This window comes from Azospirillum sp. B506 (assembly GCF_000333595.1).
Classification (GTDB): Bacteria; Pseudomonadota; Alphaproteobacteria; order Azospirillales; family Azospirillaceae; genus Azospirillum.
In genome coordinates, this window is sequence record NZ_BADK01000727.1 from 1 (window position 1) to 45,292 (window position 45,292).

The window sequence follows — 45,292 nt, forward strand, 5'->3', positions numbered from 1 at the left end:
CTGGACGGTGCCGACGGGCTGGAGGTGCAGAAGGCGCTGCATGAGCGCTCGATCTTCGTACCGGTGGTGCTGATGACCGGCCAGGGCGACATCCCCATGACCGTGCGCGGCATGAAGGCCGGAGCCGTCGATTTCCTGTCCAAGCCCTTCACCGAGGACGAGGTTCTGCACGCGGTCGGCGAGGCGGTGGCGCTGGACGGCCGCCGCCGTTCCGAACGGGGCGAGGACGACGCGGTGCGCAGCCTCTACGGCAAGCTGACCCCGCGCGAGCGCGACGTGATGGGATTGGTCACCGCCGGGCTGATGAACAAGCAGGTTGCGGCCAAGCTGGAGCTGAGCGAGGTCACGGTGAAGATCCACCGCGGCAACCTGATGCGCAAGATGCACGCCCAGTCGCTGGCCGACCTCGTGCGGATGGCCGAGATCCTGGGTGTCCGCGAACGGACCGTCACCCGCTACAGCGTGGCGGGCTGAGCCGGCGCCGACGCGACAGGCAGCGAGAAGGACAGCGAGGCCCCCTGCGGGCCGCTGGCCGCCCACAGCCGGCCGCCATGTTCCTCCACGATGGTCTTGCAGATCGACAGACCCAACCCCATGCCGTCCGGCTTGGTGGAGAAGAAGGGATCGAATATCCGCGACAACACCTCGTCGGGGATGCCGGGACCGGTATCTGCGACGGTGAAGGTCACCGCTTCCGGCCCTTCCATACCGGCGGCGATGGCGATGCGCCGGTCCGGCGACTTCGCCCCTTGCATGGCCTGCACCGCGTTGTAGGCGATGTTGACGATCACCTGCTGGATCTGGGTGCGGTCACCGAGGATGGCCGGCAGCTGCGGCGGGACATCGACGGCGATGCTGGTCTTCTGGCGATAGGCCTCGTGCTCCACCAGCGTCACGGCATCGGCGATGCAGTCCTGCGGCTTCAACGGTTCGGTGACCAGCTCGCCGCGGCGCGCGAAGGAGCGCATCTTGCCGACGATGCGCACCGTATGCTGCGTGCTGGCGGTGATGCGCTGCAGGCTGGTGGCCACCTCTTCCAGGTTCGGGGGCTGGCGCGACAGCCAGCGCGTCGCCGCGGCGGCATGGCTGGCGATAGAGACCAGGGGCTGCGACACCTCGTGCGTCAGCGACGCCGCCAGTTCCCCCACCAGCGACAGGCGACCCGCATGACTGAGGTTGGCCTGGGCCGTCATCAGCGCCTCCTGCACCCGCTTCAGTTCGGACACATCGACGGCGAAAAAGTACAGGCGGCCGTAGGCCTCGGGATCGGCAGGTCCCGGCGGCAGGCTCGCCCGCCAGAGGATGGGCACGACACGGCCGTCCTTGGTGTGCAGCACACGTTCGCCCTGGCAAACCGTGTCGCCACGCACCATCGCCTTGAAGACCTGGGCATTGCTGGCGGGACTGGCCGGCAGCCGGATCCGCGATTCCCGCAGGAAGCTCTCCTTGTCCTGGAATCCCAGCAGGTCGAGCGCCGAACGGTTGGCGTCGAGGATCCGGTGGAACCGCCGCACGTCGAAAAAGAATAGCGGGTTGTCGTCCAGAAAGCGGTCGAAATCCGTCACCCCGCTGGCGATCACCTCATCGACGGCGCGCTTCACCCCTGACCAGTCTTCGCACAGAATCGAGATCGGAGAAATCTCGAACAAGTCGGCATGCCGAAGGTCCATCGGTCGAAATCCTTCCCCATCGCCATTCCGGGCGATGGTCCGCTGCGGTCGCCTGTCTTCGGTCATCTATAGGAAACTCTTGGCGGGACCGCAACTTTGTCCTGATTGTCGGTCTCGAACAGTTTCCGGTCATTCGGCGACTGGACGGCCCGGCACCCTCAATACCTTCAGCGTCTAATACCTAGAGATGGATACGAGACCGGCGGGCGGCGGACAAGAATAAGCGTCAGCCACCCCCCAATGAACTCCTGCACGGAGACCAGCATGACCACCCTCCATGTCAATGGCCGCACCTATCAGGTGGCGGTCGAGGACGACACGCCGCTGCTCTGGGTCCTTCGTGACACGCTGGGGCTGACCGGGACGAAATACGGCTGCGGCATCGCGCAATGCGGCGCCTGCACCGTGATGATCGACGGCACCGCCACCCGCTCCTGCCAGGTGCCGGTGGACAGCGTCGGGTCGGCCGACATCCGCACCATCGACGCCATCGAGGAGGATCCCGTCGGCCGCAAGGTGGTGGAGGCCTGGGTCGCCGCCCAGGTGCCGCAATGCGGCTATTGCCAGTCCGGACAGGTGATGGCGGCGACCGCCCTGTTGAAGCAGACGCCCCACCCGACCGACGGCGACATCGCCGACGCGATGACCAACCTGTGCCGCTGCGGGACCTACAACCGCATCGCCGCCGCCGTCCGCCAAGCCGCCGGCTGAGAGGAGCACCCAACATGGACCGCCTGCTCACCGCAGCCCCGATCACGCTGAAGGACCCGCTCGAACTCCAGATCGAGGCGCAGTCCGCCGTCCCGCTGATGAAGCCGGACGGCGTCTCCAACCTGTCGCGCCGGGCCTTCCTCGGCTTCGGCGCCAGCGCCCTGGTGCTGGGCGCCCTGCTGCCGTCGATGCCGGTGCGGGCCGCCACGGCCAGCGCCGCCGCCGTCAAGCCGGGCAGCCGCATTCCCGCCTTCCTGGTCATCGGCAAGGACAATGCCGTCACCCTGCTCAGCCCCTTCGTCGAGGGTGGCCAGGGCATCAACACCGGCATGGCCCAGATCGTCGGCGAGGAGCTGGACGTCAATCCCAGCCGTTTCACCGTGGAATGCGCCCCGCCGGGGCCTGATTACGCGGTCATCAACGGGCTGCGGATGACCGGCGGCAGCTTCTCCACCCGCTCCAGCTATCCGCTGATGCGCCGGCTGGGCGCCACCGCCCGCGACATGATGATCCGCGCCGCCGCGACGAAACTGAAGGTCAAGCCGGAGAGCCTGAAGACGGAGGACGGCTTCGTCATCCATGCCGCGAGCGGGCAGCGGCTTGTCTATGGCGAACTTGCTCCCGTGGCCCTCGCCCTGCCGCCGCGCGACGACGTGGCCCTGCGCGACCCGGCCAGCTTCCGCTACATCCGCCAGCCGGTGGCGCGGCTGGACGTGCGGGCGAAGTCCACCGGCAAGGCCGTCTACGCCATCGACCAGAAGCTGGAGGGCATGCTCTACGCCGCGGTCCAGCATGCGCCGAACCAGGGCACGACCGTCCAGTCGGTCGCCAACGAGGCCGCTGTGTCGGCGATGCCCGGCGTCCATTCCGTCCACAAGCTGCCCGGCGCGGTGGCGGTCGCCGCCGACAGCTGGTGGCGTGCCCGCAAGGCGGTGGAAACGCTGTCGGTGAGCTGGTCGGCCCCGGCCGCGTCCGGTCTGGACAGCGTGGCCGCCGACTTTGCGTCGGACGGGATGCTGGCCGCACTGAAATCCTCCAGCGCAGCCGGTCTTCCGGCGGAATCCGACGGCGATGCCGCCGCCGCTTTCGCCAATGCTGCCAAGGTGATCGAGGCGGAGTACGACGCGCCCTATCTGGTCCACGGACAGCTGGAACCGCCATCCGCCATGGCGCGCTTCAATGCCGACGGCACGCTGGAACTGTGGGCGCCCAACCAGATGCCGGAGCTGTTCCAGTCGGTGGCGGCCCAGACCGCCGGGCTGGCGCCGGACAAGGTCATCCTGCATTCGCCGATGCTCGGCGGCTTCTTCGGCCGGCACTTCCTCTATGGCAGCGCCAACCCCTTCCTCCAGGCGATCCAGCTGGCGAAGGCCACCGGCCGCCCGGTGAAGGTGCTGTGGTCGCGCGAGGAGGAGTTCCGCATGGACGCCGTCCGACCGCTCAGCTTCACCCGCTTCCGCGCCGCCATCGGCAAGGACGGCCGCCCCACCGCCATCCAGGCGCGCACGGTGGGCGAAGGGCCGCTCGGCCGCTGGTTCGGCGCGGTGTTCAAGGATCCCGTCGACAGCTCGGCGGTGGAGGGCGTCACGGAAAAGCCCTATGCCATCCCCAACCGGCGGATGGAGTACGTCAAGTTCCCCCACCCCGTGACCATCGCCTTCTGGCGCTCCGTCGGCCATTCGATGAACGACTTCTTCTATGAGGGATTCCTGGACGAGATCGCCGATGCCGGCGGCCAGGACCCCTTCGCCCTGCGGATGGATCTGCTGAAGGACAAGCCGCGCCACCGCAAGCTGCTGGAAACGGTTGCGGCGATGTCCGGCGGCTGGAAGCGCGGCCCCTATCAGGTGGACGGCACCCGCCGCGCCCGCGGCGTCTCCATGGCCTCCCCCTTCGGATCGGAGACGGCGACCATCGCCGAGGTGTCGGTCCAGGGCGGCGAGACGCAGGTCCACAATGTCTGGGTCGCCTTCGATCCCGGCAGCATCGTCAATCCGGCCATCGTGAAGTCGCAGGTGGAATCCGCCGTGGCTCTCGGCCTGTCGGCCACCCTGTTCGAGGAGCTGGTCTACAAGGACGGTGTCCGTCAGTCGCACAATTTCGACGATTACCCGATCCTGTCCCGCCGCTCCATGCCCGCGGTGCATGTGGAGATCGTGGAAAGCGGCGCCCCGATGGGCGGCGTCGGCGAACCCGGCCTGCCGGGCGTTCCGCCGGCGGTGGTCAATGCGGTGGCGGCCCTGACCGGCCAGCGCGTCCGCAGCCTGCCTCTGGCGAAGAGCAAGATCGGGGTGTAAGGCCGGAAGTCCCGCCCCTCCGGCGTGAATGTCTGGAAAAGTCGTTTCCATGACATTCACGCCGCCTTGCGTCCGTCCTAAACTTCGGGCAACCGCCATTTTCCGCCGCCTGTCCAGCGATGGGATGCAAACGCCCCATGGTCAGCGCCGTGCGGAATGGCTCCGCACAGGAATCTGTCCATGGCATCCACCACCCTTCATTCGAGGGCGCCGCTTTACTGGCTGGCGCTCGGGTCCTTCGCCGTCGGGACCGAGAGCTTCATGATCGCGGCGATCCTGCCGGACATCGCCACCGATCTGGCGGTCAGCGAACAGGCGGCCGGCCAGCTGGTGTCGGTCTTCGCGTTGACCTATGCCGCCAGTTCGCCGCTGCTGACGGTCCTGACCGGGGCGGTCAGCCGCCGTCTTCTGCTGATCGCGACAATGCTGGCCTTCGTCGCCGCCAACGTCGTGGCGGCGGTTGCCGGCAGCTATGGCGGACTGATGGCGGCGCGCGTGCTGCTTGCCATGGCGGCGGGGCTGTTCGTGCCGAACGCCAACGCGCTGGCCGGCGTGCTGGTGCCGCCGTCGGAGCGCGGCCGCGCGCTTTCCATCGTCACCAGCGGCCTCAGCCTCGCCATCGTCTTCGGCGTGCCGCTCGGCGCCGTCGTCGGCAATACGCTGGGTTGGCGCATGACCTTCGGCGGCGTCGCCATTCTGTCGGTCGCGGCGGCGGCCGGACTGCTGATCGGGTTGCCAAAAGCCATCAATTCCGCGGCACCGGTGGTCGGACTGCGCGACCGGCTGGGGGCGCTTGCAAATCCTGCGGTGCGCCGCCCGCTGGCGGTCACCACCCTGTGGGCGATGGGCCCCTTCACCGTCTATCCCTACATCGCCTCCTATCTTCAACGGGTGACCGGGCTGGAGGGGGCCGCCGTCGGCTTCGCCCTGTTCGCCTGGGGCCTGGCGGCCTTCCTTGGGCTGGCGGTCGGCGGCCGTCTGACCGACCGGCTGGGCGGCGCCCGCATCGTGGCGCTGACCCTGCCGCTGATCGTGCTGGCGCTGGCGAGCCTGTCGGCGACGGCGGAACTGCTGCCGCCCTCGCTGACCCTGATCCCGGCCTTCGTCGGCATCATCCTCTGGGGCTTCGGCGCCTGGGCCTTCTATCCCGGCCAGCAGGCCCGGCTGATCGGCATCGTCGGGCCGAAGCACGCGCCGGTCATCCTGTCGGTCAACGCCTCCTTCCATTATTTCGGCTTTTCGGTTGGGGCGGGACTGGGGTCTCTGGTGCTGAGCGTCGCCAGCGTGCGGGAACTGGGGTGGGTCGGCGCGTTCTGCGTCGCGCTCGCCTGCCTGCTGGAATTCACCCCGGCCAAGGCACCGCGGATGGCCGACGTCCCGGCGGAATGAAATCGCAATAGCAAAGAGAAAGGCCGCCGGGGAAAGCCCGGCGGCCTTTTCTGCATCAGGACCGATCGGACAGGCCGATCAGACCGGAATCGGGTTCTCGGCGATGTAGCTGTTGAAGCCCATGACCAGGGCATGCTCGTTCGGGCCGGCATTGTTGCGCATCTGCCGGGCGCCTTCGACGATGGCCTCTTCGGCATCGGTGCCGAGCGCCGCCATCGTCTGTTCGATGAAGGCGTCCAGCGGCATGGCGCGCGGATCGTCGCCCTTCTTGATCAGGTCGGTGTTGACCCAGGGCGGCGCGATTTCCTGCACGGTGACGCTGGTGTTGCGCAGCATGAAGCGCTGGGACAGTGTGAAGCTGTGCAGCGCCGCCTTGCTGGCCGAATAGACCGCCGTCGTCGCCAGCGGCGTGTAGGCGAGCACCGAAGTGTTGTTGACGATCACCGACCGCGGCTGCGCCTTCAGATGCTCGATCAAGGCCGAGGTCATACGGATGGGCCCGAGCAGGTTGGTGGTGATGATCGACTGCGCCAGAGCGTCGTCGATGGGGCCGGAGGCATCGTCGAACGGCATGATGCCCGCATTGTTGATCAGGACATTCAGCGTCGGATTCTCGGCCACCAGGCGCTCGGCGGCGATCTGGATGCTGATCGGATCGGCGATGTCCAGCTCGATGCTTTTCATGCCGGGGTTGGCGGCGGTCACCTCGTCCAGCAGGGCCTTGCGCCGGCCGGCGATGATGACCTGATTGCCCAGCTTGTGGAAAGCCTCGGCCAGCCCGCGGCCGATGCCGGACGTGGAGCCGGTGATGAAGATCGTGTTGCCGGTGAGTTGCATGGCTGGATGTCCATTCTTAAGGGAGAGTTGAACAAGCGGGAGCATTGGGGGAAATGAAATATTCCCCGTTGAGACGCCATCCCTGGTGATGTGGAAAGCTACCGCACCTGCAGTAATGCGGGAGCCATATCTAGGTATTAACGGCGAGCGCCGCCGGCGCTCCGGCTATTCCAGCGCCGAAGCACGGCCGGTCTCCACCGACCGCCGGATCACCTGTGGCGGCTGCCCATAGGCGCGCAGGAAGGCGCGGCGCATCCGCTCGCGGTCGGCGAAGCCGGTTTCGCGGGCAATGACGTCCATCGAATGGCGGCCCTCCTCCATCATCACGCGCGCCGCCTCCAACCGCAGATGCTCGACCGCCTTGGCCGGCGTCTGCCCGGTTTCCTGGCGGAACAGGCGGCTGAACTGGCGCGGGCTGAGATTCGCCGCCTCCGCCAGCTCATCCACCGACAACTCGTTCCTCAGATTTTCCTTGGCATGGACCAATGCCCGCCGCACGCGGTCGGAACGCGGCTCCAGATCCAGCAGGGCGGAGAATTGCGACTGCCCGCCGGGCCGGCGCAGATAGACGACGAGCTTGCGCGCCACCGCCTTGGCGACCTCCGCGCCGAAATCGTCCTCGACCAGCGCCATGGCGAGGTCGAGACCGGCGGTCATCCCGGCCGAGGTCCAGACATTGCCGTCGACGCTGAAGATGCGGTCCTCCTCCACCCTCACATTGGGGTAGAGGCGCTGGAGCGTGCGGGCATGGCTCCAGTGGGTGGTGGCGCGGCGTCCGTCGAGAAGGCCGGCCTCCGCCAACACATAGGCCCCGGTGCAGATGCCGGCCACCCGCCGCGACGTCTCCGCCGCCTCACGCAGATAGGCCAGCAGGCCAGGGGTCGACGGCCTGACCCGCAGCGATCCGATGGTGACGGTCGTGTCGAAGAAGCCGTCGCCGAAGCGCTGGGTTTCCACCGCGAAGCCCAGTGAGTTGCGCACCGGCCCCCCCTGCTCCGACAGGACATGGACCTGATAGGCGGGCCGGCCGAGCACGAGGTTCGCCATCTCGAATGCCGACAGCGCAGCCATCCCCATCACCTGAAAATCGTCGAACACCAGGAACCCGATGGTGAGCATGTCCCGCCCTGCCTTGTCTTGCCCATGATCCGCCCGCCTGTGGATGCGGCATCGACGCTCAGACTATGCGGCCGCCGCATTGTCTGAAATGCCAAAGACACCACGATTCCAGACATCGCAACCGAACGGAATGTCCGAAATCGCTCTTTTCCCGGCAGAAATGGAGGATGCCCGCCGTCCCGTTGCAGGCTCGCCGCTGTGTCGGGCTGGGGCGTGCCGCCTCCAGATTCCCGTTCGGGAAATCGGCGACGACGACGGTACGGACGAGGATGCGGGTTTGGCCGCCGCCGCCATCCAACGGGTCGGGAAAGACGCCCGGAACAGCATCCCAAAGACGGGTGCATCCTTCTATATCGCACCACCGGCTGGACGTAGCGTGGCCCCACCCAACCGGCACCCGCGACGGCGTGACCGGACCTCTCAGGAGACACGACCATGATGCTCAACTGGAACGAATACCGCCAGCAGGTACTCACCGGCGTCGGTGAGATCGCCAAGCTCAGCCCCGACACGGTGCGGGGCTATGGCAGCCTCGGCGCCGCCGGCCAGAAGAAGGACCTGCTGGGCGCCAAGGTGCGGGAACTGATCTCCCTGGCGGTCGCCGTCAGCATCCGCTGCGACGGCTGCATCGCCGTCCATACCGAAGCGGCGATCAAGCAGGGCGCCACCCGTGAGGAGATCGCCGAGGCGCTGGGCGTCGCCGTCGCACTGAACGCCGGGGCGGCCCTGGTCTATTCCACCCGCGTGATGGACGCCTACACGGCGCATGGCTGAACCGAAGGCGGCGGAGACGGGCCATCGGGCCGCCGCCGCCCTCCTTCCGCCAGGGCCCCGTCCCGGATATTTTCGTTACGCCTCTTCAGCGCCCCCGTCGATCAGATGCTTGTGCCGCCACAGCCGGGGCGCTTCGCCGGCAACGCGGCGGAAGATGCGCGAGAAATGCGATTGGTCCGAGAAGCCGCAGTCGAGCGCGATCTGCGACAAGGGCGTGGTCGTGCTTTCCAGGAGTTCCTTCGCCCGCTCCACCCGACGGCGCACGATGTAGGCATGCGGCGGGCAGCCGAAGCTGTCCTTGAAGGCCTGACAGAAATAGCCGCAACTGAGCTTCGCCGCCGCCGCCAGATCCCGGTTGCGGATGGAGCTGGCGAGATGGTCGTCGATGTAGGCGACAACCCGCCGAGCCTGCCAGGCCGCAAGCCCCGCTTTCGACGGCTCTGCTTTTTGACCGCCCTCGTCCGGCGTGTCGGACGCTTGCCGATGCTCATCGCCGGTGCGCTGCAGCCGGGCCAGGGCCAGCGACAGGCAATGCTCCACCGACTGGCGATCCGGCGCCAGCATGTCGTTCGCCACCCGCAACAGCCAATCGGCCGCGGCCGCCAGCCTGTCGTCATCATCCCGCGCCTGGACGACGGACGCCGGGGCTGCCAACGCCGGAAGAAAGCGCAACGTCTCGGAAGCAGCCAAGTCCATGTCGATCTCCTGCTCAGGTCACCTTGACGGCGACAGTGCCGGAGGCCCGGTTGTGCGGGAACCCATACTCAGGTATCAAAAGCCGTTCGGGGAGGGCCGAAGGAACCGTTGCGCCAGCCGCTTCGGCTCCCCCGCGGTTCGGACCTTGCACCAGGGCATCGGGAAGACGGCCGCAAGTGCGCCGGCGGGTCGAGGGTGTCTACAGCCGATCCAGAAGTGCCGCCGCTTCCCGGAGATCGGGGGTATCGTGCCCCTCCGTGAAGCTGGCGTAGATGGCCGAAAGGGTGGACGCGGCGTCCTGTCGACGCCCTGTCTCCATGAACCGCCTGGCCATGCTCATCGCCGTCCGCAGGCTCCAGGACCGCGCGCCCTGTGCTCCGGCGATCTCCATCGATCGCCGCAGCAGCCCTTCCGCCTTTTCCAGTCCGTCGGCGTTTTCCGATTTCAGGCGGAGCAGTTCGGCCGTCGCCCAGTTGGTCGCGCCGTCGCTCGCTTCATCCAGGATGGCTGGCGGGATCAGACGCGGTGCGACGGTCGCGAGCATCCGGATGCGCTTGTTACGGTACACCTCGGCGAACCGCGAAGACCGGTTGAGCGCCGCGAGTTGGTCGTCATGGCCCTGCCGCGCCTCCAGCGCCAACTGATAACACAGACCATAGGTGCGCCAGACGAACAGGGAGCCTTCATTGGTCTTTTCGACCAGCAGGTTGGCATAGCGCGCCGTCAGGTCGTAATCCCCGCACCAGAAGGCCACCGGACAGGCGCCGAGGGACAAGGCGAAGCACAGGGAAAGCATATGGTCGGAGGCCAGCGCTTGCTCCACCGCATCGTGCATGGCCTCCCTGGCCCGGTCCGGATGGCCCTGGATCCAGGATATGCGCGCCATATGGGTGAGGGAGACGATCCGCTGCTCGAACTGGTAGCCGCGCAGGCTCGATCCGGTCGTCGGGGCCGGGGCGCTCAGACACCGCTCGGCGAAGCCGCGCGCCCGGTCGAACTCGCCCACGGTAAGGAGGCCGAGCGCCATCATGCGCTGATGCATGGACTCCGCGCCGGGATCGGCGGGCGTTCCCAGAAGGTCCCCGAAACGCTCTGCCGCCTCAAGCGCGTCCTGGTCCTTCTCAAGGGCCAGATAATAGAGCCACAACCCCCACAGGCCGCGGCGCTGGTATCCGACATTGCCGAGCTGCTGCGAAAGTTCAAGCCCCCGCAGCAGCACGGCCTTGACCTCCGGCGCCGGACCGAGCGAATTCCACAGCGCCGGACCCAGATGTGCCGTGATCGACATCTCGGACCGCAGGTCAGGGTCCGGCTGCCGCCGGACAGCCTGCAGCACCGTCTCGGCATGCCGTCGGAATTCATCGGTCAGCGACAGCTGGAACCACATCGGAGCCGACGCGACGGTCAGGTCGACGGCGACCGCCAGATCGCCGGCAGGCGACAGCGACCATTCCAGCGCGCTGCGAACATCGTCCACCCGGGTTCCATACACAATGGTCCAGGCCACCGTGTTCGTCGATTGCGATCCGCCCAGCATCCGGCAGAGATGCTGCGCAAGATTGCGGCAGACCACGTCGGCCTCGCCACTTTCCCGAAGCCGTTCCGCCGCGTATTGGCGCGTGGTTTCGAGCAAACGGAACTGGACGCTCTGCTGCCGGTGCTCGACGGACAGCAGCGACTTCTTCGACAGCTCCGATATGCCTTCGACGACATCCTCCTCCGAAATCGCGCCGAAGGCCGCGACGCCGATGGCAAGGTCGCCGGTGAAAGACCCGCGGATGACGGAAAGCCGGCGCAGGACAATCCGTTCGCACTCGTCCAGCAGGCGGTGGCTCCACTCCAGCGTGGCCCGCAGGGTCTGGTGACGGGGCAGCGCGGTGCGCCGACCGCCGCGCAGAATGTCGAAGGCCCGGTCCAGGCTCGCCGCCAGACCATGGATGCCCAGCAGGGGCACGCGGGCCGCCGCCAATTCCAGCGCGAGCGGAACGCCATCCAGGTGGCGGCAAAGCTCCGCGGCGACCGGCGCATCCGCGTCCGACAGGCGGAACATGCTGTCTCCGGACGACACCCGTTCGACGAACAGCTCGACCGCCGGGTAAGCCAGCGCCTGCTCGGCGGTCGGCGTGTGTTCGCGCCCCGGCGGAACGGACAGGGGCGGCAAGCGGTAAACCCACTCGCCCTGAGCGCGCAGGATTTCGCGGCTGGTAACGAGGATGTCGATGTCGAGAGCCGTCGCCAGGATGCCCTCGATGACGATGGCCACCTCTTCGATCAGATGCTCGCAGTTGTCGAGGATCAGCAGGGCATCCAACCCCTTGACCGCCGCGAGGAACCCGTCCAGGCCACCCTTGCCGCCACCGGGAAGCTTCATTGCCTGGGCGATGGTGGCGCAGACCAGCGTCGGGTCCGACAGCGTGCTCAGATCGACGAAATGGACGCCGTCCCGATGGCTGCCCGCTGAAACCTGCGCCACTTCGATGGCGACGCTCGTCTTTCCGATGCCACCCACGCCGGTGATGGTGACGAAATTCTTCTCCGCCACCTTCCGCACGATGTCGTCGATCGTCTCGTCACGCCCGATCAGCCGGTCGATGTTGCGGGGCAAAAGGATCGAAAGATCCGCAGGCCGTGCGGACGGATGCGCGGCGGCCCGCTCCGCCGCCTCTTGCGAGGCCGGCGTCAGGATGGTCCCGACGAACCGGTAGCCCTGTGCCGGAATGTTCTCGATGTAGTCCGTGCCGAGGTCGTTCTTGCCCAGCAGCTTGCGCAAGGAGCCGATGTGAACGCGGATGTTCGCCTCCTCGACGAACAAACCCGGCCAGACGCGGGCCATGATGTCGCGGTTGCTGACGACCGCTCCGGCCTGTTCCAGCAGCAGGGCGAGAATGGCAACGGGCCGGCTTCCCACCTTGACGGCAACACCGTCCTTCAGCAGCCCGCGCAGCGGAGAAAAGCGGAAGGGTCCGAAGGAAACCTCGTTGTTTTCCATGGCGGAACCTGCCGCAGCCCCCGGTTGGGAACCAGCGGAACCGTGGGAAACGGATGTTTCAGCCAAAGGTGGTATCCACCGCTCTCCCAACGGGAAAACGACGATGGGTTCTCTCGCGCGGCTCCGTCCAAATCAGGTCTTCAAAGGCAAATGAAGGGGTCATTTCCCATCGCAAAGGATACACAAGACTTCATCATGATACGTATGCTTTGCCACAGGTCAATGAAACATAACGTGGAATGGGGGGACCAGCGGGACGTTTGCCCGCCGGCCATCGTCAATCATCGGCGTCATCCTCCGCCAGGCCGCCCGCAACCCCGATGGCATCGGCCCACCGGCTTCTCACCAGGTCCACCGCGCGCCTTCGGGTGAAAGCGCCGGACACGATGATCGCGGAGGGAAAGGCGGCGCGAATGCGGGCGGCGGCGCTACGATCCTCATAGGGCAGATGGCCGAGCGCAGCCCCATCCGCAGCGGTGCGGACAAGATGCACGAAGGGAAGCTCCTGCCCGGCCAACGCCGTCAGGAGCATGGTGAACAGCGTCACCGGGTCCGAATCCGACATGCCGCGGAACTGGCCGAACGGCGACAGGCGGACACCGACCCGCTCCGCCATCCAGACGCCGGTAACCGCATCGACAAGTTCGCAGAGGAAGTTCAGCCGGTTCTGGATCGAGCCGCCATACCGGTCCGTGCGCCGGTTCACCCCGTCCTGAAGGAACTGGTCGGGAAGCGAGCCGTCCGCCGCGTCGAGTTCCACGCCATCGAACCCGAGGTTCCTGGCCTGCTCGGCCGCGCGGCAGAAATCCGCGATGACCTCGTCGATGCCGGTGCCATGCAGGGTGGCGGCACTCTCAGGGGCGTGTCCAGGGTGGCACAGCCGCGCCACCACCTTGGCTTTCCTGGCATGGGCCAGGCCGATCGCCGCAGCCCAGGCATCAACCACCCCGGGCGTGTCGAACCCATCCGGAACGGAGGCGGACGCCGCCGTCGCGGAAACCGGCACAGGGGGCGTTATGACCAGCCCGCCGGGCGAGACCTGCCGAACGCAGGCGCCATAATCGGCCGGCGAGCAGCGCTCGCCGGTTCGCCGGTGATCGGTCGCCGCCGATATGACGACGCGATGGGCGAGATCGAGCGCACCGATGTTTATCGGGAGAAACAACTTTTCCATTCCGGTACCTTCCACCGGATCAAAACCGCAGCGCAGCGCGGCCGGGCACTGGAGCGTCGAGAGCGCAGCACATGGGACGACCGAACTCTGCCATACCAATCTCAGCCATGCCGGCCACGGACCTGCCTGTCGCTTTGCACCGTCCTCAAGCCGGGGGCCGAGCGGAAGGCGGAGACGGGAGCCGCATTGGCGCGCTTGGGAAGCGACGGCGGGGTGGAGGCCGCGCGCACCGACGCCACCAGTTCAGCGATGCGGCGCGCCATCTCGTCGGCACGGTCCATCTCGGCCTCGATCAGCCGGGACATCTTTTCCGCATCGGGGCAGGCGGCACCGTTGCGCTCGGTCCAGCGGCGCCGGGCGTCCGACGCCAGCCGGATGGAGGTGACGGCGTTGACGAGGGTCCTGACATAGGAGGCGTAGGTGTTGATCTCCACCTCGCCGAATGCGTGCGGCGGCATCGCGAAGGCTTCGGCTTCGGGCCACCGCTGGTACGGCGACATCGACGATGCACCGGCGTCATGGCCGGAAAGCTGGCCGGAAAGCTGGGCTGAAAGGTGAGCCATGGCCCCTGCTCCTGTCTGGGTTGTTCTGAGGTGAGTGTGGCCGGGCGGAGGCCCGTAAGCGAGTAAAGCGTTGTAAAGGCCACCACCCCTTTACGCGCATCGGCGCCATGCCCCGATGCATCCGAAGGATGCTTGGCAATCAGCCCTAAGCTCCGCAATATTCCTTTGCAGGCAAGCGCCTCTGGGATCCCGACGGAAAAGACGGCTGGGCCCTTGCCTTTGATTCGATTGATGGAAGCGACCATGATGGTAAATCGACGGAAGGTGCTGGCTGCCGCTGCGGCGGGCACGTTCCTGGCCACGGTAAGGCCGCTGGGCGCACAGACCCAGGACACCCTGTCCGTCGTGCTGCCCAACCAGTTCATCCTCGCCTTCATCGATGTGCTGTTTACACAGGCGGCCGGCTATTTCGAACGGGAAGGGCTGCGGGTCGGTATCGAGGAAGGCCGCGGCTCCTCCATGGCTTTGCAGCAGGTCCTGGGCGGAAACGCAACGATTGCCCGCATCGGAGCGGTCGATCACATCCGGGCGAGCGGGCAGCCGGCAGGCCGCGATCTCGTCGCCATCGGCACGGTGCAGCAGACCTCTCCCTGGTTCGTGGTGAGCCTGCAGGACAGGCCGGTGACCGGGCCGCAGGACATGGCGAACCGGACCGTCGGCATCCAGTCGGTCGGCGGCACCACGGAAACGCTGCTCGACATCATGCTGGCGGGCCGCGGCGTCGATCGCACGGGCGTCCAGCGGGTGGTCGTGGGCAACTCGCCGGCCGGGGTCGATCTGATCCGCCAGGGCCGGATCGACGCCTATTTCGTGACTGCCGGCATTGCGGTCGCCTTGCGGAAGAGCGGCCAGCCCGTTCACCTGTGGAACACCGACACGGTCGCCCCGACGCCCGGCTTCTGCTACTCCGGCAAGCGTGACGTGATCGAGCGTCATCAGCCGTTGATCCAGCGCTACCTTCGCGCTGTCCGCACGGCGCTGCTCGACCTGATCGACGGCAAGGTCGCGATCGCCGATGCACTGAAGGCCATGGAGCGCTACGACATGGCCGAAGCCCGGAACCAGGATTTCGCCGCCGCCATCTACAAGGAGAACATTGCATTCCTGCTGGCGGACGGCCGGGAAAACCTGCTGCGCAACGTGCCGACGCGCTGGCAGAGCGCCTATGACCTCATGGTTTCCTGCGGGTTCGCACCGCAGAACCTGAAGCAGGAGGATCTTTACACCAACCGGTTCATCGACGCGCTGTGACCGGGATTGGCGGAGCGCGCAGCAATAGCGCCGTCAGTGGCAGCAGCGAGCGGCCGGCCCTGATCGCTTTGACGGGGGTCGGCAAGACCTTCGATGTCGGCGATGGAACGGCGCCGGCGCTCCTGCCCAGCAGCCTGTCGATCGCCGACGGCGAGTTCATCGTGTTCCTCGGGCCGTCGGGCTGCGGCAAGAGCACTCTGCTGCGCATGATCAGCGGATTGCTGGAGCCGAGCGTCGGGGCCATCGACATTGCCGGAAGCCCCTTGTGGTTCAGGGGACGCTGCCGGGCGGACCTGCGGTCCCGACTGGGGCTTGTTTTCCAGGACGCGTCCCTGTTTCCCTGGCTGACGGTTGAGGAGAATGTCCGGCTGCCGCTGGATCTGCGTGGGCGGATGCCGCGCGGAGGGCGGCTGTCCAGCGCACGGGCGATGCTGGCGCAGGTCGGTGCCGCCGACATCGGCACACGGATGCCCCACGAGATTTCCGGCGGGATGCGCCAGCGGGTGGCCATTGCGCGGGCGCTGTCCTACGATCCCGACGTGCTGCTGATGGACGAGCCCTTCGCGGCACTCGACGCGATCTCCCGCGAGTCCCTGAACCTGGAACTCCAGACGCTCTGGCTCACGACAGGCAAAACCATCGTCCTGGTGACGCATTCGATGGCGGAGGCGGTCTTTCTGGCCGACAGGATCGTGCTGTTCTCGCCGGGACCGGGGCGCATCGACAGCGTGATCGAGGTCGGTTTTCCAAGGCCGCGCACCCTCGATCTCACCTATTCGCCGGAGTTCCAGGGGATGGTGCGCGACCTGCACGAACGACTGGCCGGACTGATGGGGCAATCATGAAAAAGGTCCGGTTGCGCGATGCGGTCTGGCTGCCGTGGCTGGTCACGCCGTGCCTGTTGGCGGCCGGGCTGCTGGCCTGGCACGGAGCCGTCATCGCCTGGGGTGTCTCCCCCTTCATCCTGCCCGCCCCCAGGCCGGTGCTGGAGGAATGGATGGCACTGCTATCCAGCAGACGGGCCTGGAGCCATACCGCAATGACCTTCGCCGGCACCCTGGCCGGCTTTCTCCTGGCGACCGTCCTGGGTGTCGCCGCGGGCATCCTGCTCTCGCTGTGGCCGACGGTGGAGCGTCTGTCGAAGCCCTTCATCGTCGCCTTCCAGGTTCTTCCGAAGGTGGCGCTGATCCCGCTGTTCGTGGTGTGGATGGGGTTCGGTCTTGGCCCGAAGATCCTCACATCCGCAATCCTGCCCTTCTACCCGATCATGATGAACACGCTGCTCGGGATCCGGTCGGTGCCGGAGGGGTTGCGCGACGTGATGGCCTCCTTCGACGCCAGCCGTTTCCAGTTGCTCGGCCGCCTGGAGCTTCCCTATGCCCTGCCCTTCATCGTCACCGGCCTGGAGGTCGGAATCGTCCTGGCCCTCGTCGGCACCGTGGTGGCGGAGTTCATATCGGGAAGCAACGGGCTTGGATATCTGCTGGTCAGCCGGATCAATTCCTACGAAACGGCACAGATGTTCGCCATCGTCCTGCAGCTCTGCCTGCTGGGACTCGTGCTCTACGCCGGGGTGGCAGGGCTCCGTCGGCTGCTGGTGCCGCGCCGCGCGCCCTCCCGCTCCTGAACGGGAGGCGGTCGGGGTCCCGAAGAGATCGGGCCCCACCAACCACCGGAATGGATTCAGCGCCGCGGACCGCCTGCGTTGACGGCGTGGGACACGCCGAGCCGCTCGACCGCCTCGTCCGTGCTCCAGAGGGCATTGGCCAGCCAGCGGAAGTTGATCAGGGCCGCGAGATAGCCGTCACCTTCGGGCAGCTTGCTGGCGGCGGTGGCGTCGCGCACGACGGCAACCTCGAAACCATGCTCGACGAAATCGCGCAGATGCGATTCCACGCAGAAATTGGCGGCCATCCCCGCCAGAATGACCTGATCAACCTTCTTCTTGCGCAGCTGGAACAGCACGTCGTTGGTCTGCGGTCCGGCGATCTTGTGGGGCGAACAGACGATGGTCCGCCCGTCCTGGATCAGATCGTGGTATTCGGGCATCCAGTCGGCGCCCGACCCGGCGAACCCCTCAAGCGACAGCGGGTCGCGACGGTCGAACATATGCAGCTTGTGCATCAGCACCTCGCCGGGAGCCGCATGGTCCCAGTCATGGTCGTGCGGGTAATAATAGTGCGGCGAAATCACGACCGGAATGCCGGCGTCCTTCGCAGCGACGAGCAGCCGGCCGATGTTGCCGACGGTGCCATGCTCGGTGATGCTCTCGCCGAAGGCACCCCAGGCCGCACCTTGCGGGCTGAGGAAATCGATCTGCGGGTCGGTGATGACGAGCGCGGTCCTGGTAAGGTCGAGGACCATCTCACCCTTCGGCAGAGCGGGGGACACGGGGTCGGCATAGGCGGCCGGAATGCGGGTGGCCATGATGAATTCCTTCTTTGCAGGAAATGGTATGCAGGGGATCCCATGCCGGACGGGACTCCGGGGGAGGGAGCCCCGTCCGGCACGATCGGCCGGCGGCGCGGGGAGACGCCGCCGGTTCCGTTCCCGAAGACGAACGGATCGTCATGGTCGACGTCAGGAACCATGGTGGCCATGCTGCCCATCCAGGTCGGGATCGTCTTGGACAGGGCGACGCTGATTTGAATGCTGCACAGTTTCGATACCGACCGATCCACGGCGTCCGGCTTTCGTTCAATTCGACGGGGGCTTTTCACAAGATCGGCAGGCGTTCCATGGGAATAGTCGGACAAGCCAGGCGGAATGTCCGGCCCATTCTCACGGCGGCAGGGATCTGCGCCGTCCCCCAATGCCACCTTCCGCGTTTCACGATCGACGCCGATCCGGTCCTGTTGAATTGAGCCACCCGGGAGCAACCGACATGAAGGTTTCACACACTGCCGCCGACACCGACGTGGCGGTCGACGGACTGATGGTTTTTCCAAGCCCCCACAGCCCCGGCGAGACGGCTGAACGCATGGCGGCGGCGGTCTCCGGTCTCGGTATGACCGTGGTCGCCCGCATCGATCATGCCGCCGCCGCGTCCCGGTCCGGCCTCCAGCTGCGCCCGACCCTGGTGCTGGTCTTCGGCAATCCGGCTGCAGGCACGCCGCTGATGGAGGCTGTCCCTACCCTCGCCATCGATCTTCCCTTGAGAGCGTTGGTTTGGCGCTCCGACGACGGGCGCACATGGCTCGCCTGCAACGATCCGGCATGGATGGCCGACCGGCATGGCATTGCCGGCAGAAAGGACGGGATTGGGAAAATCCTGGAGAAAATGAGAGCCTCGCTTGCCGCGGCCGCGGCTGAGGCAACCGGCGCGGATCCGTCGGCCTGAACAGCCGAAGGCTTGCAGCGCGCATCTCCCGGCTCCCGCGCGGTTCAGCCGAACGGTTCCGCTCCCGACGCCGCACCGGGGCGTCCAATGCGGGTGGTTGCGATGGCAGGAATTCGCCTACCGGCCGACCGTTCGACAAGGCGCCGTCGAGGCGCGTGGAATCAGGGTGGGCGGCGCCACCCGCATCCGGTCATTGACCGACGTCGCCCCCCGGGACAGCAGGTCCAGAGCCTCCGCGGCGATTCTGTCGAAGGGAACGCGGACGGATGTCAGCGGCACGGACAGCCGGCTGACGATGGGAATGTCATTGTAGCCGACCAGAGAAACATCATCCGGAACCGACAGCCCAAGCTTGACCAGCGCTGACAACGCACCGATCGCCGTGTTGTCGTTCATGGCGAAAATCGCGGTCGGCGGCGTGGCGCCGCTCATCAGGCGGTCGGCGGCCTCGGCGCCGGAGTCGATCCCGAAGGTCGACTCGACGATCCAGTCAGGATCGACCGCGGCACCAGCCTCCATCATGGCCGACCGGTAACCGGCAAGCCGGCCGCGGCTGCTCGAAGCGTAACCGGGGCCTGCGATGATGCCGATGCGGCGATGCCCAAGATCGAGGAGATGCCGGGTGGCGAGGTAACCGCCAAGCTTGTCGTCTCCCACCGACGACATGCTGCGGCCATCGCTCCGCAAGGCCAGAACATAGGGAACGCCACGGGTTTCCAATTGGATGGGGAAGTCGTCGTCCTCCCGCGCCGTCGACAGCACCAGCCCGTCCACGCCGCGCTGCAGAAGGCTCTTGGCCGCCGCACGGTCCGCCTGCGGTTCGTCGTCGGTCGTTGCGACGATGGCGAAACGTCCGGTACGGGCGCAGGCATGGGCCAGAGCCTCGTAGAGCATCGCCATGACCGTGTCGGTCAGCCGCGGCACGATGACGCCGATCGTGTCGGTGTTCCCCCGGCGCAGGCTGGCCGCCGAGACGTCCCGCACATAGCCGAGTTCCGCCGCGACCTGCCGGACGCGTCGGGCGGTCTCGTTGTCGGACCGGGGCAGACGCTCGTCGAGGATCCGCGACACGGTCGACTTCGACACGCCCGACGCGGCGGCGACGTCATGCAGTGTCACACGGCTTTGCTTCTCTTGTGGCTCTTCGCGGGTGAACACAGCGCGTCCTTCATGAACCGTCAGGGGAGATGTCATGGAGATCAAGATAACGCTTGACTCGCAAATTGTTCAAGCCTAACGATGGGAACGTTCCCGGTAACGATCCAGAGGCAGTCGAACCGGTGTCGGCGCCGGGAATTCCCCAACCCAGACAACGATCCTTCTAGGGAAGGCAATGCAACCATGGCTATTGATTGGAAGGGGCTGAACCCCGCGCCCGTTACGCTGTTCAAGGACAACGGCGATGTCGATTTCGATGGCAACGCGCGCCTGGCGAAGTGGCTGGCGTCCATTCCCGGCGTGAAGAGCCTGGTCATCCTTGGCCATGCCGGCGAAGGGACCTTCCTCACGCATGACGAGCAGCTTGAGCTGATCCGCGTCTACAAGGACGCGACGCCGCTGCCGGTCGTCGCCGGCATCACCGGCGAAGGCACCAAGGTCGCCGAACTGGAGGCCAAGGAGAAGTTCGAGGCCGGCGCCACCGGCGCCCTGGTCTATCCGAACCACGGCTGGCTGCGCTTCGGCTACCAGAAGGGCGCTCCCGTGGACCGCTACAAGGCCGTGGCCCAGTCCGGCCTGGAGTGCATCCTGTTCCAGTATCCGGCCGTGACCAAGGCCAACTACGACCTCGACACCCAGCTTCAGATCGCCGCCGTGCCGGGCGTCACCGCCACCAAGAACGGCGTGCGCGACATGAAGCGCTGGTACGATGAAATTCCGGCGCTGAAGAATGCCTTCCCGGACCTCGCCATCATGTCGTGCCATGACGAATGGCTGCTGCCGACGATGTTCGACGTCGACGGCCTGCTGGTGGGCTACGGCAACATGGCACCGGAACTGCTGATCGAGTATCTCGCCGCCGGCAAGGCGCAGGACTATCCGCTTGCCCGCAAGTACCACGAGCAGCTGCTGCCGATCACCCGCGCGGTCTACCATCGCGGTTCGCACATGGAAGGCTCGGTCGCGCTGAAGCATGCCCTGCGTGCCCGCGGCCTCATCGACAACGTCAATGTCCGCGAGCCGCTGAAGCCGCTGGGGGACGGGGCCGACGAGGAAATCCGCGCCGCCGTGAAGGCGTCGGGCCTGACCGTGATCCAGAACGCCCTAGCCGCGTAAAGGCCGGGGCCACCCCCCACGGGTGGCCTCTCCTTCATCCTGTTACGCCCTTGGCGGCGATCCGGAAATCCAGGGATCGCCGCCGCGAAATCAATATTGGGCGGCCTCCGGCAGCCAAAGGCTTCCGGCAATAAAAAACAAAACAATCAGGCTTGAGAGGAAACGCCATGCTCATGCAGACATCCGAGGATGTCGCCACCACTGCCCGCAGCGCCACGGCCGGCATGTTCGATGGACAGGCCGACATCAGCGCCCGGCTTGAACGGCTTCCGATCACCCGCCGCGTGTTCTGGACCCGCAACATCATCGGCGCCGCCACCTTCTTCGACGGTTACACGGTCATCGCCATCGCCTATGCGATGCCGGTGCTGGTTCGCGAATGGGGACTGGGCCCGGAACAGACCGGCCTGATCCTGTCGATGGGCTATCTGGGCCAGTTGATCGGCGCCGTCTTCTTCGGCTGGCTCGCCGAACGGATCGGCCGGCTGAGCGTCCTCCTCTTCACCATCCTGCTGTTCGTCAGCATGGATGTCGCCTGTCTGTTCGCCTGGGGCGCGGCATCGATGATGGCACTCCGCTTCATCCAGGGCATCGGAACGGGTGGCGAGGTTCCGGTTGCCAGTGCCTACATCAACGAATACATCGGCTCGACGGGGCGCGGCCGCTTTTTCCTGCTCTACGAGGTGATGTTCCTGCTGGGCCTCGTCGGCGCTGGCCTCATCGCCCGGGCGCTGGTTCCTGTCTATGGCTGGCAGGCGATGTTCCTCGTCGGCATCATTCCCGGCATCGTCCTGATCCCGTTCCGCTTCTTCATGAGGGAATCGCCGCGCTGGCTGGCCTCCAAGGGCCGTTACGCGGAAGCCGACCGGATCGTCCGCCAGCTCGAAGCGAGCGCCATCGCCTCGGGCCACAGGCTGGAAACCCCGAAGACCGTCGCGACCCGTGCGAAGAGCGGCTCCAACTGGCGCGAGCTGTTCTCCGGCTTCTACCGCCGCCGCACCTTCACCATCTGGGCGATGTGGTTCTGTTCCTACCTCGTCGCCAACGGCATGATCACCTGGTTGCCGACCCTGTATCGGCAGACCTTCAACCTGCCGCTTGAAACCAGCCTGCTGTACGGGCTGCTGACCTCGGTCGCCGGCGTCGTCGCATCGGTCGCCTGCGCCCTGCTGATCGACAAGGTCGGGCGCAAGCGCTGGTACATGATCGCCTTCTTCGCCGCACCGCTCCCGCTTCTGGCTCTCGCCGTCCTCGGCGCCACATCGCCGCTCGAAGTGCTGATCCTCGCCGGGCTGGCCTACGCGATCCTGCAGACCATCACCTTCTCGCTCTACCTCTATTCCGCCGAACTCTATCCGACCCGCATGAGGGCACTCGGCACCGGGCTGGGCAGTGCCTGGCTGCGTCTCGGTTCCTCCACCGGTCCCATTCTGGTCGGCGTGCTGATGGGGTCGGCCGGCGTCCAGTATGTCTTCGCCACCTTCGCCGCCGTCTCCCTGGTCGGCGCGGTCATAACGACCCTCTTCGCGATCGAGACCAAGGGACGGGTTCTGGAAGAACTGTCGCCCTGAACCGGCGAGGGCGATCGAACGGGCCAAGCCCGCGGGCATCGACAGCGCGGGACAGGAGTTGACGGTGTCTCTCGGGGGCGCCCCTTCCACGCCCTGGATGGCGTGACGGTGCCGGATGAGGGCCTCCGATCGGTGCCGGTCAGCGCGCGACAAGCTCCTGCCACGCCTCGTAGGCGGCAAGCGCCGTCGCCATCTGCGCGGTGTGGCCCTGGATGAAGGCGTCGCCGTAGATGGTTTCGTCCGGATATTCGGTGATCAAGGTGACGGGAACCGTGCTGCGTTCGTCCAGCGACGACAGGCAGGGGAAGCCGTTGATGAGGCGGAAGCCGGTCTCGCCGGCATGGATTTCGTAGAGCGCGATCTGTTCGGCGTTGCGGGCAGCCAGTCCCGGAACCGTGGCAAGATGCGCCGTCACCCGGTCGAGCAGGCGCTCCGCCGCCGTCTCCCAACCCGCATGGTGGCGCATCACCAGGAAGAAGCCCTTGGGCAGGGTCCACATGGCGAAGTTGCGCGGCACATAGCCCGACAGCGGCCGGGTCCATTCATGCGAGGGGTAGCCGTGCAGGTTCAGGTGGAGACGGGCACCGCTCAGCCGTTCCGCCTCCAGCCGGATGGCCTTTTCGTTCAGATGGGGTCCGGCCTCCGCCGGGTTGCGGTATTCCAGATCGTCGCCGAGCGCGGTGTAGCGCGCCGCGTGGTGCATATGACGCGGGTTGTCGGCGCGCAGCCGCTGATGCAGGGCATAGCCGTCCGGGTTCTCCAGGGGCGACACGGTGAAATGCGCGCCTGGACGCTGCACCAGCCGGCTCGCCGCGCGCAGGGCGCCCACCACGCCGGTCGTCTCGTTCGCGTGCTGGCCGCCGCTGATCATCACCGCCGCGTCGCTGCCCCGCACATAGCGGGCGAGCACCCGGCGCCCGCTGCGCGTCCCCGCCTCGAACGGCTCGCCGCCGATCCGCTCCAATCCGGCACGGATCGCCGCATCCCCGATTGGAGCAGCGGCGCGGTCCAGCGAGGGGGCGTCCACGGGATCGTCGGCGGAGCTGCTGGCGCCACGCGACAGCGGGCGCAGGTCAACCCGCACCCGCACGGCACCATCGCTCAGCCCGATGTCCGGCGCGATCTGGCCGGGCTTCAGCCCGCGGTCGCCCAGCGGCCGGCCGGACTTGCGCTGGAACACCTCCAGCAGGGAGAAGTAGAGATCCTCGTGCAAGGCCTCGCGCAGGCTGACCACCTCGTCGGCGAAGCCCAGCGGCTCGTCCGCCGCCGGATAGCCGACGCGGATGCTCAGCTCCTCGAAATAAGGCTCCTCGCCGGTCCAGGGGTGGCCGGCAATGGCCGTCATGGTGGACTCGAACAGCCGCTCGTAATCGGTCTCCAGCCGTTCCCCCTCGCCATCGTCCCCCAAGCGCAGCCAGCCGGTCGGCGACACACTGGTCTCCCCCGCCATGTCGGTGTGGACGCGGTTGGGCGCGGCGACCCGCCGCTCCTCCCGCCGGCCGTCCTTGAAGGCCAGCGTCACGTCATACCTGAACGCATCGTCCGCCCGCGGGCGGAACGTCACCTCCGCCCCGTCCAGTAGGGCGGCCAGCGGATAGGCCTCCAGCAGGAAGCGGTTCGCCGGAGTCTGCGGGTGGACCGGATAGGCGACGGTCACGGACGCCAGATCCTGCCGCCCGACCTCCTCCAGAAAGAAATGCAGCAGGGGCTTGTAGGCGCTGCGAACACGCGCGGAGACGCCGCGCTCCGCGAGGCGCCGTTCGCAGGCCCGACGGCTCGGTGCGTCGTCGAAGGTCCAGGCCTCCACCGGGGCGGCCGGAGGGATGTTCTCCAGGCGGGCTTGCAGCAGGTCGAGCGTCCGCTCGAACGAGGCTTCGAACAGGACGGTCATCGTGACGTTCTCCCGGTGGGGTCGAGGCTGTCGCGCAGCCAGTCGCCGAGCAGGTTCAGGCCCAGCACGGTCAGAAGGATGGCAAGGCCGGGGAAGACGCTGACCCACCAGGCGACCTGGAGATAGGTGCGCCCCGACGCCAGCATGCCGCCCCAGCTGGGAATGGTCGGATCGATGCCGAGTCCGAGGAAGGTCAGGCTGCTTTCCAGCAGGATGTTGTTGGCGACGTTCAGCGTCAGCAGCACGATCACCGGGCCGATCAGGTTCGGCAGCAGGTGCTGGACGATGATCCGCCAGTCCTTCACCCCGATGGCGCGGGCGGATTGGATGAACTCCCGCTCGCGCAAGGCCAGGACGGAGCCGCGGACGAGGCGGGCATACTGCACCCACTGCGACAGGATCAGCAGGAGGATGGTGTTGGTCAGGCTGCCGCCGACGATGGCGATGAAGGTGATCGCCAGCAGGATGAAGGGCAGCGCCAGCTGCACGTCGGCGAAGCGCATCACCACCATGTCGCAGATGCCGCGGTAATAGCCGGAGATCAGCCCCATCAGCACGCCGATCACCACCGCCCCGGCGACCGAGATGAAGCCGACCAGCAGCGAGATCTTGCCCCCCGCCACCACGCGCGCCAGCACGTCGCGCCCCAGGGGGTCGGTGCCCAGTGGGTGCACCGCGGTCCGGAAGGGCGGGGCCAGACGGGCCATCAGGTCCATCCTGTCCGCCCCCCCGGGGAACAGCTGGTCGGAGAACAGCACGGCCAGGCAGATGACCAGGGTCAGCGATGCGCCGAGCAGGAATTCCAGGTTGCGGAAGCGCGGGGAACGCAGGAAGGAAAGCGCAGCGGCCATGGCGGTCACGAAGTCCGGATGCGCGGATCGACCAGCCCGTAGGCGATGTCGACCAGCAGGTTGACGCCGACGATCAGCAGCGACAGGACGGTGATGACGCCCTGGAGCACCGGGTAGTCGCGCGCCGCCACCGCATCGAAGGCCAGCGTGCCGAGCCCCGGCCAGTTGAAGACGCGCTCCACCACGACAATGCCGCCCAGCAGACCGCCGAACTGCAGGCCGAAATAGGTGATCAGCGGGATGGCGCAGTTGCGCAGCGCATGCTTGTAAAGAACCTTGCCCTCGCTCAACCCCTTGGCGCGCGCCACCATGACATACTGCGACTGCAGGGTCTCCAGCATGGCGCTGCGCACCAGCCGAACGTTGGTCGCGGTCAGGATGACGCCCATGGTGACCGCCGGCAGGATAAAGTTCGACGGCCCCTCCATGCCGCTCGGCGGCAGCCAGCCCAAGGTGATGGCGAACAGCAGCACCAGCATCGTTGCCAGCCAGAAGTTGGGCACCGACAGCCCGACCAGCGACAGGATGCGGATCGCCTGATCGGCCACCCCGCCCCGCGAGGTCGCCGCCCGGATGCCGAGCGGGATGGACAGGGCGATGGAAACCGCCATCGACACCACCGCCAGCAGCAGCGTGGCCGGCAGCGCGTCGGCGATCAGCCGGGACACTGGCGTGCCGCCGAGGAAACTGTTGCCGAAGTCGAACCGCAGCAGCCCGGTCAGGAAGCCGCCATACTGGACGAGGAAGGGCCGGTTGACCCCCAGCGCCTCGCGGATGCGCTCCAGATCCTGTTCGGTGATGCTGCCCGCCCCTTGCGTGAGCATGAGGGCCGGATCACCCGTCAGGCGGATCGCGACGGAGACGACCAGCGTCACCACCACCATGACGAAGACCGCCTGGATCAGGCGCTTGAGAAGGAAACCGGCCAAGACGTGCCACCTTGGAAAAAACGGGCCTGACAAAATGGAGCGCAACCAAATCCGCCGCCGCCGCTCCCCGGAAGGGAAGGGCGGCGCCGGATGCGCGGTCAGTCCACGGTCACTTCGGTCAGCTTCGGACGGTTGTCCGAAGCCGGCGGGAAGTTCTTAACCCGCTTGGCGATGCCGTAGATGGCGTTGGAGTTGTAGAGCGGCATCTCCAGCGCCTTGTCCGCGACGGTATGGGCGATCTGCTTCAGGATGCGCTCGCGCTCCGCCGCGTCGGTGATGGCGCGCTGCGATTCCAGCAGCTTGTCCAGATCGGCGTCCTGCTCGTACGGATTCCACTTTTCGCCGGAATGGTACATGGCGTAGGCGGTGTTGTCGTAGTCGAAGGTCCAGCCGCCCCATTTCTGCTGGAACATCGCGCCGGTCTTGCCCTGCGGGATGATGTCGTTCAGCAGCACGTTGGTCTCGTACGGCTTGATCGTCGCGACGACGCCGACGGCACCCAGATAGGCGGCGACGGCCTGCGCCACCTCGTTCATCGTGGCGTCGTTGCCGCGGATGTCGATCTGCACCGTGGCGCCCGGCTTCACGCCGGCCTGGGCCAGCAGGGCCTGAGCGCCCTTCGGATCGTAGGGCAGCGGCTTCAGCGCCGGGTCGTAGCCGAAGGACAGCTCGCCCTGGAAGCTGGCGATCTCCGAGGCCTGGCCGGCCAGGATCGACTTGACGATGGCGGCGCGGTCCACCGCCATGGTCAGCGCCTTGCGCACCCGCGGATCGGCGGTGATGCCGCTCTTGGTGTTGAAACGCAGGGCATCCACCGTCGGACCCGGCACGCTCAGCAGCGTCAGCTTCGGATCGGCCTGGATCACCGGGACCATGCCGATGGGAATGGTCGGCGGCAGCACGACGTCGACGCGGCCGGCCTGAAGCTCGGCGACGGCGGTCGCCGGCTCGGTGATGAAGCGGTACTCGACCTCCGACAGCTTCGGCGCGCCGCCCCAGTAGTCGGGGTTGGCCTCCAGCTTGATGCCGGTCTTGGGAGCGTAGGAGACGAACTTGAACGGCCCGGTGCCGACCGGGTTGACGTTGAAGAAGGCGTCGCCCTTCTCCTTGATATAGTTCGGCGGCACGATCATCGCGCCATAGCCGGCCAGCTTGGTCAGCAGGACCGGGTCGGGCGCCTTGAGCTTGAGATCGACGGTGGTGTCGTCGATGACCTCGACGCTGTCGATGGCGGTGTAGTTGGAGCGCTGCGGCCCCTTCGCCCCTTCCTCGCCCAGCAGCCGGTCGAAGGTGAACTTCACGGCGGCGGCGTTGAACGGCTCGCCGTTGTGGAAGGTCACGCCGCTGCGCAGCTTGAAGCGGATGCGCTTGCCGCCGTCCATCTCGGTCCAGGATTCGGCCAGCCCGGGCACCAGCTTGCGGTCCGGGCCGCGGTAGGTCAGCCCGTCGAAGATGTTGGTGCCGACCGAGGCCCAGTTGACCAGGAAGGTGTCGATCGGGTCCCAGCTTCCGGGATCCTGCGGCGACGAGATCGTCAGCTTCCCGGCGGCATCCGCGGGCGTCGCCGCGAACGCCGCTCCGGCCAACAGCGCCGCCATGAGCGCGGTTTTGATCCCCTTCACACCCAATGCCATGACACCTGTTCCTTGATCGATGGTTGTTGTTGGTTGATTTGATGCCGGGTCATGCGCTCCGGCGGACGAAATGGCCCGGTTGCACCTCGTCCAGCGGCAGGACCGCCGGGTCGTCGCCGACGGCACGGACCGGGCTCGGGATCTCCCCGTCCAGCAGGGCGCGGCGGCTCCGCCGCGCCGGATCGGCGATCGGAACCGCGGACAGCAGGCGGCGCGTGTAGTCGTGCGCCGGGCTTTCGAAGATCTGCCGCCGGCTTCCCATCTCCATGATCTGGCCAAGGAAGAGGACGGCCACCCGATGGCTCATCTTCTCCACCACCGCCATGTCGTGGCTGATGAACAGATAGGCGAGGCCGCGTTCGGCCTGAAGATCCATGAACAGGTTGATGACCTGCGCCTGGATCGACACGTCGAGCGCCGACAGCGCCTCGTCGGCGATGATCAGCTTGGGGTCGGAGGCGAGCGCGCGGGCGATGCAGACGCGCTGGCGCTGGCCGCCGGAGAATTCATGCGGGTAGCGGGCGGCGTGGGCGGGAGACAGCCCGACCCGCTCCAGCAGGCCGTCCACCCGTTTGCGGATCTCGCGCTCGTCGTCGAGCAGGCCATGGGTGCGGATCGGCTCCGCCACCGAGAAGCCGACCGTCTTGCGCGGGTCGAGCGAGGCGAAGGGATCCTGGAAGATGTACTGGACGTCGCGCCGCAGCCGGTTGCGGTCCGCAGCACCCATTTCGGACAGGGGGCGGCCGCGGAACGCAATGCGGCCGGAGGTCGCCTCCTGCAATTGCTGGATGGTGCGTCCGATGGTCGATTTACCGGAGCCGGACTCTCCGACCAACGCCAGCGTCTCGCCCGGATGGATGTCGAAGGAGACCTGCGTCACCGCATGGACCTGATGCGTCGCGCGCCCAAGCCAGTTGGTCCTGGACTTGAACCGGACGGACAGGTCGCGGACCGACAGCAGGGGAGCGGCGTTGTAGTCGGCCGTATCCTGCACCCGGGCCTCGCCCATGACGGTGACGTGGTCACCATCGAGAACGGTCAAGGGCAGGCGGCGGGGATGGTCCTGCCCGGCCATGGCACCCAACCGCGGCACGGCGGCCAGCAGAGCACGGGTGTAGGGCTGGCGCGGGGTGGCGAAGAGGTCGGCGGCGGGTCCCTCCTCGACCTTGCGGCCCCTCCACAGGACGACGACGTCATCCGCCATCTCGGCCACCACGCCCATGTCGTGGGTGATGAACATCATCGCCATGCCGAGTTCGGCCTGGAGGTCGCGCATGATGGTCAGGATCTGCGCCTGGATCGTCACGTCGAGCGCGGTGGTCGGTTCGTCGGCGATCAGCAGCCTGGGCCGGCAGGCCAGCGCCATGGCGATCATCACCCGCTGGCGCATGCCGCCCGAGAGCTGGTGCGGGTAGCGCTTCAGGATCTGGGCGGCATCGGGCAGGCGGACCATGTCGAGCAGCCGGCGGGCCTCGTCCGCCGCCGCGGCCTTGCCCATGCCTTCGTGCAGGATCAGCGTCTCGCCGATCTGATCGCCGATGGTGAAGACGGGGTTCAGCGAGGTCATCGGTTCCTGGAAGATCATGGCGATCTCCTTGCCCCGGATCGCCCGCATCTCCTTCTGCGTGGCCGCCAGCAGGTCGCGCGGCCCCCGGCTGCCCTCGAACAGGATACGGCCGGAGGGAAAACGCGCGCCCGCCATGTCGGCGAGCCGCATCACCGACAGCGACGTCACCGACTTGCCCGACCCCGACTCGCCGACAATGGCGAGAGTCCGGCCGGGATGAACGCGGAAGCTCAGATCGTCGATGACCCGTTGCCCGCCGAATGCGACGGACAGGTTCTCGACGGTGAGCAGAGGCGTCATGGCTGGCGGCGCGGAAGTCGGAGAGGAGTTCCGGGTGGATGACTGCATCGGGCGCGGAACCTTGGTGTCCTTATCGTCAGGAGACCCGAGGTTTCCCGGATTCACCAGTCCCGTCAATGTATTATTTCTGATCGATAACCGCAGCGAATGTTATCATCCGGCCCCCGCCGGGCCTGCGGATCAGGGCGCCGTCACGTCGGTTCTGGACGGGTTGTTGCCGGGAGCCTCGCCAGGGACCGCTTCGTCCCTGGCAACAGGACGTCTTCGATATCCGAGGTCCCCGACCGTGGCTCAGGGGTGTGCTGGACGGGCGCTCACAGCCCGCTGCTTTCGTTGTTCTTCTTCGCCCTTTCCTTCTTCGCTTGATCGTGATGCCACTTGATGGCGAAGAACATGCCCGTGCCAAGCACGATAATCTTGAACGGAAAGAAAACCAAAGGGAACCAGTCATACATTTCGATTACCTCCAGGCTATGACACCAACCGCCGTCGGAAGAATCCGACGCCAGTCAGGCCGAGTGCGGGTCTTTGTCTGCGGTCGGGGCCACAGGCGGTTGGGTTGGCGCGGCTGTCCCGAAACGGGCTTCCTCGGCCTTGTAGAAGTACTGGCTGGCCACCAGCCAACCCTTCAACGGCCGCAAGGGCGGAATACAGGTCAGCAACAGGAACGGCAATGTCGTGACGAGGTGCACCCAGTAGGGAGGCTCAAACCTCACCTCGATCCAGAGCGCCAGGATGACCGTGGGAATACAGGCGAAGCAGATGACGAAGAAGGCGGGGCCGTCGGCCGGATCGGCATAGGAATAGTCCAGGCCACAGACCTCGCAGTGGGAGCGCAGCGTCAGGAAGCCGCTGAACAGATGACCCTTGCCACAGCGTGGGCAGCGACCATACGGGCCGGTGCTGAGAGGCGGAAGAGCCGCCCACTCCTGTTCGGATGACATCATGCGTTCCTTCGGGAAGCACCGGCAGCGCAGTGTCTGCATGCAATACGCGATTGTATGCGCCGCTGAGACCTGCAGCGTCAACTAAAATGCATGCAGTGCACCGATGCGATTCATACAAGCATGGGAGATATGGCAGGAGACCCGGCCAGAAGGCCGGCCACTTGGCGCAATGCCGCGCGCAGAGTCCGACGACCCTTCGGAATGCAAAAGCAACACGGAAAGGAGGGAACGGTACACCGGGCCTGCCGCGCGACCGATGGTCGGCACCCGAACCAGATCGACGGCGGAGCGCTGCAGGCCTCACCATCATTTACATACAATACGGCATTGCGGGCCATGATTGTATGCATCTACAGGAGATGTCCGCTCTCACCAGCCCGCCCGCGGCGCACTTGGCAAGGCCGCAGTCATCTCCTTCCACCATCCGCGGGCTGAGGGGAATGGGGACATAAAGGCGCACAGCGCCGTCGCGATGGTCTCGGCGGGATACTGGCGGCCGGCGTGGGTGGGGGATTCGGGCGCTTCGTCACACCGTCCCTTGCCCCCTTGCCGCTGGCCCTGGCGACCGGGTGACCGGGTGACCGGGTGACCGACAAGTCGACGGTGGCGGCGCATATTTTCAACCGGTCCATGGTGGCGTCGCCGTTGCCTGCTTTCAAAGGCCCAGACGGTCCAGGATGCGGCCGTGCTGGACGATGCTCCAGACGCCCAGCGGCCACAGCGCGTGGAAACGGATCGCCTTCGGCTCGACAACCGGCAGGTCGAGCCTGGCAGCCTGTCCATCGATCAACCGCCGCGCCAACTGTTCGGCGATCGCCGTCCCCAGCGCCACGCCGCGTCCGTTGCAGCCGAGATAGGCGAGCACATCCGGCGCCGGCTCGTGCAGGTGGGGCCAATGGTCCTTGGTCATGGCGAGCCGGCTGTTCCAGCCATGGGTCCAGCGCAGACCGGCAAGCTGCGGCCACAACGCCTCCGCATAGTCGGTCAGATAGGCGAGCGGTGCCGGCGTGGCTATCGGCCGCATCGGTCCGCGCCCGCCCATCAGCAGCCGCCCCCTGCCATCGATCCGGTAATAGACGGTGATCCGGCCGCTTTCGTAGACCGCCGGACGGTCCGGCAGGATCCCCCGCAGGCGCTCGGCATCGAGCGGCTCGCTCGCCGCGATAGCACTGAACACCGGCACCACCGTGCGTCGCAGCCCCGGCCAGAGGTCGCCGGTGAAGCCGTTCGTGGCGATCAGGAGCTTTTGGGCCTCGATGGTGCCGGTGGGCGTTTCGATGGACCAGCCTCCGGAACGCCGGTTCAGCGCCAGCGCCGGCGTGCGGCCATGGACCGCGGCACCGGCGGCAATGGCCGCCGCCGCGAGGCCACGGACATAGGCAAGCGGGTTCAAGTGGCCGCCGCGCCGGTCGAGCATCGCGCCGTGATAGGCCGAGGTTCCGGTGGCGCCGGCCGTCTCCTCCCGGTCGAGGAAGGACACCGGCATGCCCCGGTCGATGCACTGGCGTGCCGTCGTCGCCACGCCGCCCGTCGAGATGGCGCTGCGCGCCACCCGGAGCGTGCCGCTCTGCCGCGCCTCGCAGGCAATGCCCAGCCGGTCGATCAGCGCAAAGGTCCGGTCGGTCGTCTCATAGGCGAACCGGACCATCCGGGGGCCGAGGTCGGGACCCCAGACCCGCTCGATGGTGTCGGGGTCGAACTTCAGTCCGGGATTGAGCTGGCCGCCGTTGTTCCCCGAGGCCCCCCAGCCAGGTTCCCCCTGGTCGATCACAACGACGTCGCCCCCGGCCTCCGCCAGATGAAGCGCCGTCGTCAGGCCGACGATGCCACCTCCGACGATTGCCACCGATGCCCGGCGCGAGCCGTCGAGCGGCGGGGTCGGCGTCGCCGGGGGCGCGTCGAGCGAATAGACGTTGGGCGGCATGGCGGGCGGCATGGAGAAGGGCTGGGTCATCATGGCGGCTTTCCGGACGGGAACGACTTTTCCGTGGTCCCCTCAGGCCGGTTCGGCCGGCAGGAAGATCTTGCCCGGATTCATCAGCCCGTTCGGGTCGAGCATCTGCTTGATCCCGCGCATCAGCATGAGTTCGTCGGGGTTCTTGGTCCGTGCCAGCCGCTTGCGGTAGGTGTAGCCGACGCCATGCTCGGCCGTGATGCTGCCACCGAGGTCCATCGCAATGTCGTCGATGATCACGTCGATTTCGTCCGACGCCGCCTCGAACGCCTCGGCGGTGGCGAACCGCTCGTGCGGGAACAGCACGACGACATGGATGTTGCCGTCGCCGATATGGCCGACCATCATCACATTGGCGTCGGGATAGGCGGCGAGCACCGCCGCTTCGACCCGCTCGACGAAGGCCGGCTGCTCGGCGACCGGGACCGAGGTGTCGTGCGACATGGTTTTGCCGGCGAGTTTGAATTCGCCGGTGACGCCATGGCGCAGCTTCCAGATCGCCTCCTCCTGGGCGAGGCTGGAGCCGATGACGGCGTCGCTGACCAGACCGGCCTCGAAGACCTCGCCGAGGAAGGCCTCCATGTCCGCTGCGAGCGGGGCATCGGGCCGCGACTCCCCCACCTCCAGCAGCAGGTACCAGGGGGCCGGCTGGGCGAAAGGCATCATCGTGCCGGTCACATAGTTCAGCACAAAGTCCATATAGGACGAGCCGATGATCTCGAAGCTGGAGATCCGCTCGCCGAAGGTCTTGCGTGCCTGTGTGAACAGGGTCAGCGCATCCGCCACGCTCGCTATCTGCATCATCGCGATGGAGCGCGAACGGATGGCCGGGAACAGCTTCAACGACGCGGCGGTGACGATGCCGAGCGTTCCCTCGGCACCGACGAAAAGCTGCTTGAGGTCGTAGCCCGAATTGTCCTTGCGCAGCCGGCGCAGGCCGTCGAGCACCGTTCCGTCGGCCAGCACGACCTCCAGCCCGAGCACGAGCTGGCGCATGTTGCCATAGCGCAGCACGGCGATGCCGCCGGCATTGGTGGCGATGTTGCCGCCGATCTGGCAGCTGCCCTCGGCGCCGAGGCTCAGCGGGAACAGCAGCCCGTCACGGGCGGCCGCCGCCTGGATCTCGGCGAGGATGCAGCCCGCCTCCACCGTGATCGTCTCCTCTGCGGCGGAGACCGCACGGATCCGGTTCATGCGGTCGAGACGCAGGACGATGCTCGGCCGCGGTCCCATCGGCGTGGCGGCGCCGCACAGGCCGGTGTTGCCGCCCTGCGGCACGATGGCGACCCCGGCCGCGGCACAGGCCTTCACCACGCGGGACACTTCCGCCGTGTTCGCCGGCTTGACCACCGCCAACGCCTGGCCGGTGTAGCGGCCGCGGTGGTCGGTGAGGAAAGCAGCGGTGTCGGCGGCGGCGGTGACGACATACCGCTCCCCGACGATCGAGGCCAATTCGGCAAGAAAGGTGTCGGCAAGACAGGCATCGTAGGACATGGCATTCGCACCGATGGCAGCGGCAAGGGTGAAGAGCGAGACGGAGGCCGGAACCCGCCGGCGGTCAGGTCAGCATCCACTCGGCATAGCGTTTCTGCATCGCCGTGTAGTTCTCGCTCCACCAGTGGGAGTCGACGATCACGTTCTTGCCGTTGGTGAGGTCGGGCAGATACTGGCTGGCCGGCCCGGCTTTCACCTCGTCCAGAGCCGCGACGCTGTTCGGCAGGTAGTAGCCGCGCGTCGCCCAGGCGACCTGACGGTCGGGCCGCAGGCAGAAGTCGATGAAGCGCATCGCCGCCTCCTTGTTCTTCGTGCCCTTGGGAACGGCGAAATAGTCGAGCGAATTGATCGTCTGCGCGAAGGAGAAGTCCAGGCTGGCGCCCGCCTTCTGGGCCGACTTCACCCGGTTGAAATAGCTGTAGGAGAAATCGGCCTCACCCTGGACGATGGCATTCACCTGATCGGGGGTGGTGGCCGCCCATTTGCTGACATGCGGCTTGATGCGGTCGAGCATGCGGAACGCCCGTTCGACGTCGAGCGGATAGAGATCCTTCGGCGCGACGCCGTCGGCGATCAGCGCCGCTTCCAGCGTTTCCGACGCCAGCGACCGCATCACCCGGCGGCCGGGGAAGCGCGCGATGTCGTAGAAACCGGCGAAATCGACGGGATGCTTTCCGTCGGGAGAGCGCTTGCCGTCCCAGACCAGCCCGCCGCTGTAGAGATAGAGCGGCATATAGTCGGCGGCCGGAGCCTGCACCAGCGGACCGGGCTTGACGATCGAGAGGTCGAGCTCCTCCCACAGTTTGTCGCGGGCGCCGGAGGTGGCGAAGGCGGCGGGGGCATCGATGACGTCCCACTGCACGGCCTTGCTCTGCACCTGCGCCTTCACTTTGGCCATGTCGCCGTTGTCGACCAGCACGACCTTGATGCCGGTCTCCTGGGTGAAGGGATCGGCGAAGATTTCGCGCACCATCTTGTTGTAGTCGCCGCCCCAGGAGGTGACGGTGAGGGTGGTGTCGGCGGCATGGGCGCGGCGGGAGAAGACCGCCGGGGCCGCCACCAGGCCCGCGAGGCCGGCAGCACCACCCTTCAGCAGCCCGCGCCGCGAAGTCAGGAACGTCGTCTTGGTCATGGGCACTTCCCCCTCGTTTGTTCGGCAGTGGTGAATGGCGGTCCGCGTCAGCGGGTCGGCGGCGATGGAAGCAGGCGGGCGTGGTCCAGAGTCCAGCTGGCGCGGACCGTCTCGTCGCGGCGGGCGCCGGCCCGGCCCGGCTGGTTGAGTTCCTGGACGATGACCGTGCTGCCGTCGGTACAGCGCACGAAATGCCGCACCACCCCGCCCAGCAGGATCGAATCCTCGATCCGCCCGGCGATGCTGGTGGAATCGGCACGGTCGGTCAGCGTCATGTTCTCCGGCCGGACCAGCAGGACGCCGCGCTCGCCGGGCTTGAACGGCCGGTCGGGCGCCGGTACCGGAAAGGCGCCGAGCGCGGTCTTCAGCGTGACGGTGCCACCCTCCCCCGCCGCGATCTCGCCGGGGATCAGGTTGGAGCTGCCGATGAACTCGGCGCTGAACACGGTCTCCGGCTTGAAATAGAGGGTGTCGGGCTGTCCCTGCTGCTCGATCCGGCCGCCGTTCATCAGGACGATGCGGTCCGACATCGTCAGCGCCTCGTCCTGGTCGTGCGTCACGTAGAGCATGGTGATGCCAAGCTCGGCATGGAGCCGCTTGATCTCCAGCTGCATCTGCTCGCGCAGCTTCTTGTCGAGCGCACCGAGCGGCTCGTCCATCAGGATCAGCGCCGGATTGTAGACGATGCAGCGGGCGAGCGAGACGCGCTGCTGCTGGCCGCCCGACAGTTCGCGCGGCTTGCGGCCGGCGACATGGCCGAGCTGGATCAGGTCGAGCACCCCGGTGACCTTGCGCCGGATCTCGTCCTTGGGCAGGCCGCGCACCTGCAGCGGAAAGGCGATGTTCTCGAACACCGTCATGTGCGGCATCAGCGCGTAGTTCTGGAACACCATGCCCAGGCCGCGCCGGTTGGTCGGCAGGGTGGTGGTGTCGCGGCCGTCGATGATGATCCGGCCGGAACTCGGCATGATCATACCGGCGATCAGGTTGAGCAGGGTCGACTTGCCCGAGCCGCTCGGCCCCAGCAGCGTGACGAACTCGCCCTTGGCGATCGACAGGTCGATGCTGTGCAGGGCCTCGAACTCGCCGTAGCGTTTCGTGACGGCTTGGAGCTGGACCATGGCGGAAGCGGACGGAGCGTTCATGAGTGCGCCTCGGTCTTGCGCTGCAGGGCGATGATTCCCAGAGCGATGAGCAACGACAGGACGGTGAGCAGCGTCGACACCGCGGCCAGAACCGGCGTCAGTTCCCAGCGGATGGAGCTGTACATCTTGACCGGCAGCGTCATGGCGTCGGTGCCGGTCAGGAAATAGGCGACGACGACCTCGTCCAGAGACATCAGGAAGGCGAAGAGCGCGCCGACGGCGATGGCCGGCCCGAGCTGGGGCAGTACCACGCGAAAGAACACCACCCGCCGCGACGCCCCCATGATCGAGGCCACGGTCTCCAGCGCGATGTCCGAATGCTGCAGTCCCGACATCACCGAGATCATGATGTAGGGCGTGGTCAACATGACATGGGCCAGGACGACGCCGGCGGTGGTGTCGAGCAACCCCCAGTTGGAGAATTGCAGGTAGAGGCCGAGGCCGAGGACGATGACCGGCACCAGCATCGGCATCATGAAGAGGCCGCGCAGCAGGCCCCGGCCGGGCAGTTCCGACCGCGCCAGCGCATAGGCGGCCGGCACCGCGAGCAGCAGGGCGATCACCGTGGTGGCGACGGCGACGAGAAGGCTCTGCACCATCGATCCCCACCAGGCCGGGTCGGTGAAGAACTGCCGATAAAGCCCGAGGGAGAATTCACGCGGCGGGAACTCGATCTGTCCGGAATTGCCGAAGGAGATCGGCACCACGATCAGGCTTGGGATCAGCAGGAAGAGATAGCAGAGCCAGGCGGCGACGGTGACGATGCGGCGGGCGACATCGCTGGAGCCGAACAGCGGGTTCATGCCGGACCTCCCGACAGGCCGCCGCGCACCCGTCCGAGCATCGCCACCAGCAGGCCGGAAATCGCCAGCAGCGCCATGGCCGTCGCCGAGGCGGCGGTCCAGTCCAGCGTCTGGCGGGTGTAGAAATCGACGAGGTTGGCAACCATCATGTCCTGCCGCCCGCCGAGCAGGGCCGGCGTGATGTACATGCCGATCGACAGTGTCACGTTGATCAGCACCCCGGCGACGACGCCCGGCATGCTGAGCGGCAGGATGATCTTCCAGAAGATGCGCAGCGAGCCGGCGCCCATCGTCTCGGCGGCGAGGATGAGCCGGCGGTCCAGCGCCAGCAGGCTGCCGAGGATCGACAGGATCATGAAGGGCAGCAGGAAATTGATCATGCCCAGCACCACCCCGACGCGGTTGAACATCATCGGCAGGTTGATCTGGCCGCCGCTGAGGAAGCCCAGCAGCTGGTTGAGCAGCCCCTGGTTGCCGAACACCGCGACCAGCGCGAAACTCTTGACCAGGATGCTGGTCCAGAACGGCAGCATCACCATCACCAGGCAGGCCGTCCGCCGCCGCGGCGGCTGGGCCGCCAGATGCATGGCCACCGGATAGCCGAAGACCAGGCTGACCAGCGTGCCGGTGATGGCGATCTCGAAGGTGTTGCGCAGGACCTTGAGGAACAGGGTGCTCGACGCCAGCTCGGCATAGGCGCGCAAGGAGAGCTGGCCGTCATAGAGACTGGTCCACAGCGTGAGGCCCAGCGGATAAAGCAGGATGGCGAACATCAGAACGGTCAGGGGGGCCAGAAGCACTATCGCCGACCAGGGACCGAGACCCGATGCGCCCGTTGCGGTGGATGAACTGGTCAACGCAGCACGTCCTTCAGTTCCGGCACGGGATCCGGGGGCGCCCTCGGCGCGCCCCGGCGGGGAATACTGAAACTATGAGCGCCAATTTTCAGCGGGGCAACGCCTATTTTCAATATTCTGAAATTATTGGCGTCACCGAAGGCGGACGGACGGCCGACGTTCCGGATCAGATGTCGGCGTTCACCCAGAAGACCGTGGCCGGCCGCGCACTGCTGTTGGCGAAGCGGTGCGGCTTGTCGCTCGGGAAGGCGAAACAGTCGCCTTCGTAGAGCATGAAGGTCTCGCCCTCGATCTGCAGCTCCAGCGAGCCCGACAGGATAAAGCCGATCTCCTCGCCCTTGTGCGTATAAGGCTGCGCGCCGGAACTGCAGCCCGGCTGGATCGCCATGAAGAAGCCGCGCAGCCGCTTGCTCGCGACCGGAGAGGCGACGTCCTTGCGGATGCCGTCGAGGTCGAGCAGCTGCGACCGCTCCCCGGCCCGTACGATATAACGGCTTTCGGTGTTCTTCGAGGATGACGGGTCGATCAGCCAGGCCGGCATGACCCCGAAGGCGGCGGCAACCGTGTAGACGGTGCGCACCGTCGGCGACACCAGCCCGCGCTCCAACTGCGACAGCGTGCCGATCGACACCCCGGTCGCCTTCGCGAGATCCGTCAGAGTCATGCCGGCCTTGAGCCGCAGATCCCGGATCCGCTGCCCGAGCTTCTGCGTCTCTTCATCCACATTGGCGCCGACGTTGGCAGCGCTCGCCTGGGCGCGCTCGGCGCCGTCCTCAGCGGTCTTCGTGTGCGGCATCGATGTGGCGCATCCGTTCGTCTGATCGGGACCGATGCCATTGCAGCGGCAGCCCCATAATGATCGCCAGGATAGCAACCGGTTTCAGCACTGTCAGTTCATTTTTCAGAAAACGAAAAATTTGCGGTGGAGCGATCCCTCCCGATCACCTATCATTCCATCATCCGACGATGGCCGAACGGCCCCTCACCGACCCCCCCTGGTGGAAAGAGATCCCATGTCAGCGACGATCGATTGGCACGCCCGCGCCGCCGCGCTGAGCGTCAACGGCAGCGCCTTCGTGGATGGACGCCATGTCCAGGCCCGATCCGGCAAGACCTTCGATTGCGTCAATCCGGCGACCGGCAAAATCCTGGCGCAAGTCGCCGCCTGCGACGCCGAGGACGTCGACCAGGCGGTCGCCGCTGCGCGCAAGGCCTTCGAGTCCGGGGTCTGGTCGCGCATGGCGCCGCGCGACCGCAAGAAGCGCCTTGCCGCCTTCGCCGACCTGATCACCGCCAACACGGAAGAGCTGGCGCTGCTCGAAACCCTCGACATGGGGAAGCCGATCCGCGACAGCCTCTCGGTCGACCTGCCGCTGTCGGCGCAATGCATCGACTGGTATGCCGAAGCCATCGACAAGCTCTATGACGAAATCGCGCCGACCGCGCCGACCGCGGTCTCGCTGATCCGCCGCGAGCCGCTCGGCGTCGTCGCCGCGGTGGTGCCGTGGAACTTTCCGCTGCTGATGGCCGCCTGGAAGCTCGGCCCGATCCTCGCCGCCGGCAATTCGGTGATCCTGAAACCGGCGGAGCAGTCGCCGCTCACCGCCATCAAGCTCGGCGAGCTTGCCGCGGCGGCCGGCATTCCCGACGGCGTGTTCAACGTGCTTCCCGGCTTCGGCGAGACCGCCGGACGGGCACTCGGCCTGCATATGGACGTCGACGCGGTGGCCTTCACCGGCTCGACCGAAGTCGGGAAATACTTCCTCCAATATTCCGGCCAGTCCAACATGAAGCGGGTCGGGCTGGAATGCGGCGGCAAGAGCCCGAACATCATCCTGGCCGACGCCCCCGACCTCGATGCGGCGGCGACCGCGGCGGCCTGGGGCATCTTCTATAACCAGGGAGAGGTCTGCAACGCCGGTTCGCGCCTGATCGTCGAGCGCAGCGTCAAGGACGAGGTGGTCGAAAAGGTGATTGCGGTCGGCAGCGCCATCAAGGTCGGCGACCCGCTCGACCCGGCGACGGAGATGGGCGCCATGGTCGATGCCCGGCAGGCCGACCGCGTCATGGAGTATATCGAGACGGGCAAGGCGGAGGGCGCCACCCTGCGGCTCGGCGGCAAGCGCATCGCGTCGGATGGCTGTTTCATCGAGGCAACGCTGTTCGACGACGTCACCGGCGGCATGACCATCGCCCGCGAGGAGATTTTCGGCCCGGTGCTGGCAACCATTGCCGCAGCCGACGTCGACGACGCGATCCGCATCGGCAACGACACGAGCTATGGCTTGGCCGCGGCGGTCTGGACGCGCGACATCAACACCGCCTTCAAGGCGTCCTCCGCGCTGCGCGCCGGCGTGGTCTGGGTCAACTGCTTCGACCATGGCGACATCTCTTCGCCCTTCGGCGGGTTCAAGCAATCCGGCTTCGGACGGGACAAGTCGCTGCACGCGCTTGAGAAATACACCGAACTGAAGGCGACCTGGATCCATCTCGGCCGCTGACGCCAGATCCGCGAGGGAGGGGCTGCACACCCCGCCGCCTCTCCCGCCCTTCCGGATTCGCTTGAGGAGACCCTGCCCTTGCCGCTGCCGATGTTCCGCGGGCTGATCCCCGCCTTCCCCACCCCGCTGCACGCCGACGGATCGCTCGACGAGAGCGGGCTCGAACGGATCGTCGTCTACCAGATCGAACGCGGCGCCTCCGGGCTGCTCCCGCTCGGCGGCACCGGCGAAGCGGCCTCCTTCGACCTCGCCACCGGCCGCCGCATCATGGAGGTCACCGTGTCCGCCGCGGCCGGACGGGTGCCGGTGATCGGCGGCGTGCTTGCTCCCGGTCTCGGCGGCGCGCTCGACATCGGGCGGATGTGCCGGCAGGCGGGCGCCGACGGCCTCATGGTCATCCCGCCCTATTATGCGCGCACCGACCAGGAGGGGATCCTGCGCTATTTCCGGGCGCTCGTCCCGGAGTTGGGCCTGCCGATCCTCTATTACGACAACCCCTTCCGCAGCCAGATCGTCACGGCACCGGAGACCATCGCCCGCATGGCGGCGGAGCGGTTGATCGTCGGCATGAAGGCGTCGAACACCGATCTCTACCACTTGGACCGGCTGTCGAAGCTGGTTGCTGACGACTTCAGCCTGCTGAGCGGCCAGGACACCCTGTTCGTCCAGCAGGTGATCCTCGGCGCCAAGGGCGGCATCCTGACATCGGCTGCCCTGCTACCCGGCTATTGGGCGAAGATCCAGGCGCTCGCCGAGAGCGGCCGGGTCGCGGAAGCGCTGGCGGCCCAGGGCAGGCTGAATCCCCTGATGGATGCCCTGTTCGCCGAACAGTTTCCCGAGGCCGTCCGGCGGGCCTTCGCCCTGATCGGCTTGCCGATCGGCCGGTCGCTCCCACCGGTCGGACAGCTTTCCGAGGCCACGGAAGCGGCGCTCGCCGCCGCGGTCGAGGCGCTGGTGGCGGACGGCACATTGGCGCAGGGTGTCTCCTGACGAGCCCTGCCCCTCCCGATCATCGCGACATTCCAAAAAGGCCAATCGGCATTTTTCCGGAAGGCCCGGGATGAGGTTCCGCGTCATCGCCGAAAGCCGGGCGGGAGCGGCTCAATCCTCCGCGAGATTATCGTACAGCTGCTGCAGGGTGGCGTTCAGCTTGGCGATCTGCGATTCCGACAGCCCCTCGAAGCTGCGGGCGAACAGCCGCCCCGTCGCATCCTGGATACGCTCCACCAGCGCGTGACCGGCCGGCGTCATCGTCACCACGGTGACACGGCCGTCCTCGGCGTTGGTGCCGGTGTCGACCAGCCCTTCCGCCTTCATGCGATAGACGATGCGGGTCATCGTCGACAGCTTGGCGATGGCGTGCGTCGAGATCTCCGAAATGCTCGATGTGCCGTGTGTCTTCAGAATGAACAGCACCCGCCAGGTCGGGATGTCGGTGCCGATCCGCTTCAGCGCCGTTTCCATCCTCTGGGTGTAGATGCCCTGGACGCGGGCAAGCCAGTAGAAGGGAAATTCCTCCACCTGGAACTCGGGGTCCGACGGGATGTAGCGGCGCAGCTTCTTGGTGATGGCCATGGTGCCCAGTGTCTGTCCCGCGTTTGGCCGGCGTTTGGCGAGGCCGGGGACCTCTTGTACCAACCGCCGGTTCGGTTGCCAAACGCCTTGCGGTCGCGGCACGCGCTCACCAGCCCGGTCCGCGTTCCGCCCGCATCTTGCGCACCATGGCGTCGAAGAACTTGACGGCGAAGCCGCTGTCGCGGATCAGCATGGCGGTCAGGTCGCTGCATTTCTGCCGGACCTCGACCGACAGTTCCACGTCCTCGCCGCGCATGCTGTCGGCCAGCGTCTGGATCTCCGCGGCGCGCTGCACCGTCCACAGCAGGAAGAAGGTCTTGGCGATGCTGGACTCGCCGACCGCGATGCCGTGGTTGCGCAGCACCAGGATATGCTTGTCGCCCAGGCTCTCCAGCATGCGCGGCTTCTCGTCGGCGAAGAGCGTGATGCCCTCGAAGGCATGGTAGCCGACGCGGCCATGGAGCTGGGCGCCGTAGAAGTCGTTGTGCGAGAAGGCCTGCTTCTTCTGCACGATGGCCGACACCTCGGTGGTGTGGGTGTGGATCACGCAGTGGATGTCGTCGCGCGCCTCGTGGATTGCGCTGTGCAGGGCGAAGCCGGCCGGGTTGGCGTCGTAGGGCGACGGCTCCAGCTTCTCGCCGTCCAGCCCGACCTTCAGCAGGTTGGCCGGCGTCACCTCGGTATAGTTCAACCCGAAGGGGTTCACCAGATAATGGTGCGCCGGCCCCGGCAGCCGGGCGGAGATGTGGTTGAAGATCGTCTCGGTCCAGCCCATGAAATCGACGAGGTGATAGCAGTCGGCCAGCTGGCAGCGCAGTGCCCACTCCTCCTCGCCGATGTGATCGGGCCTGACGACGCTGTTGTGGCCCATCTTTGCTGCGGTTGCGGCCATGGTCATCATGGTTTGCGGTCCTCTTCGGATGGAGGTTACAGGCCCGCGGCGGCGCGCAGCGCGCTGTCGCTCTTGAAGCGGGCGAGGATGGCGATGTTGCGGGTCAGCGGCATGGAAAGCCCCTGCAGCTCGGCCAGTTCGATGACGGCCTCGCAGATGGCGGACAGCTCCAGCGGCAATCCCTTCTCGAAATCCTGGAGCATGGAGGTCTTCACCGGCCCCATTCCGGCGCCCATCGCCAGCAGCGATGCCGGATCGAGCTCGATCCGCGCGCCATAGGCGGCGGCGGTCAGCAGCGCTTCCGACAGCATCTGGCGGGCGATCTGCGACAGCGACGGGTCTCCGTAGATGTCCTGCAGCGTCGCTCCCGAGACCACCGACAGCGGGTTGGAGGAGAGGTTGGCGATCACCTTGGTCCACAGCGGGTCGCGCACCCGCCCGCTCGCCTGGGTGTGGATGCCGCAGGCGGTCAGCATGGCGGCGGTGCGGGCCAGCCGGTCGCTGGGGCGATGGTCGATCTCGCCCAGGATCAGCTTCAGCGGGTTGAAGCTGCGGGCGACGCCGGGGGCCATCCGCTCCGCGGTGATGTAGGCGATGGCGCCGATCAAGCGGTCGAGCGGCACCAGTTCCTTCAGCGCCCCGTCGGGGTCGACGGCGTGGACGGCGCGGCCCTGGTGGCGCCCGCCCTCCCCCTCGAAATACCACCAGGGAATGCCGTTCACCACCGGGACGACCAGCGTCTCCGGCCCGATCATCGGCCGGGCGGAGCGCACCAGCGGCAGCAGGTCCTGCGCCTTGGCGCAAAGGAACAGCAGGTCCGGTCGCCCCAGTTCTCCCGCCGGCCCGGCCTCGACCCGCGCATGATGTTCGCCCTCGCGATCGGTCAGGTGCAGCCCGTCCTGCCGGATGACGTCCAGGGTCGCTCCGCGGGCCAGCACGCCGACCCGGTGACCGGCGCGGGCGATGCGCACCGCCAGCGTGGTGCCGATGGCCCCCGCCCCGGCGATCCCGACATGCCAGCGCCCGACATGCTGGCATCCGGCGTCGGGCTGCGTCCGCCAGTCCGGCTCCGTCATGAGGCCAGCATCTCCTGATGCTTGCCGGCCATGCCGAGATAGGCCGCCACCACGCGCGGATCATGCGCCAGCTCCGACGCCGGCCCTTCCATGGCGATGCGCCCCAGCTCCAGCACATAGGCATGGTCGGCGACGCGGAGCGCGGCACGGGCGTTCTGTTCGATCAGCAGGATCGACACCCCCTTGCGCCGCAGCTCCGCGATGATGCGGAACACCTCGCGCACGATCAGCGGCGCCAGCCCGAGCGACGGCTCGTCCAGCATCAGCAGCTTCGGTCCGCCCATCAGGGCGCGGGCCAGCGCCAGCATCTGCCGTTCGCCACCCGACAGCGTCGCCGCCATCTGGCCGCGCCGCTCCTTCAGCCGGGGGAACAGGGCATAGAGCTCCTCCATCGCCGCGTCCTGCTCCCGCCTGGAGCGGGAATGGAAGCGGAAGCCGCCGAGCCGCAGATTGTCCTCCACGCTCATGGTGGCGAACAGGGCGCGCTTTTCCGGCACCAGACTCATGCCGCGGCCGACCATGTCCTGGATTGCCGGCGACTGCCCGTCATGGCCGTGGAAACGGATCCGGCCGCGCGACGGCAGCACACCCATGATGGCGGACAAGAGCGTCGTCTTGCCGGCACCGTTGGGGCCGATGACGGTGACGATCTGACCCTCGCCCACCCGCAGACTGGCGTTGCTCAGCGCCTCGATCTTGCCGTAGGAGACGCAGAGGTCGGAGACCTCCAGCAGCGGCGCGCTCATTCGATCCCTCCCAGATAGGCTTCGAGAACGGCCGGGTTGGTCTGGATCGTCTCGGGCGGCCCCTCGGCGATGCGCTCGCCGAACTCCATGACATAGACGCGGTCGACCAGTCCCATCACGAAGTCCATGTCATGCTCGACCAGCAGGATCGCCATCCCCTCCGAGCGCAGCTTGCCCAGCAGTTCGGCCAGCGCCTGCTTCTCCAGGAAACGCAGACCGGCGGCCGGCTCGTCGAGCAGCAGCAGGCAGGGGTCGGCGCACAGCGCGCGGGCGATCTCCAGGATGCGCTGCTGGCCGAGCGCCAGGCTGCCCGCCTCGGGCTGCAGATGCTGGCCGAGACCGA

Annotated in this window: 41 protein-coding genes; 13 read left to right on the top strand and 28 right to left on the bottom strand. The window is 66.9% G+C overall.

Annotation, left to right across the window (positions count from 1 at the left end; genetic code table 11):
* Positions 1-474: response regulator transcription factor (locus tag I71_RS21785; protein ID WP_042698097.1), on the top strand; the 474-nt coding region annotated here is incomplete at its 5' end.
* Here I71_RS21785 and I71_RS21790 read toward each other — a convergent pair.
* A complete protein-coding gene (locus I71_RS21790; RefSeq protein ID WP_049976239.1) occupies positions 456-1,670 on the bottom strand; it encodes a sensor histidine kinase in 1,215 nt (404 codons plus the stop codon). The genes I71_RS21785 and I71_RS21790 overlap by 19 nt on opposite strands.
* A 264-nt stretch (positions 1,671-1,934) precedes the next feature.
* On the opposite strand from I71_RS21790, the gene I71_RS21795 reads away from it, so the two are divergent.
* The 3 genes from I71_RS21795 (at position 1,935) to I71_RS21805 (ending at position 6,067) form a co-directional block, all read left to right on the top strand.
* Complete coding sequence (locus I71_RS21795) at positions 1,935-2,381, top strand: (2Fe-2S)-binding protein (RefSeq protein ID WP_042698179.1); 447 nt, start codon at positions 1,935-1,937, stop codon at positions 2,379-2,381.
* A 14-nt stretch (positions 2,382-2,395) separates the two neighbouring features.
* On the top strand, positions 2,396-4,678 hold the full coding sequence (locus I71_RS21800; protein ID WP_199902226.1) for a xanthine dehydrogenase family protein molybdopterin-binding subunit: 2,283 nt from the start codon (positions 2,396-2,398) through the stop codon (positions 4,676-4,678).
* A gap of 180 nt (positions 4,679-4,858) precedes the next feature.
* Positions 4,859-6,067 (top strand): MFS transporter, encoded by a 1,209-nt coding sequence (locus tag I71_RS21805; protein ID WP_042698101.1) that lies wholly within the window; start codon positions 4,859-4,861, stop codon positions 6,065-6,067.
* 78 nt (positions 6,068-6,145) lie between these two features.
* Here I71_RS21805 and I71_RS21810 read toward each other — a convergent pair whose 3' ends face one another.
* Positions 6,146-6,904, bottom strand: coding sequence for an SDR family oxidoreductase (locus tag I71_RS21810; RefSeq protein WP_042698104.1), 759 nt, complete (start codon positions 6,902-6,904; stop codon positions 6,146-6,148).
* 165 nt (positions 6,905-7,069) lie between these two features.
* Positions 7,070-8,023, bottom strand: coding sequence for a GlxA family transcriptional regulator (locus I71_RS21815; protein ID WP_042698107.1), 954 nt, complete (start codon positions 8,021-8,023; stop codon positions 7,070-7,072).
* A gap of 438 nt (positions 8,024-8,461) precedes the next feature.
* On the opposite strand from I71_RS21815, the gene I71_RS21820 reads away from it, so the two are divergent.
* Positions 8,462-8,797, top strand: a complete 336-nt coding sequence (locus I71_RS21820; RefSeq protein ID WP_042698185.1) for a carboxymuconolactone decarboxylase family protein — start codon at positions 8,462-8,464, stop codon at positions 8,795-8,797.
* Between the two features lie 75 nt (positions 8,798-8,872).
* Here the strand turns inward: I71_RS21820 and I71_RS21825 are convergent, their stop codons facing one another.
* The 4 genes from I71_RS21825 to I71_RS21840 form a co-directional block, all read right to left on the bottom strand.
* Positions 8,873-9,493, bottom strand: a complete 621-nt coding sequence (locus I71_RS21825) for a helix-turn-helix transcriptional regulator (protein ID WP_049976240.1) — start codon at positions 9,491-9,493, stop codon at positions 8,873-8,875.
* 199 nt (positions 9,494-9,692) lie between these two features.
* The gene (locus tag I71_RS21830) at positions 9,693-12,482 is read right to left on the bottom strand and encodes a winged helix-turn-helix domain-containing protein (protein ID WP_042698110.1); all 2,790 of its coding nucleotides are present in this window, start codon (positions 12,480-12,482) and stop codon (positions 9,693-9,695) included.
* Positions 12,483-12,759: 277 nt separating this feature from the next.
* Positions 12,760-13,656: a hypothetical protein gene (locus tag I71_RS21835; protein ID WP_042698112.1), complete on the bottom strand. Its 897-nt coding sequence runs from the start codon at positions 13,654-13,656 to the stop codon at positions 12,760-12,762.
* A 101-nt stretch (positions 13,657-13,757) separates the two neighbouring features.
* Positions 13,758-14,219 (bottom strand): hypothetical protein, encoded by a 462-nt coding sequence (locus I71_RS21840; RefSeq protein ID WP_042698115.1) that lies wholly within the window; start codon positions 14,217-14,219, stop codon positions 13,758-13,760.
* A 132-nt stretch (positions 14,220-14,351) separates the two neighbouring features.
* Between I71_RS21840 and I71_RS21845 the strand changes: the two genes are divergently transcribed.
* Genes I71_RS21845 through I71_RS21855 form a run of 3 tightly spaced genes read left to right on the top strand, consistent with a single transcriptional unit; the run spans position 14,352 to position 17,097 of the window.
* Positions 14,352-15,470, top strand: coding sequence for an ABC transporter substrate-binding protein (locus tag I71_RS21845; protein WP_148294322.1), 1,119 nt, complete (start codon positions 14,352-14,354; stop codon positions 15,468-15,470).
* Positions 15,467-16,315 (top strand): ABC transporter ATP-binding protein, encoded by an 849-nt coding sequence (locus I71_RS21850; RefSeq protein ID WP_199902228.1) that lies wholly within the window; start codon positions 15,467-15,469, stop codon positions 16,313-16,315. Before I71_RS21845 ends, I71_RS21850 begins: the two co-directional genes overlap by 4 nt.
* A complete protein-coding gene (locus I71_RS21855) occupies positions 16,312-17,097 on the top strand; it encodes an ABC transporter permease (RefSeq protein WP_042698122.1) in 786 nt (261 codons plus the stop codon). The genes I71_RS21850 and I71_RS21855 overlap by 4 nt, the downstream gene beginning before the upstream one ends.
* 56 nt (positions 17,098-17,153) lie before the next feature.
* On the opposite strand, the gene I71_RS21860 is transcribed toward I71_RS21855, so the two are convergent.
* A complete protein-coding gene (locus tag I71_RS21860; RefSeq protein ID WP_042698125.1) occupies positions 17,154-17,897 on the bottom strand; it encodes a cysteine hydrolase in 744 nt (247 codons plus the stop codon).
* A 580-nt stretch (positions 17,898-18,477) separates the two neighbouring features.
* Between I71_RS21860 and I71_RS21870 the strand changes: the two genes are divergently transcribed.
* Positions 18,478-18,810: a DUF302 domain-containing protein gene (locus I71_RS21870; protein WP_211098417.1), complete on the top strand. Its 333-nt coding sequence runs from the start codon at positions 18,478-18,480 to the stop codon at positions 18,808-18,810.
* A gap of 117 nt (positions 18,811-18,927) precedes the next feature.
* On the opposite strand, the gene I71_RS21875 is transcribed toward I71_RS21870, so the two are convergent.
* Positions 18,928-19,929, bottom strand: coding sequence for a LacI family DNA-binding transcriptional regulator (locus I71_RS21875; protein ID WP_244433978.1), 1,002 nt, complete (start codon positions 19,927-19,929; stop codon positions 18,928-18,930).
* A 222-nt stretch (positions 19,930-20,151) separates the two neighbouring features.
* On the opposite strand from I71_RS21875, the gene I71_RS21880 reads away from it, so the two are divergent.
* Entirely contained in the window at positions 20,152-21,084 is a 933-nt protein-coding gene (locus I71_RS21880) for a dihydrodipicolinate synthase family protein (protein WP_042698137.1), read from the top strand.
* Positions 21,085-21,251: 167 nt separating this feature from the next.
* Positions 21,252-22,655, top strand: coding sequence for an MFS transporter (locus I71_RS21885; RefSeq protein WP_083897310.1), 1,404 nt, complete (start codon positions 21,252-21,254; stop codon positions 22,653-22,655).
* A gap of 139 nt (positions 22,656-22,794) precedes the next feature.
* Here I71_RS21885 and I71_RS21890 read toward each other — a convergent pair whose 3' ends face one another.
* From I71_RS21890 to I71_RS21950, 14 genes are all read right to left on the bottom strand, one after another.
* Entirely contained in the window at positions 22,795-24,546 is a 1,752-nt protein-coding gene (locus tag I71_RS21890) for a M14 family metallopeptidase (protein ID WP_042698139.1), read from the bottom strand.
* Complete coding sequence (locus I71_RS21895) at positions 24,543-25,397, bottom strand: ABC transporter permease (RefSeq protein WP_042698195.1); 855 nt, start codon at positions 25,395-25,397, stop codon at positions 24,543-24,545. Before I71_RS21895 ends, I71_RS21890 begins: the two co-directional genes overlap by 4 nt.
* Positions 25,398-25,402: 5 nt before the next feature.
* Positions 25,403-26,326 (bottom strand): ABC transporter permease, encoded by a 924-nt coding sequence (locus I71_RS21900; RefSeq protein WP_042698142.1) that lies wholly within the window; start codon positions 26,324-26,326, stop codon positions 25,403-25,405.
* A 98-nt stretch (positions 26,327-26,424) separates the two neighbouring features.
* Positions 26,425-27,960 (bottom strand): ABC transporter substrate-binding protein, encoded by a 1,536-nt coding sequence (locus tag I71_RS21905; protein WP_042698145.1) that lies wholly within the window; start codon positions 27,958-27,960, stop codon positions 26,425-26,427.
* 49 nt (positions 27,961-28,009) lie between these two features.
* On the bottom strand, positions 28,010-29,827 hold the full coding sequence (locus tag I71_RS21910) for an ABC transporter ATP-binding protein (RefSeq protein ID WP_085940764.1): 1,818 nt from the start codon (positions 29,825-29,827) through the stop codon (positions 28,010-28,012).
* Positions 29,828-30,141: 314 nt separating this feature from the next.
* On the bottom strand, positions 30,142-30,282 hold the full coding sequence (locus I71_RS38895; protein WP_199902229.1) for a hypothetical protein: 141 nt from the start codon (positions 30,280-30,282) through the stop codon (positions 30,142-30,144).
* Positions 30,283-30,336: 54 nt separating this feature from the next.
* Positions 30,337-30,774, bottom strand: coding sequence for a DUF983 domain-containing protein (locus I71_RS21915; protein ID WP_280109906.1), 438 nt, complete (start codon positions 30,772-30,774; stop codon positions 30,337-30,339).
* Between the two features lie 655 nt (positions 30,775-31,429).
* Positions 31,430-32,731: an FAD-binding oxidoreductase gene (locus tag I71_RS21920; RefSeq protein WP_244433979.1), complete on the bottom strand. Its 1,302-nt coding sequence runs from the start codon at positions 32,729-32,731 to the stop codon at positions 31,430-31,432.
* A 39-nt stretch (positions 32,732-32,770) separates the two neighbouring features.
* Positions 32,771-34,222 (bottom strand): FAD-binding oxidoreductase, encoded by a 1,452-nt coding sequence (locus I71_RS21925; RefSeq protein ID WP_042698153.1) that lies wholly within the window; start codon positions 34,220-34,222, stop codon positions 32,771-32,773.
* A 64-nt stretch (positions 34,223-34,286) separates the two neighbouring features.
* Positions 34,287-35,354: a polyamine ABC transporter substrate-binding protein gene (locus I71_RS21930; protein ID WP_042698157.1), complete on the bottom strand. Its 1,068-nt coding sequence runs from the start codon at positions 35,352-35,354 to the stop codon at positions 34,287-34,289.
* Positions 35,355-35,401: 47 nt separating this feature from the next.
* Positions 35,402-36,499: an ABC transporter ATP-binding protein gene (locus I71_RS21935; RefSeq protein WP_042698159.1), complete on the bottom strand. Its 1,098-nt coding sequence runs from the start codon at positions 36,497-36,499 to the stop codon at positions 35,402-35,404.
* Positions 36,496-37,302 carry an ABC transporter permease gene (locus I71_RS21940; protein WP_042698161.1) on the bottom strand — a complete coding sequence of 269 codons (807 nt, stop codon included), beginning with the start codon at positions 37,300-37,302 and terminating at the stop codon, positions 36,496-36,498. The genes I71_RS21935 and I71_RS21940 overlap by 4 nt, the downstream gene beginning before the upstream one ends.
* Positions 37,299-38,159, bottom strand: coding sequence for an ABC transporter permease (locus I71_RS21945; RefSeq protein WP_199902230.1), 861 nt, complete (start codon positions 38,157-38,159; stop codon positions 37,299-37,301). Before I71_RS21945 ends, I71_RS21940 begins: the two co-directional genes overlap by 4 nt.
* Before the next feature lie 166 nt (positions 38,160-38,325).
* On the bottom strand, positions 38,326-38,955 hold the full coding sequence (locus tag I71_RS21950; protein ID WP_049976241.1) for a cupin domain-containing protein: 630 nt from the start codon (positions 38,953-38,955) through the stop codon (positions 38,326-38,328).
* Positions 38,956-39,172: 217 nt separating this feature from the next.
* Here I71_RS21950 and I71_RS21955 point away from each other — a divergent pair, with 217 nt between their 5' ends.
* Both I71_RS21955 and I71_RS21960 read left to right on the top strand, forming a co-directional pair.
* Positions 39,173-40,660: an aldehyde dehydrogenase gene (locus tag I71_RS21955; protein WP_042698165.1), complete on the top strand. Its 1,488-nt coding sequence runs from the start codon at positions 39,173-39,175 to the stop codon at positions 40,658-40,660.
* A 78-nt stretch (positions 40,661-40,738) separates the two neighbouring features.
* Entirely contained in the window at positions 40,739-41,650 is a 912-nt protein-coding gene (locus I71_RS21960) for a dihydrodipicolinate synthase family protein (RefSeq protein ID WP_049976242.1), read from the top strand.
* A gap of 111 nt (positions 41,651-41,761) precedes the next feature.
* On the opposite strand, the gene I71_RS21965 is transcribed toward I71_RS21960, so the two are convergent.
* The 5 genes from I71_RS21965 to I71_RS21985 form a co-directional block, all read right to left on the bottom strand.
* Complete coding sequence (locus tag I71_RS21965) at positions 41,762-42,235, bottom strand: MarR family winged helix-turn-helix transcriptional regulator (RefSeq protein WP_042698168.1); 474 nt, start codon at positions 42,233-42,235, stop codon at positions 41,762-41,764.
* 106 nt (positions 42,236-42,341) lie between these two features.
* The gene (locus tag I71_RS21970; RefSeq protein ID WP_244433980.1) at positions 42,342-43,136 is read right to left on the bottom strand and encodes a class II aldolase/adducin family protein; all 795 of its coding nucleotides are present in this window, start codon (positions 43,134-43,136) and stop codon (positions 42,342-42,344) included.
* A 26-nt stretch (positions 43,137-43,162) separates the two neighbouring features.
* Complete coding sequence (locus I71_RS21975) at positions 43,163-44,203, bottom strand: ketopantoate reductase family protein (protein ID WP_083897311.1); 1,041 nt, start codon at positions 44,201-44,203, stop codon at positions 43,163-43,165.
* On the bottom strand, positions 44,200-44,949 hold the full coding sequence (locus tag I71_RS21980) for an ABC transporter ATP-binding protein (protein ID WP_042698171.1): 750 nt from the start codon (positions 44,947-44,949) through the stop codon (positions 44,200-44,202). Before I71_RS21980 ends, I71_RS21975 begins: the two co-directional genes overlap by 4 nt.
* On the bottom strand, positions 44,946-45,292 hold a 347-nt coding region (locus I71_RS21985; RefSeq protein ID WP_042698173.1), incomplete at its 5' end, for an ATP-binding cassette domain-containing protein. The genes I71_RS21985 and I71_RS21980, both read right to left, overlap by 4 nt.

Bases quoted from the DNA above. Each gene is read 5' to 3' on its own strand.
- I71_RS21790 (WP_049976239.1), bottom strand. From the start codon at position 1,670: ATGGACCTTCGGCATGCCGACTTGTTCGAGATTTCTCCGATCTCGATT.
- I71_RS21795 (WP_042698179.1), top strand. From the start codon at position 1,935: ATGACCACCCTCCATGTCAATGGCCGCACCTATCAGGTGGCGGTCGAG.
- I71_RS21800 (WP_199902226.1), top strand. From the start codon at position 2,396: ATGGACCGCCTGCTCACCGCAGCCCCGATCACGCTGAAGGACCCGCTC.
- I71_RS21805 (WP_042698101.1), top strand. From the start codon at position 4,859: ATGGCATCCACCACCCTTCATTCGAGGGCGCCGCTTTACTGGCTGGCG.
- I71_RS21810 (WP_042698104.1), bottom strand. From the start codon at position 6,904: ATGCAACTCACCGGCAACACGATCTTCATCACCGGCTCCACGTCCGGC.
- I71_RS21815 (WP_042698107.1), bottom strand. From the start codon at position 8,023: ATGCTCACCATCGGGTTCCTGGTGTTCGACGATTTTCAGGTGATGGGG.
- I71_RS21820 (WP_042698185.1), top strand. From the start codon at position 8,462: ATGCTCAACTGGAACGAATACCGCCAGCAGGTACTCACCGGCGTCGGT.
- I71_RS21825 (WP_049976240.1), bottom strand. From the start codon at position 9,493: ATGGACTTGGCTGCTTCCGAGACGTTGCGCTTTCTTCCGGCGTTGGCA.
- I71_RS21830 (WP_042698110.1), bottom strand. From the start codon at position 12,482: ATGGAAAACAACGAGGTTTCCTTCGGACCCTTCCGCTTTTCTCCGCTG.
- I71_RS21835 (WP_042698112.1), bottom strand. From the start codon at position 13,656: ATGGAAAAGTTGTTTCTCCCGATAAACATCGGTGCGCTCGATCTCGCC.
- I71_RS21840 (WP_042698115.1), bottom strand. From the start codon at position 14,219: ATGGCTCACCTTTCAGCCCAGCTTTCCGGCCAGCTTTCCGGCCATGAC.
- I71_RS21855 (WP_042698122.1), top strand. From the start codon at position 16,312: ATGAAAAAGGTCCGGTTGCGCGATGCGGTCTGGCTGCCGTGGCTGGTC.
- I71_RS21860 (WP_042698125.1), bottom strand. From the start codon at position 17,897: ATGGCCACCCGCATTCCGGCCGCCTATGCCGACCCCGTGTCCCCCGCT.
- I71_RS21870 (WP_211098417.1), top strand. From the start codon at position 18,478: ATGACCGTGGTCGCCCGCATCGATCATGCCGCCGCCGCGTCCCGGTCC.
- I71_RS21880 (WP_042698137.1), top strand. From the start codon at position 20,152: ATGGCTATTGATTGGAAGGGGCTGAACCCCGCGCCCGTTACGCTGTTC.
- I71_RS21885 (WP_083897310.1), top strand. From the start codon at position 21,252: ATGCTCATGCAGACATCCGAGGATGTCGCCACCACTGCCCGCAGCGCC.
- I71_RS21890 (WP_042698139.1), bottom strand. From the start codon at position 24,546: ATGACCGTCCTGTTCGAAGCCTCGTTCGAGCGGACGCTCGACCTGCTG.
- I71_RS21895 (WP_042698195.1), bottom strand. From the start codon at position 25,397: ATGGCCGCTGCGCTTTCCTTCCTGCGTTCCCCGCGCTTCCGCAACCTG.
- I71_RS21905 (WP_042698145.1), bottom strand. From the start codon at position 27,960: ATGGCATTGGGTGTGAAGGGGATCAAAACCGCGCTCATGGCGGCGCTG.
- I71_RS21910 (WP_085940764.1), bottom strand. From the start codon at position 29,827: ATGACGCCTCTGCTCACCGTCGAGAACCTGTCCGTCGCATTCGGCGGG.
- I71_RS38895 (WP_199902229.1), bottom strand. From the start codon at position 30,282: ATGTATGACTGGTTCCCTTTGGTTTTCTTTCCGTTCAAGATTATCGTG.
- I71_RS21915 (WP_280109906.1), bottom strand. From the start codon at position 30,774: ATGATGTCATCCGAACAGGAGTGGGCGGCTCTTCCGCCTCTCAGCACC.
- I71_RS21920 (WP_244433979.1), bottom strand. From the start codon at position 32,731: ATGATGACCCAGCCCTTCTCCATGCCGCCCGCCATGCCGCCCAACGTC.
- I71_RS21925 (WP_042698153.1), bottom strand. From the start codon at position 34,222: ATGTCCTACGATGCCTGTCTTGCCGACACCTTTCTTGCCGAATTGGCC.
- I71_RS21930 (WP_042698157.1), bottom strand. From the start codon at position 35,354: ATGACCAAGACGACGTTCCTGACTTCGCGGCGCGGGCTGCTGAAGGGT.
- I71_RS21935 (WP_042698159.1), bottom strand. From the start codon at position 36,499: ATGAACGCTCCGTCCGCTTCCGCCATGGTCCAGCTCCAAGCCGTCACG.
- I71_RS21940 (WP_042698161.1), bottom strand. From the start codon at position 37,302: ATGAACCCGCTGTTCGGCTCCAGCGATGTCGCCCGCCGCATCGTCACC.
- I71_RS21950 (WP_049976241.1), bottom strand. From the start codon at position 38,955: ATGCCGCACACGAAGACCGCTGAGGACGGCGCCGAGCGCGCCCAGGCG.
- I71_RS21955 (WP_042698165.1), top strand. From the start codon at position 39,173: ATGTCAGCGACGATCGATTGGCACGCCCGCGCCGCCGCGCTGAGCGTC.
- I71_RS21965 (WP_042698168.1), bottom strand. From the start codon at position 42,235: ATGGCCATCACCAAGAAGCTGCGCCGCTACATCCCGTCGGACCCCGAG.
- I71_RS21970 (WP_244433980.1), bottom strand. From the start codon at position 43,136: ATGATGACCATGGCCGCAACCGCAGCAAAGATGGGCCACAACAGCGTC.
- I71_RS21975 (WP_083897311.1), bottom strand. From the start codon at position 44,203: ATGACGGAGCCGGACTGGCGGACGCAGCCCGACGCCGGATGCCAGCAT.
- I71_RS21980 (WP_042698171.1), bottom strand. From the start codon at position 44,949: ATGAGCGCGCCGCTGCTGGAGGTCTCCGACCTCTGCGTCTCCTACGGC.